Annotated in this window: 52 protein-coding genes, 1 tRNA gene and 1 pseudogene (1 of these 54 only partly in view); 25 read left to right on the top strand and 29 right to left on the bottom strand. The window is 64.4% G+C overall.

Annotation, left to right across the window (positions count from 1 at the left end):
- Window positions 1-151: 151 nt before the first annotated feature.
- A complete protein-coding gene (locus NLM25_RS24085; RefSeq protein WP_254138637.1) occupies window positions 152-1,027 on the bottom strand; it encodes a DMT family transporter in 876 nt (291 codons plus the stop codon).
- Window positions 1,028-1,174: 147 nt separating this feature from the next.
- Between NLM25_RS24085 and NLM25_RS24080 the strand changes: the two genes are divergently transcribed.
- On the top strand, window positions 1,175-1,573 hold the full coding sequence (locus tag NLM25_RS24080; RefSeq protein ID WP_254138636.1) for a RidA family protein: 399 nt from the start codon (window positions 1,175-1,177) through the stop codon (window positions 1,571-1,573).
- A 52-nt stretch (window positions 1,574-1,625) separates the two neighbouring features.
- On the opposite strand, the gene NLM25_RS24075 is transcribed toward NLM25_RS24080, so the two are convergent.
- The 3 genes from NLM25_RS24075 to NLM25_RS24065 all read right to left on the bottom strand — a co-directional run bounded on the left by NLM25_RS24075 (window position 1,626) and on the right by NLM25_RS24065 (window position 3,245).
- Window positions 1,626-2,171 (bottom strand): hypothetical protein, encoded by a 546-nt coding sequence (locus NLM25_RS24075; RefSeq protein WP_254119660.1) that lies wholly within the window; start codon window positions 2,169-2,171, stop codon window positions 1,626-1,628.
- Window positions 2,116-2,460 carry a hypothetical protein gene (locus tag NLM25_RS24070; protein WP_254119658.1) on the bottom strand — a complete coding sequence of 115 codons (345 nt, stop codon included), beginning with the start codon at window positions 2,458-2,460 and terminating at the stop codon, window positions 2,116-2,118. Before NLM25_RS24070 ends, NLM25_RS24075 begins: the two co-directional genes overlap by 56 nt.
- A 197-nt stretch (window positions 2,461-2,657) precedes the next feature.
- Window positions 2,658-3,245, bottom strand: a complete 588-nt coding sequence (locus NLM25_RS24065; protein WP_254119656.1) for a formyltransferase family protein — start codon at window positions 3,243-3,245, stop codon at window positions 2,658-2,660.
- Window positions 3,246-3,435: 190 nt separating this feature from the next.
- On the opposite strand from NLM25_RS24065, the gene NLM25_RS24060 reads away from it, so the two are divergent.
- The gene (locus tag NLM25_RS24060) at window positions 3,436-3,720 is read left to right on the top strand and encodes a hypothetical protein (RefSeq protein ID WP_254138635.1); all 285 of its coding nucleotides are present in this window, start codon (window positions 3,436-3,438) and stop codon (window positions 3,718-3,720) included.
- Window positions 3,721-4,057: 337 nt separating this feature from the next.
- Window positions 4,058-4,291 carry a hypothetical protein gene (locus tag NLM25_RS24055; RefSeq protein WP_254119653.1) on the top strand — a complete coding sequence of 78 codons (234 nt, stop codon included), beginning with the start codon at window positions 4,058-4,060 and terminating at the stop codon, window positions 4,289-4,291.
- A 5-nt stretch (window positions 4,292-4,296) separates the two neighbouring features.
- Here NLM25_RS24055 and NLM25_RS24050 read toward each other — a convergent pair whose 3' ends face one another.
- Window positions 4,297-4,599 (bottom strand): hypothetical protein, encoded by a 303-nt coding sequence (locus NLM25_RS24050; protein ID WP_027534614.1) that lies wholly within the window; start codon window positions 4,597-4,599, stop codon window positions 4,297-4,299.
- A 208-nt stretch (window positions 4,600-4,807) separates the two neighbouring features.
- Between NLM25_RS24050 and NLM25_RS24045 the strand changes: the two genes are divergently transcribed.
- A complete protein-coding gene (locus NLM25_RS24045; protein WP_254138634.1) occupies window positions 4,808-5,020 on the top strand; it encodes a hypothetical protein in 213 nt (70 codons plus the stop codon).
- A 6-nt stretch (window positions 5,021-5,026) separates the two neighbouring features.
- On the opposite strand, the gene NLM25_RS24040 is transcribed toward NLM25_RS24045, so the two are convergent.
- Entirely contained in the window at window positions 5,027-7,072 is a 2,046-nt protein-coding gene (locus NLM25_RS24040) for an acetoacetate--CoA ligase (RefSeq protein WP_254138633.1), read from the bottom strand.
- Window positions 7,073-7,330: 258 nt separating this feature from the next.
- On the bottom strand, window positions 7,331-7,558 hold the full coding sequence (locus tag NLM25_RS24035; protein WP_254138632.1) for a hypothetical protein: 228 nt from the start codon (window positions 7,556-7,558) through the stop codon (window positions 7,331-7,333).
- A gap of 235 nt (window positions 7,559-7,793) precedes the next feature.
- Between NLM25_RS24035 and NLM25_RS24030 the strand changes: the two genes are divergently transcribed.
- The 3 genes from NLM25_RS24030 to NLM25_RS24020 all read left to right on the top strand — a co-directional run bounded on the left by NLM25_RS24030 (window position 7,794) and on the right by NLM25_RS24020 (window position 10,246).
- Window positions 7,794-8,513, top strand: a complete 720-nt coding sequence (locus tag NLM25_RS24030) for an outer membrane protein (protein ID WP_254138631.1) — start codon at window positions 7,794-7,796, stop codon at window positions 8,511-8,513.
- Window positions 8,514-8,677: 164 nt separating this feature from the next.
- Window positions 8,678-9,757, top strand: a complete 1,080-nt coding sequence (locus NLM25_RS24025; RefSeq protein ID WP_254119644.1) for an AI-2E family transporter — start codon at window positions 8,678-8,680, stop codon at window positions 9,755-9,757.
- A 96-nt stretch (window positions 9,758-9,853) separates the two neighbouring features.
- Window positions 9,854-10,246 (top strand): NUDIX hydrolase, encoded by a 393-nt coding sequence (locus NLM25_RS24020; protein WP_254119642.1) that lies wholly within the window; start codon window positions 9,854-9,856, stop codon window positions 10,244-10,246.
- A 67-nt stretch (window positions 10,247-10,313) separates the two neighbouring features.
- On the opposite strand, the gene NLM25_RS44470 is transcribed toward NLM25_RS24020, so the two are convergent.
- From NLM25_RS44470 to NLM25_RS24000, 4 genes and pseudogenes are all read right to left on the bottom strand, one after another.
- Window positions 10,314-10,496, bottom strand: coding sequence for a hypothetical protein (locus tag NLM25_RS44470; RefSeq protein WP_375167842.1), 183 nt, complete (start codon window positions 10,494-10,496; stop codon window positions 10,314-10,316).
- 657 nt (window positions 10,497-11,153) lie between these two features.
- Entirely contained in the window at window positions 11,154-11,324 is a 171-nt protein-coding gene (locus NLM25_RS24010) for a hypothetical protein (protein ID WP_254119639.1), read from the bottom strand.
- Window positions 11,325-12,520: 1,196 nt separating this feature from the next.
- Window positions 12,521-13,516: a hypothetical protein gene (locus NLM25_RS24005; protein WP_254138629.1), complete on the bottom strand. Its 996-nt coding sequence runs from the start codon at window positions 13,514-13,516 to the stop codon at window positions 12,521-12,523.
- Window positions 13,491-14,921, bottom strand: a pseudogene (locus NLM25_RS24000) (MBOAT family O-acyltransferase). Before NLM25_RS24000 ends, NLM25_RS24005 begins: the two are co-directional and overlap by 26 nt.
- A 335-nt stretch (window positions 14,922-15,256) precedes the next feature.
- Here NLM25_RS24000 and NLM25_RS23995 point away from each other — a divergent pair.
- From NLM25_RS23995 to NLM25_RS23985, 3 genes are all read left to right on the top strand, one after another.
- Window positions 15,257-15,406, top strand: a complete 150-nt coding sequence (locus NLM25_RS23995; RefSeq protein ID WP_254119633.1) for a hypothetical protein — start codon at window positions 15,257-15,259, stop codon at window positions 15,404-15,406.
- Between the two features lie 59 nt (window positions 15,407-15,465).
- Window positions 15,466-15,705, top strand: a complete 240-nt coding sequence (locus tag NLM25_RS23990) for a hypothetical protein (RefSeq protein ID WP_254138628.1) — start codon at window positions 15,466-15,468, stop codon at window positions 15,703-15,705.
- A 973-nt stretch (window positions 15,706-16,678) separates the two neighbouring features.
- The gene (locus NLM25_RS23985; RefSeq protein WP_254138627.1) at window positions 16,679-16,912 is read left to right on the top strand and encodes a hypothetical protein; all 234 of its coding nucleotides are present in this window, start codon (window positions 16,679-16,681) and stop codon (window positions 16,910-16,912) included.
- A 798-nt stretch (window positions 16,913-17,710) separates the two neighbouring features.
- Here the strand turns inward: NLM25_RS23985 and NLM25_RS23980 are convergent.
- From NLM25_RS23980 to NLM25_RS23965, 4 genes are all read right to left on the bottom strand, one after another.
- Window positions 17,711-17,905, bottom strand: coding sequence for a hypothetical protein (locus tag NLM25_RS23980; RefSeq protein ID WP_254141376.1), 195 nt, complete (start codon window positions 17,903-17,905; stop codon window positions 17,711-17,713).
- A 714-nt stretch (window positions 17,906-18,619) separates the two neighbouring features.
- Window positions 18,620-18,695 (bottom strand) — tRNA-Lys (locus NLM25_RS23975).
- 327 nt (window positions 18,696-19,022) lie between these two features.
- Window positions 19,023-21,692 carry a glycosyltransferase gene (locus NLM25_RS23970; protein ID WP_254119627.1) on the bottom strand — a complete coding sequence of 890 codons (2,670 nt, stop codon included), beginning with the start codon at window positions 21,690-21,692 and terminating at the stop codon, window positions 19,023-19,025.
- Window positions 21,693-21,907: 215 nt separating this feature from the next.
- Window positions 21,908-22,504: a beta-1-3, beta-1-6-glucan biosynthesis protein gene (locus NLM25_RS23965; protein WP_254138626.1), complete on the bottom strand. Its 597-nt coding sequence runs from the start codon at window positions 22,502-22,504 to the stop codon at window positions 21,908-21,910.
- Window positions 22,505-22,831: 327 nt separating this feature from the next.
- Here NLM25_RS23965 and NLM25_RS23960 point away from each other — a divergent pair, with 327 nt between their 5' ends.
- Window positions 22,832-24,391, top strand: coding sequence for a beta-(1-6) glucans synthase (locus NLM25_RS23960; RefSeq protein ID WP_254119623.1), 1,560 nt, complete (start codon window positions 22,832-22,834; stop codon window positions 24,389-24,391).
- Here the strand turns inward: NLM25_RS23960 and NLM25_RS23955 are convergent.
- Window positions 24,351-24,731: a hypothetical protein gene (locus tag NLM25_RS23955; RefSeq protein WP_254119621.1), complete on the bottom strand. Its 381-nt coding sequence runs from the start codon at window positions 24,729-24,731 to the stop codon at window positions 24,351-24,353. The two genes, NLM25_RS23960 and NLM25_RS23955, sit on opposite strands and share 41 nt — an antisense overlap.
- Window positions 24,732-24,910: 179 nt before the next feature.
- Window positions 24,911-26,314: a hypothetical protein gene (locus NLM25_RS23950; protein ID WP_254138625.1), complete on the bottom strand. Its 1,404-nt coding sequence runs from the start codon at window positions 26,312-26,314 to the stop codon at window positions 24,911-24,913.
- 171 nt (window positions 26,315-26,485) lie between these two features.
- Here NLM25_RS23950 and glmU point away from each other — a divergent pair, with 171 nt between their 5' ends.
- On the top strand, window positions 26,486-27,853 hold the full coding sequence (gene glmU / locus NLM25_RS23945) for a bifunctional UDP-N-acetylglucosamine diphosphorylase/glucosamine-1-phosphate N-acetyltransferase GlmU (RefSeq protein ID WP_254119617.1): 1,368 nt from the start codon (window positions 26,486-26,488) through the stop codon (window positions 27,851-27,853).
- A 12-nt stretch (window positions 27,854-27,865) separates the two neighbouring features.
- Window positions 27,866-28,051, top strand: coding sequence for a hypothetical protein (locus NLM25_RS23940; protein ID WP_254119615.1), 186 nt, complete (start codon window positions 27,866-27,868; stop codon window positions 28,049-28,051).
- Window positions 28,052-28,059: 8 nt separating this feature from the next.
- Here NLM25_RS23940 and NLM25_RS23935 read toward each other — a convergent pair whose 3' ends face one another.
- The gene (locus NLM25_RS23935; protein ID WP_254119613.1) at window positions 28,060-28,278 is read right to left on the bottom strand and encodes a hypothetical protein; all 219 of its coding nucleotides are present in this window, start codon (window positions 28,276-28,278) and stop codon (window positions 28,060-28,062) included.
- A gap of 220 nt (window positions 28,279-28,498) precedes the next feature.
- Between NLM25_RS23935 and glmS the strand changes: the two genes are divergently transcribed.
- The 3 genes from glmS to NLM25_RS23920 all read left to right on the top strand — a co-directional run bounded on the left by glmS (window position 28,499) and on the right by NLM25_RS23920 (window position 32,160).
- A complete protein-coding gene (gene glmS, locus NLM25_RS23930; RefSeq protein ID WP_254119611.1) occupies window positions 28,499-30,325 on the top strand; it encodes a glutamine--fructose-6-phosphate transaminase (isomerizing) in 1,827 nt (608 codons plus the stop codon).
- A gap of 89 nt (window positions 30,326-30,414) precedes the next feature.
- Window positions 30,415-31,185 (top strand): DUF502 domain-containing protein, encoded by a 771-nt coding sequence (locus tag NLM25_RS23925; RefSeq protein ID WP_254119609.1) that lies wholly within the window; start codon window positions 30,415-30,417, stop codon window positions 31,183-31,185.
- Between the two features lie 105 nt (window positions 31,186-31,290).
- Window positions 31,291-32,160, top strand: coding sequence for an NAD(P)-dependent oxidoreductase (locus NLM25_RS23920; protein WP_254138624.1), 870 nt, complete (start codon window positions 31,291-31,293; stop codon window positions 32,158-32,160).
- 28 nt (window positions 32,161-32,188) lie between these two features.
- On the opposite strand, the gene NLM25_RS23915 is transcribed toward NLM25_RS23920, so the two are convergent.
- Window positions 32,189-32,710 (bottom strand): AAA family ATPase, encoded by a 522-nt coding sequence (locus tag NLM25_RS23915; protein ID WP_254138623.1) that lies wholly within the window; start codon window positions 32,708-32,710, stop codon window positions 32,189-32,191.
- 174 nt (window positions 32,711-32,884) lie between these two features.
- Between NLM25_RS23915 and panE the strand changes: the two genes are divergently transcribed.
- Entirely contained in the window at window positions 32,885-33,814 is a 930-nt protein-coding gene (gene panE / locus NLM25_RS23910) for a 2-dehydropantoate 2-reductase (protein ID WP_254138622.1), read from the top strand.
- Here panE and recG read toward each other — a convergent pair.
- From recG to NLM25_RS23895, 3 genes are all read right to left on the bottom strand, one after another.
- Window positions 33,811-35,919: an ATP-dependent DNA helicase RecG gene (recG, locus tag NLM25_RS23905; RefSeq protein WP_254138621.1), complete on the bottom strand. Its 2,109-nt coding sequence runs from the start codon at window positions 35,917-35,919 to the stop codon at window positions 33,811-33,813. The genes panE and recG overlap by 4 nt on opposite strands.
- A 132-nt stretch (window positions 35,920-36,051) precedes the next feature.
- Window positions 36,052-36,675 (bottom strand): peptide chain release factor H, encoded by a 624-nt coding sequence (gene prfH / locus NLM25_RS23900; RefSeq protein ID WP_254138620.1) that lies wholly within the window; start codon window positions 36,673-36,675, stop codon window positions 36,052-36,054.
- Window positions 36,672-37,844 (bottom strand): RNA ligase RtcB family protein, encoded by a 1,173-nt coding sequence (locus tag NLM25_RS23895; RefSeq protein ID WP_254138619.1) that lies wholly within the window; start codon window positions 37,842-37,844, stop codon window positions 36,672-36,674. The genes prfH and NLM25_RS23895 overlap by 4 nt, the downstream gene beginning before the upstream one ends.
- Window positions 37,845-38,201: 357 nt before the next feature.
- Between NLM25_RS23895 and NLM25_RS23890 the strand changes: the two genes are divergently transcribed.
- From NLM25_RS23890 to NLM25_RS23880, 3 genes are all read left to right on the top strand, one after another.
- Window positions 38,202-38,492: a succinate dehydrogenase assembly factor 2 gene (locus tag NLM25_RS23890; RefSeq protein WP_254119599.1), complete on the top strand. Its 291-nt coding sequence runs from the start codon at window positions 38,202-38,204 to the stop codon at window positions 38,490-38,492.
- The gene (gene mfd, locus NLM25_RS23885; RefSeq protein ID WP_254138618.1) at window positions 38,489-42,007 is read left to right on the top strand and encodes a transcription-repair coupling factor; all 3,519 of its coding nucleotides are present in this window, start codon (window positions 38,489-38,491) and stop codon (window positions 42,005-42,007) included. The genes NLM25_RS23890 and mfd overlap by 4 nt, the downstream gene beginning before the upstream one ends.
- Window positions 42,008-42,303: 296 nt before the next feature.
- A complete protein-coding gene (locus NLM25_RS23880; RefSeq protein WP_254141252.1) occupies window positions 42,304-43,452 on the top strand; it encodes an acyl-CoA desaturase in 1,149 nt (382 codons plus the stop codon).
- 65 nt (window positions 43,453-43,517) lie between these two features.
- On the opposite strand, the gene NLM25_RS23875 is transcribed toward NLM25_RS23880, so the two are convergent.
- The 4 genes from NLM25_RS23875 to NLM25_RS23860 all read right to left on the bottom strand — a co-directional run bounded on the left by NLM25_RS23875 (window position 43,518) and on the right by NLM25_RS23860 (window position 49,085).
- Window positions 43,518-44,252 carry a hypothetical protein gene (locus tag NLM25_RS23875; RefSeq protein WP_254138617.1) on the bottom strand — a complete coding sequence of 245 codons (735 nt, stop codon included), beginning with the start codon at window positions 44,250-44,252 and terminating at the stop codon, window positions 43,518-43,520.
- A 149-nt stretch (window positions 44,253-44,401) separates the two neighbouring features.
- The gene (locus tag NLM25_RS23870) at window positions 44,402-45,625 is read right to left on the bottom strand and encodes a GGDEF domain-containing protein (protein ID WP_254138616.1); all 1,224 of its coding nucleotides are present in this window, start codon (window positions 45,623-45,625) and stop codon (window positions 44,402-44,404) included.
- A gap of 84 nt (window positions 45,626-45,709) precedes the next feature.
- Window positions 45,710-47,212, bottom strand: coding sequence for a class I adenylate-forming enzyme family protein (locus NLM25_RS23865; protein WP_254138615.1), 1,503 nt, complete (start codon window positions 47,210-47,212; stop codon window positions 45,710-45,712).
- A gap of 4 nt (window positions 47,213-47,216) precedes the next feature.
- On the bottom strand, window positions 47,217-49,085 hold the full coding sequence (locus tag NLM25_RS23860; protein WP_254141251.1) for an extracellular solute-binding protein: 1,869 nt from the start codon (window positions 49,083-49,085) through the stop codon (window positions 47,217-47,219).
- A 262-nt stretch (window positions 49,086-49,347) separates the two neighbouring features.
- Between NLM25_RS23860 and NLM25_RS23855 the strand changes: the two genes are divergently transcribed.
- The gene (locus NLM25_RS23855; RefSeq protein ID WP_254119593.1) at window positions 49,348-50,175 is read left to right on the top strand and encodes an invasion associated locus B family protein; all 828 of its coding nucleotides are present in this window, start codon (window positions 49,348-49,350) and stop codon (window positions 50,173-50,175) included.
- 79 nt (window positions 50,176-50,254) lie between these two features.
- Here the strand turns inward: NLM25_RS23855 and hspQ are convergent, their stop codons facing one another.
- Window positions 50,255-50,587 carry a heat shock protein HspQ gene (hspQ, locus tag NLM25_RS23850; RefSeq protein ID WP_254119592.1) on the bottom strand — a complete coding sequence of 111 codons (333 nt, stop codon included), beginning with the start codon at window positions 50,585-50,587 and terminating at the stop codon, window positions 50,255-50,257.
- A gap of 106 nt (window positions 50,588-50,693) precedes the next feature.
- Between hspQ and NLM25_RS23845 the strand changes: the two genes are divergently transcribed.
- On the top strand, window positions 50,694-51,647 hold the full coding sequence (locus NLM25_RS23845; RefSeq protein ID WP_254138614.1) for an AEC family transporter: 954 nt from the start codon (window positions 50,694-50,696) through the stop codon (window positions 51,645-51,647).
- Window positions 51,648-51,666: 19 nt separating this feature from the next.
- Here the strand turns inward: NLM25_RS23845 and NLM25_RS23840 are convergent, their stop codons facing one another.
- Window positions 51,667-52,851, bottom strand: coding sequence for a UbiH/UbiF family hydroxylase (locus tag NLM25_RS23840; RefSeq protein WP_254138613.1), 1,185 nt, complete (start codon window positions 52,849-52,851; stop codon window positions 51,667-51,669).
- Between the two features lie 87 nt (window positions 52,852-52,938).
- On the opposite strand from NLM25_RS23840, the gene pcsA reads away from it, so the two are divergent.
- The 3 genes from pcsA (at window position 52,939) to NLM25_RS23825 (ending at window position 55,487) form a co-directional block, all read left to right on the top strand.
- Window positions 52,939-53,706, top strand: a complete 768-nt coding sequence (pcsA, locus tag NLM25_RS23835) for a phosphatidylcholine synthase (RefSeq protein ID WP_254119589.1) — start codon at window positions 52,939-52,941, stop codon at window positions 53,704-53,706.
- Complete coding sequence (locus NLM25_RS23830; protein WP_254119588.1) at window positions 53,703-54,437, top strand: TerC family protein; 735 nt, start codon at window positions 53,703-53,705, stop codon at window positions 54,435-54,437. Before pcsA ends, NLM25_RS23830 begins: the two co-directional genes overlap by 4 nt.
- Window positions 54,438-54,512: 75 nt before the next feature.
- Window positions 54,513-55,487 (top strand): quinone oxidoreductase, encoded by a 975-nt coding sequence (locus NLM25_RS23825; RefSeq protein ID WP_254119587.1) that lies wholly within the window; start codon window positions 54,513-54,515, stop codon window positions 55,485-55,487.
- Between the two features lie 55 nt (window positions 55,488-55,542).
- Here NLM25_RS23825 and NLM25_RS23820 read toward each other — a convergent pair whose 3' ends face one another.
- Window positions 55,543-55,867: the 3' portion of an acetylornithine transaminase gene (locus tag NLM25_RS23820; protein WP_254138612.1), read on the bottom strand. The gene runs 866 nt beyond the window's last position; only the last 325 of its 1,191 coding nucleotides appear in the window; its start codon lies beyond the right edge, outside the window — the gene reads right to left on this strand; the stop codon is at window positions 55,543-55,545.

Genomic DNA, 55,867 nt, shown 5'->3' with positions numbered 1-55,867 from the left:
CTACACGAAGTGCCCGACTTCGCGCCACCAAAACGGCAGTACGTCGCATTCAACCCGCTGCTGTGTGGCCGAATGTGCACGATGGAACGCCCCTCGAACGTGATCCAAATCACACGGCCACTTCGTTTTGTCGCGCGAGGCGGCGCGAGGTTCACTGCGCGCGGGCGGGAACTGCTGACGCCGGCTTCAAATTCAGGAGGTTGCCGCACAGGATCAGTGCCGCGCCCATCACGGTCCAGGCGTCGAGTCGCTCGGCATAGAGCAGCCAGCCGACGGTTGCCGTGAGTGGGACCCGCAGGAAGTCCATCGGCACCACGATGGTCGCATCCGCGTAGCGGAGCGCGCTGGCGAGGCAATAGTGCGAGAATGTGCCGCAGACCCCGATGACGAACAGCCAGCCCCACAGATAGGCTGACGGCCAGGTCCAGACATAGAACGTCGGCAGGAAGCCGACGACCATCTGCACGACGATCATCCAGAACAGGATCGACAATGCGCTTTCGGTCCGGGTCAGCGATTTCGCCAGGATCATGGAGATGCTGAAGCCGATCGCGGCTCCGAGCGCGATCAACTGGCCCGGATTGATCTCGCCGGTGGCGGGCCGCACGATCATGACGACGCCGATGATGCCGAGCGCGACGGCGGCGATCTTCCAGACGGTCATGCGCTCGGCCAGGAACGTTGCGGCCAGCAGCGCGGTCCAGATCGGCATGGTGAATTCGATCGCGACGACCTGGCCGATCCCGATCAGCGTCAGCGCGTAGAACCAGCCGAGCTGCGCGAAATAATGGACCCCGTTGCGCGCGAGGTGCTGCGGCAGGCGTTTGGTCGCGACCGCCTTGAAACCACCGCTCCGATAGATCAGCGGCAGCAGCAGGGTGAACCCGATTACCGAGCGCACTTCCATAATTTGGAAGACGTTGAGGTCGCGCGTGGTCTCGCGCCCGGCAACCGCCATGACCAGCATGAGCGCGAGCCAGCCGGCCATCCACAGTGCAGCCATCGTTTTGGACGGTGTCGCGGTCATCGGTGCGGGGGCGCGAGGATCGAATTCGAGGGACGGCCGGTATCGGCGACATCGCCAGGGTTTGCAACGGTCAAATCTGCGGATGCAGCGATGCAGGGCGGCGTGCTAAGGCATCATTGAACAACAAGAAAAGGGAGATATTCGCTCATGCGAATCCTGCAGCCGGCCGAATGGAAAAAACCGCGCGGCTTCTCACATGGCGTAGTGGCGGAGGGGCCGGGCCGCTGGGTGGTGCTGGCCGGGCAGACCGGCGGCGACGAGACAGGCAATTACGCACCTGACATGGCGGCCCAGGTCGCAACCGCGCTGAAGCGGATCATCAAGCTCCTGGGCGAGGCCGGCGCGGGCCCCGAGCACATCGTCCGCCTGACCTGGTACCTGACCAGCCGCAGCGAATATGAGGCGGCCGGGGCCGGCATCGGCGCAGCCTGGAAGGAAACGCTGGGGCGCAATTTCCCACCCTCGACGCTGCTCTACATCGGCGGTCTCGTGGACGACCGGGCCAAGGTCGAGATCGAGGTCACCGCGTTCGTGCCGGGCGCATAAAAAATCGATCCGGTGCCGGGCACCGGATCGATTATCGTGTCACTGCTGTGTCTTACTTCGACAGCGAGATGTTGGCGCCGCGGAACTGGCTGTCCGCGCGCATCGTGACGTTCTGCTTGTTGCCGGACGTCTTCAGCGAGATGTTGGCGTTGAAGCCGGCGGTCGAGGCGACCAGCTCGTAGTTTCCGCCAGCGCCGCGGCCCTGGAGGGAGCCGCTGATGTTGCGGCTGGCCTCGGACCAGCTGCCGGCGATGGCGCCGCCCTCGGCCTTGACGTTGGCGCCGAGGTTGAACTTGTAGGCGTCGCTGGCGCAGGTCAGCGACATCTCCATGGTCGGTCCGACCGGAGCGTATTTGGCCCGGCAGCGGATCCGCTCGGTCGAGCCGTCATCCAGCGTGACGACGCCGGCGCCGCTCCAGCTCCCCGCCAGCGGGGCGAACGGGCCGGACTGGGCCTTGCTCTCGGAGTTGGCGATCCCCGCCGCAAACAAAACGGCGGCCGCGATCAGCAGCCGCCGGCTTAGGACGCTCGTCCCGAATTGCTTATTGGCGCGATGCTTCCCACCGCCCGCTGCACGGTATGCCTGCAGATGCTCCATTCCACTTCCCCGATCCGGCGTTGCCGCTGAGTTGACCGTTGGCATATGCACCATTGATCGAAACTTTCACAAGTCCCCCGCTGCCGATGGTGCCGGAAACGTTAGCGCCGGGCGCGGTGATCTTGCCGTCGGCAACCGTCAGCATGGAGCTCGCGGTCGGCTCGCAGGAGCCGCTCTTGGTGACGATCGTGACGTGCCAGTTGCCGTCATAGGGGGTCTGGGCGAAAGCGGGGGCGGCGAGGGTGATAACCGAAGCGGCACAGAAGGCCGCAATGCGAGCAAAACGCATGAATTCCGTCCTTGAATCTGTCTGATATGCTGACGCTTATTCGGCCCAAATGTGACGGAAATTTGTTGCAATGCCAAAGCGAAAATTGTTCCTGTGGAAACAATAGTTTATTTGTGTTTCCGACTCCAATTTTCGAAGCAGAATCAACGCTGCCTCACGTTAATCGTTAACGTGAGCAGGGCGACTCGGAAGTGGACTCAGGAGAGGCTTGGCGCTGAGGTCGCGAACTGCTCATCCTGAACCTTGGACGGCAGCGCCTTGTGCACTTTGACGTAGTCGATCACGTCGGCCAGCAGCTTGAGGCCGAGCGGGGCGAGCGCGCGCTCCCAGAGCTCGCGGGCGGTCTCGCCCTTCTTGACGAAGCACCAGTCCTGGGCGGCGATGGCGCCGGCGTCCATGCGGTCGGCAAGATGATAGATCGTGCCGCCGGCGATCGGATCGCCTTCCTTGATGGTCCATTCCACGGCAGCCTTGCCACGGTGACGCGGCAGCAGCGAGGGGTGATAGCCGATCCCGCCGAACTTGGCGGCGGCCAGGGCGTCCCGGCCGATCCGGGCGTGACTGTGGGCGGTGATGATCAGGTCGGTGTCGGGGGCGATTTCGGAGGCGACCACCAGCTTCGGATTGGCCTGGACCGCCACCTCGATGCCGGCAGCCTTGGCGGTCGCGGCGAGGCGATCCTCGGCATCGGCCACGACGACCCGCGCGATCGAGACGCTATGCTCCCGGAGCATGTTCAGGGTGGTCACGCCGAAATGGCGGGAGCCGACGAGGGTAATGCGCATGGGTGTCCGATCCGTCTCGCAACTGCGTCATCCTCCCGATAACACGTCGGTGCGCCGTGTCACCAGCTGCGGGCGGTTTGCGCCGGTTATCAACAATGCGCCGGGCGCGGGACGGCTGGACTGCGCGATTGCACAGCCGGCCGTTCCGGTGCTTCCATGCGCGCAATTGCACCCCATCAGGAGCGTGCGCATGCGAAACGCGTGGCTTTTCCTTCTGGCGACACTGATTGCGGCCGCTCCGGCCCACGCCGGTGGACCGTACCCCGCGGTCCCACCCGAGATCGGGGTTGCACCGTTCATCGGCCCGACATGGGATGCCTATCGTTGCGCCGAAGGGCCGGTCTATAATTTCTACCACGGGGCCTATTACGGCGAGGAGCCGCCCGCACTCTATCGCGGCTACGCCTACCGGCCGTATTACCGCTACAGCGCCTATCGCAGGCTGCCGCGAAAATACTTCTGCGTCACGGACTAGCGTTGCCGCGCGGCCACGATCGACAGCCAATGATGCATTCGTCGGTTCCAATGTTTCATTTGTAACAGAGGAGTCCGTCGTGTGCCGTTAGGATGTGCCCACCGGGGCTGGCCAAATTTGATTCCGCATCCGTTTTCGAACCCGGCTTTGGCCGCTGGCACAATCGCCAGCGGCCTTTTCATGCCGGCCATCACGAAATCATCGAACGGTAACGCGCTCTCAACCTGACTGTCGTATCGACGAATCCGTCGCGGATTTGTATTGCGTACCGCGACACCAAAAAATGTCCCGCCGGCGCGGGGGCGCCGCGCGGGGCTTTTTTGCCGGGACCGATTTCATGTCGAGCGCAATTGAGCAGATCGTGGACGCCTATGTGCGGCTGAAGAACCGCCGCGGCCTCGACGCGCTGATGATGCACCGGCAGCGGCTCGCGGTCGATCTAAAGAGCAAATCCGGCTACGACTTCAGCCTGCCGATCGGCAAGATCGACGAGGAGATCGCGATCATCGAGGCGGGGCTTAGCCGGCTGAAGGCCGAGTCCGCGGATCTCGGTGCGACACGTCCGATCTGACGCGCTCAGTCGCGCCGACCACCGTCGATGACGGTGAACAGCGGCCGTGCCGGGGTCGGCTCGACCAGCAGCTCCTCCACCAGCGCGGTTGCCGCATCGACATATTTGCGCGTCGGCTTGTCGAGCTCGCGTTTTGCTTCGTCGTCGAGCGCGATTTTTGCGGCCTCGACCAGCTTGCGCATGCGCACCGCATGGTCGTCCCCCGCCGTCAGCGTCGCGCGCGCCAGCGAGCGCAGCACGAACAGCTCGCCCTCGAGGCGGAGCAGGCGGTCGTTGAGCCTGGTGAGGACGGCGTTGAGATCGGCCATTGCTGCTGCTGGTCACGGTGGATCCGTCCTGATCTAGCGGTCATCGGTGAACGGAGTCCAAACGCCATTGGCGCAATTGGGTCGATCTCGAACGCCGCGGCAGGCAGCGATGCCGCCGATGTGAGACATCGTGACGTGGCGGATGCATCGTCCCCGCGCGGTTCCCGCACCACATGGGAGGCCTGGGTGGACGTCTGGAGCACGTGCGATGCGGTCTGTCCTGGTCCTGGTTCTCTTGATTTCGACTTGTGCGGCGGCGGCTGCCGCACCGGCGCATCACGTCCGCGCGCGGCATCACGTCGTCGTCCGTCCGGCGGAAGATGCGCCCGTGCCGCCCGGCTGGTACAAATTTCCGGGGTGGCCACCGATCCCGCCGTCGGAGAACAGGAATCTCGATCCCTCGAATTTCGGCGGCGCTTGATCGAAGCTACGCCGCGGTTCGCGCGAGATAGTCGCGGGCGAAGGCGAGATACCAGTCGAGGCAGGCGGGATTGGCCATCGCCTCCTTGTTGATGACCTTCTCGACCGGCTGGCCGAGCAGCAGCTTCTTGATCGGCAGTTCCTGCTTCTTGCCCGAGAGCGTGCGCGGGATCTCGGCGACGGCAAAGATCTCGTTCGGCAGGAAGCGCCGGGACAGACTGGCCTCGATCGCCTTGTTGATCTTGGCCTGCATCGCGCTGTCGAAGGCGACGCCGTCGCGCAGCACGACGAACAGCGGCATGTAGCTGTCGCGGCCGAGATATTCGAGGTCGACGACGAGAGAGTCCAGCACCTCCGGCAGCGTCTCGATCGCGGAATAGAGCTCGCTCGTGCCCATGCGCAGGCCGTGGCGGTTGATGGTGGCATCGCTGCGGCCATAGATGATGCAGGAGCCGTCCGGATTGATCTTGAGCCAGTCGCCGTGCCGCCACACCGGCCCGCGGCCGCTACCGTCGAAATTGTCCGGATAGGTCTCGAAATAGCTGGAGCGATAGCGCGCATCGCCCTCGTCGTTCCAGAAATAGAGCGGCATCGAGGGCATCGGCTCGGTGCAGACGAGCTCGCCGACCTCGTCGATGACGGCGCGACCCTGTTCGCTGAAGGCCTCGACGGCCGCGCCCAGCAGGCGGCATTGCATTGCGCCCGGCGTCTGCGGCAATTCGCGGTTGCCGCCGATGAAGGCGCCGGCGAAATCGGTGCCGCCGGAGATGTTCGCCCACCAGATGTCGGCCTGCGCCTTGCTGCCGTTGGTCTTCGACAGCGCCGCGAAACGCGCGTTGAACCAGGCTTGCGTATCCGCGCTGAGCGGCGAGCCGGTCGAGCCGAGGCAGCGCAGCTGCGACAGCTCGCCGGCGGCAGTGAGATCGACCTCGGCCTTGGCGCAGTTGGCGAAGAACGCCGCGCCCGCGCCGAAGAAGGTCGCTTTCGATTGCGCCACGAAGCGCCACAGTGTGGTCCAGTCCGGCTTGTCCTTGGCGCCGCCGGGGCTGCCGTCGAAGATGCAGCAGGTGGTGCCGCCGAGCAGGCCGCCGACCTGCGAATTCCACATGATCCAGCCGGTCGAAGAGTACCAGTGATAGCGCTCGCCGAAGGAATTGTGGTGGTAGGAGCAGCCGACGTCGTTGTGCAGGCCCAGCAGCGCCAGTGCCACGACGACGATGCCGCCGTGGCCGTGCACGATCGGCTTCGGCAGGCCGGTGGTGCCGCTGGAATAGACGATCCAGAGCGGATGATCGAATGGCAGCCACATCGGCTCGAACCCGTCGATCGCTGCGCCTGTCCGTGCGACGATGCTGGGGAGCAGGACATCCGGCGCTGCGGGCGCGGCTTCGCTGTGCAGGATGACGTGCTCGAGCGTGGGCAGGGATCGACGAAGCTCGGCGACAACGTCCTTGCGGTCGTGCCGGCGGCCGGCATAGGTGACGGCGTCGCAGGCGATCAGCACCTTTGGCTCGATCTGCTTGAAGCGGTCGATCACGGCGGGCGCGGCCATGTCGGGCGCGCACACGCTCCAGACCGCTCCGATGCTGGCGCTTGCCAGGAACGCGATGATCGTCTCGGGGATGTTGGGCAGATAGGCCGCGATACGGTCGCCCGGCTTGATGCCCTTTTCCTTCAGATGCAGCGCGAGCGCAGCTGCCTTGCGCTGCAGCTCCGGCCAGCTGGTCTCGCTGAGCTTGCCGTCCTCGCCGCAACTGACGATCGCGGGCAGGCCGGCGGCGTCGGCGGCTTCGACATGCCGAAACACCTGCCGGGCATAGTTGACCTGCGCGCCGGGAAACCACACCGCGCCGGGCATCTTGCGCTCGGTCATCACGGCCTCAAACGGCGTCGGGGATTGCAGATCGTAATAGTCCCAGATGCTGCGCCAGAAGCCGTCGAGATCGCGCACCGACCACTGCCGCATCTCCTCGTAGCTCGCGAAGGTGAGGCCGCGTTGCTCGGCGAGCCAGTTGCGGTAGAGGGCGATCTGGGGAACGAAGGGAGCGGTCATTGCGTGTCGGCTTCAGTTGCGGGGAGGGGTATTCTAGCCCGTGCCGCAGAGGAGCAGAAGCTGCAGTTCGTGCAGACAGCAATGACAGCTGTGGCGGGTCTGCGTGCGCTAGGAGCAGGTTGGGGTGGTGTAACGCGATTGCTTCAACAGACCCGTCATTTGCGAGCGCAGCGAAGCAATCCAGACTGTCTCCGCGGAAAGACTCTGGATTGCTTCGCTGCGCTCGCAATGACGGCGCGGAGGCGTTGTCGCCTCAGCCTAGTACCCGACCCCGGCCCAGCGCCGTCCGAACACCGGCGGCTTGTTCTTCATCGCTTGCCAGCCGAAGAAGTGATGCTTGCCGGACCAGCTGTGCACCGTGCCGCTGCAGATGCTGCATTTGAAGCTGCCGGTGTGCGCTTCGTTGTGCTCTTCCCGTGTCGCGGTGTAGTTCATGCCGCAACCGGTGCAGGTGAATTCTTCGGTCGTCCAGATGCTGTTGGCCATTGCACTTCAGTATTCCCAGATGCGTTGCGAGAAGCGTAGGTGCGAGCCTTTGCAGCCGCGTAAACCGGTCCCGGGAAATCCGGTTAATGGCCGTTAGCCAAACCCGGCGCGCTGGCGGACGCAGCGCCCGTCAGTCCAAATCGCGACGCCGACGGGTCCAAGCGCGCCCTTGATCCGGCAGCTAGATTTCATCCCGTCGCCTCGGTCTGAAGGCGCTTCAAGTGGGGATGAGGTTATGGGGAAGAAACTGGTTCTGACGGTTGCGCTGCTGTCGCTGGCAACGCCGGCATTTGCCGCCGACATGATCGCGCCCGTGCCGGTGAAGGCGCCGGTTGCGGCGGCGATCTTCAGCTGGACCGGCTTCTACATCGGTGCGCATGGCGGCGGCGCCTGGAGCAAGTGGAGCGGCGTGGATCCGGCCGATCCGACGGCAACCTGGAGCTCGGTCACGGCCAGCGGCGGCGTGGTCGGCGGCCAGATCGGCGGCAACTACCAGATCAGCAATTTTGTGATTGGCCTCGAGGGCACCGGCGCCTGGTCCAGCGTCACACTCAAGGACAACAGCCCGTTCGGCGGCGGCGCGGGCTTCGTGTTCTCGCTGAAGAACGACTATATCGCGACGGTCGCCGGCCGCTTCGGCGTCGCCTTCGAGCGCGTGCTGCTCTACGCCAAGGGCGGTGCAGCCTTCACCCGCGACAAATACTACGTCAACAATGGCCTTGCCGGCGCGCTCGCAGGCTCCGCCTCGGGCAGCTTCAACCGCACCGGCTGGCTTGCCGGCGGCGGCGTCGAATGGATGTTCATGCCGAACTGGTCGGTGCGGGCCGAATACAATTACATGGGCTTCGGCGCCATCACCGAGCTGCCGGTGACGACTGGCAATCTGGTGGCAACGCCCGCCAATGTGAAGCTGAACATCCAGACCGGCACGGTGGGCGTGAACTACCACTTCTAAAGGGGGCAAACCGTCTGCCCGGCGGCGACTGACGCCACGCCGGGCGGCGTAGCGGTCCGATGGCCACGGGCCCGATCGTCTTGACGCCGGATGCGCGGCTGGCAATAACGCTGGGCCGTGCTAGTGCCGGAACCCGCGTCAATGCCGCAAGGAAAGGCGTGCCCGTGAAAAGCCTCCGTCAGCTCCTGACGGGAGAGGACATCATCCAGCTCGTGATCCGGCTCGGCCTGCTTGGCCTGCTGATCATCTGGACCTTCCTGATCATCCGTCCGTTCGTGCCGATCCTGGCCTGGAGCGGCGTGCTCGCGGTCGCGTTCTACCCGGCCTTCAGCTGGGTCGCCAAGATCCTCGGCGGGCGCCCGAAGACCGCGGCCGTGATCCTCACCCTGATCACGCTCGGCATCGTCATTGGCCCTGCGACCTGGCTCGGCCTCAGCGCAGTCGACGGCGTGCGTGATCTGGCGCGCCAGCTCGGCACCGGCGACCTCGCGCTCCAGTCGGCGCCGGAGCAGCTCAAATCGTGGCCGGTCGTCGGACCCTGGCTCTTTGAGCTCTGGGAGCAGGCCTACAACAACATCCGCGCGGTGCTGCGCGAGGTCGCACCCTATCTCCAGCCGCTGGCGGGACCCTTGTTGTCGCTCGCGGGCGATGCAAGCCTCGGCGCGCTCCAGTTCCTGGTCTCGGTGTTCGTCGCCGGCTTCCTGTTTCCACACGGGCCGCGGCTGGTTGCGGCTGGCCGCGGCTTCCTTTTCCGCATCGTGCCCGAGCAGAGCGAGCATTTCCTGGAGCTTGCAGGCGCCACCATCCGCGCCGTGGCGCAAGGCGTGATCGGCGTCGCGATCGTGCAGGCGCTGCTCGCCGGCATCGGCTTCAAGCTCGCCGCCGTGCCGAGCGCCGGCCTTCTCGCCTTCATCGTGCTGCTGCTCTCGATCGTTCAGATCGGCGCATTCCTGGTGCTGCTGCCGGTCATCATCTGGATCTGGACCGCCAAGGACGTCACTACAGCGCTGCTGCTCACCGTGTTTCTCGTCCTCGTCGGCTTCATCGACACCATGTTGAAGCCGCTGGTGATGGGGCGCGGCCTCACCACGCCCACCATCGTGATCTTCGTCGGCGTGATCGGCGGCACGCTCGCCAACGGCATCGTCGGCCTGTTCATCGGGCCGATCATCCTGTCGGTGGCCTGGGAGTTGATGATGGTCTGGATCAGGACCGAGGACCGGGCGGCGGCGAGCGAAAGCTGAGCTTTCCGCACGGGCTGTGATCAACGCGTCCGCGAACTTGTCTATTGAACTAGACAAGTTACGATGGGACGATTCTGTTTTCGATCTACGGCAGCAATGGCGAAGTCTTCCAAGCTGGTTGCCGCAAGGCGCGGCAAGGTATTGTTGGTCAGACGACGGTCGGACGGCCTGTGGATGTTCCCGGGCGGCCGCAAGCGCGCGCGCGAATCCGACAAGGATTGCCTGCGGCGGGAGATCAAGGAGGAGCTGCCCAAGCTGAAGCTCGGCCGGATCAGCCTCTGGAAGGAAGTGAAGGCCAGAAACAAGCGCTCCGGGCGCAAGATGAGCGATGCGATCTTCATCGCCAAGGGCGCCAAGGGCAGGCTCGCGATCGGCGACAAGAACGAGATCGACCGCGCCGCCTGGCAGAAGCCGCGCGGCATCCGCCTGACGCCGACCTCGCGCTACATCCGCGATCGGCTGTTTCCAAGGAAGCCGCAGCGCCGGTGAGGAGGGGGCGGCCGCGTCCTGGCGGCGTGGGTGCGGCAAATCGCCCGCGGGTCCACGACGGCAGGAGCTACTCGGATCGGCCCGGCATTCGCCTGCGGCCCTGCAACGACCGGGACGGCGTTGCGGGGACATTCGGCACGAGCCGCCTTGCCGCTCCCGCCTTGCGCAGCTCCTTGCGCACCTTGCGTGCATCACGCATCGCGCGCTTGACGAAAGGATGCTGCGAATCCTCGGCGAAGAACAGCACCACCTCGCAACTCGGACATTGCCTGGAATAGCCATCCTGCAATCGCCCGGCGCGATCGCGAAACACGGATTTGCACCGCGTGCACTGAACCTGAACCGAACTCATCTGCGCACAACAATGACTATTGGAAATGGATGTGTAGGGTGAGCGTAAATTTCTGAAGAAAGGTTGAATGCGCACGCGAATTGACCGGCGGATCCTGCCGCGCCCGATACAGCGGGCAGGCGAAGGATTTCGCTGAGTTGTGTTCGCGCTTCGCTCTCTCAGCTGTGAAGCCGCGTCGGATCGCGTGGGACGGTCGGCGTATTACCTAAGCCGGAGGGGATTTGATTGGAGCCGATGCGATGCGCCATGTTTTGGCCGTGGGCCTTTTGATCGTCCTGTGCACGTCTGCAAACGCTGCAACGCTGCATCACGCTCGCGCGCGCGATCCTGCGGCACGCCATCCTGCGGTCGATCGTTCCGGTGCGGAAGTGAATTCTCGCGTGCGCTTCGCGGTCCCCGGCTGGAGCGATGAAGCAACACGGCGCTGGCTCGATAACGCCTCGTCAAACGTCGGCCGAGGCGGATAGCCACGGCGGATCGTGGCCAAAGCCCGACCTTGCAAAGCGTGATCGGCCGGGGCGGGTGCCTTCTGGAAAGCGCCGAAGGGCGTGGCGACTAAGCGGCTTGCTCCTCAAACGAAGTGTACACCCGGCCAGCCGGATCAACGATCTGAACTTCCCAACACCCGTCCTGGACGAGTTCTCTGGCCTTCTTGAGGGCGGCGGCGAGTGAGAGCCGCTTGAGGCTGACCACGCCTGCCGTGTCGAAACCGCTGATTTCAAACATGCCGCTCCTCCGATTTTTGTGAATCCTACACCTTTTGTGCGCGTTGTCTCCCGGCTTTTGTGGCGAGGCGCCTGGAACAGCAGACTGATGCGGTGTTGCAGGGGGGATTACGAGGGCCCGCGGCCTTCCCATGGAATGCGCCGGCGTCCGGTGCCGTGCGGCCACGGCGCTGACCTCGCTATCCGCGATGGTCTTCGCGACCTGAACGGTACGGTTCCACGATAATTCCGGGACCGGCCGGATGACTACTTTCGGCGGTACCGAGTGACGGGCCGTCACTCAGCGAGGCCAGGCGTCGCGCACGGCCAAGCGTCCTGATCCTGATGGGAAAATTCGGGAGTCGGTCGAGTTCCACGAGCTCGGTGTTGACCGCTTCCGTCATCGGAGCGCGGCGTACAGCAGGCGGGCGCAGATCAATCTTGGGGCCACCGGCTCACGCTGGCGGGCGGTTTAACCGCAGCTCCGCGCCTCCGGCTTAGTCAGGAAGCGGTGCACTTGTTCTGCTCGCTCTTTGCTCAGATCCGCGGCCAAGTCGAAACCAATTGCTGCGGGACCTTTGCGCTCTCGGTCATAGACCATCCAGCCATTGCCACCCATTCGAACTAAAAATCTGCTCTGCGAAGGTGCTGTGTCGCTCATGGAAGAATACTCCCTCATGCAGCGAGCCGACTGCTAACGACAATCCCGAATAAAAGGCCGCGGTGGAGACCACAGCGGCGACCGGGTTAAAATGAAAAAATCAGAGTAAGTGAAATAAGCAGCCAGCCCCGGTGAAAGAAGCCTACCGCAACTCTGCCCGGGGTCAATATGATTCAAATCACAATTGATTAGTTGCTTAACGTGCATGCGCTGAGTGTGACGATTAGATGAATGTTGTCGGGCCGCCGCCTTCTGCCACCAATATCAGCGCCTGTATCGCAGCTTGAATCTTCTCGCTTGTTTGGATCGGGCGCCAGATCGCGGATCAACGCGCACGCGGCCGCAACCTTGCGAAGCTCTCCAAGCAAGCCTGCGCGACTTTCATTGCAGCTATTCCGCTTGCGTCGATGGAACCTGTCGCCAATGTGCGAAAGCGAACAGCACCGATTGTCGGTCTTTCCTAGGCTCAGGATGCTTGGTCCTCCCCAAGGCCCAGGCACCTCCAGCGGCCCCGGCCCTCTACAATCCCCAATAGCCCCCACGGCCGGGGCCGCATTTTATTTGCGGGGCTCATCGACCGACCGACCATCATCGAAGCAGGCGCGCGCAACGAGGGGCCAGAGCGCGATGGATTCGCTATCCAGCAGATGATCGGAGTTAGCAAAGGCATCGTCGCTAAAGTTGCGAGGAAGATCTCTGAAGTCGACCTGTCGAAGCTTAAAGCGGCTTGCAATCTTGTTGATGTAGCCCTCGAATTCGGCAAAGCGGCTGTCCGGGATCGAACTCGTCATCTTCAGGTATTCCTGCGTCACAGGCGTTCTAAAGAGGCAGACGTTTGCTCCGCGCTCAGCGAGGCGTGATATGGCCTCCTCGAACTCGGCTGCGGAGGTGCTGCGGACGAAGTCAGCTCGTGGGTTCTGTTCCAAGACGCGAACTTCGGTAAGATCTGCTCGATCGTCGGGAGAGAGCCAAGTCCAATTGAAGTGCTGCCGCGGATACAATTCGACCCACCTTTTCTCTGCTGCTGCGGCTCGTGATCGCACAGGGGAGGTCTCCTGCGCGTGAGCGGAGGAGATGATCTGATTAGCAACGTCATAGCCAGAAGCGACGATGTTGGGGCGCAGCGTTTCCCAATAGTAGGCTGACGAGAGAACGGTCGGGAATCGCCGGCTGATCAGATTTCGTTGCGTGACGAATTTCTGGCGTTTCTCATGGTATCCGCCGAACCATTGCGGGTCGGCTTGGAGGATGATCTTCCCGGGTTTGGTCGCATCGTAGAGGTAGCGCGTGAGCGTGTTGAGTTCTTCGGGCTGCTCGCCGGCCCAGCCATAGAAAGAGAACTCTGGAATGCGAGAGATGGCCATGACGTGGGAATCGCCGAACACCGCATTTGTCGGGTCCGAAAACGCAGCGTTCTTGAGGAAATAATAGGTCGTCGCTGCATATCGCCCTGAGAGATGGCAGTAAGCCTCGATACCCAGCACGCAGGCGGGGAGTGTCAGGATCAGAACGGCGAGCCTGGCCAGGCTAGAACTGGAAATAGATGAAAGCATTTGGCGTGCCGGATACCATGATGACGACCGAGAAAAAGAGCAGAGTGCCGCCGAGCGCCACAAGCCCGAGCTTGGCCGCAGGGATTTGCCGCAGGTAGTCGCTCTCGCTTCCTTTGAGGAGGAAGCTGAAGCCAAACAGTTGCGCGGTGTTCGGGCAGACGAGGATCAGCAGCCAGCAGAAGCCAAGCAGATGGATGGCCCTTGGTTCGAGGGTGCTCGTCGCCCATGGCGTGAAGAGCGACGAGATCATGTTGCGTGACGTCGCAAGATCGACGGCCCTGAAGAAAATCCAGCCGAACAGGACGGTGGCCATTGTCGCGGTCCAGCCGACAAACGACACGAGACGTGAGTCCGCCAGTGCGGCGGGACGGATCGAATTCCAAGCGTGATTGATGATCAATGCCGCGCCGTGAAGTGCGCCCCATATGACGAAGGCAAATCCGGCGCCGTGCCAGATCCCGCCCAAGGTCATCACCAGGAACAGGTTGACGTAAGTCCGTGATATCCGGCCGCGGCTGCCGCCAAGGGGGATATACAAGTAGTCGCGCAGGAAGCGGGACAGCGTGATGTGCCAGCATCGTCAGAACTCGATGATGGACGTCGCCTTGTAGGGTGAAAAGAAATTGATCGGCAGCGTCAGTCCGAGCATGCATGCAAGTCCGATGGCCATGTCGGAATAGCCGGAGAAGTCGAAATAGATCTGCGCGGCGTACGCGGCGATCGCAAGGGCCGCATCCGTTCCCGACACCAGTTGCCCGCTCGCAAGGCCGAAGATGCGATCGGCTGACGGTGCGAGCTGGTCAGCAAAGGCAACTTTCTTGAACAGACCGATCGAGAAGATGCAGAGTCCTGTGACGATCAAGTCCAGGCTCGGCCGCTTCTCGGCGCGAAACTGGGGCAGCATCTCGGTATATCGGATGATCGGTCCGGCGATGAGCTTGGGAAACAAGCTGATGAATGCGGAATAGCGCAGCGCTGAGCCGCGTTCGACGCGGCCCGCATGCACGTCGGACAGGAAGGCGATCTGCTCAAAGGTGATGAACGAAATCGCGAGGGGCAGGATGATGTTGGACGGCGTAAAGGGCAGGCCCAGAGCGCGATCGATATTGCGGGCAACAAAGTCCCAGTATTTGAAGTAGCCGAGTGGCGCCAGATTGAACGCGATGCCGGCAAGATATAACCAGCGTCGATGTCCTTTCCCGATCAGCGTTGCGATCACGTAATTCGCGGCCGCCGAGAGGCCTAGCAGCCACAGATAGGCTGGGATATGGGCCGCGTAGAAATACGCTGAGGCGCCGGTCAGGGTCAGCAGGAAGAGCCAATATGGCCCGAAACTTGTGAGCCAACTGGCTGCAAGAGCCCTCGGCAAGAAGCTGAAGAGAAAAAGTGTGGTCGAAAACAGCATGTACCCCCGCAGGCGGGCAACCTACAGGTGCGTAACTGCTACGACAAGTTGCGAGCTGGGTATTCCGCCCAGTTCTGCGGGCGTGCACGAGTAGCCAGGCGAGCCAATGCCCGGAGCGCCCGATAGGGGCGGATTTGTTGGCAAATCAGGCGGGATTTCTAGTTATGCGCCGCTGATTCAGCTCGGGCGATTGACCCGAACCTTGACTTGCTGCATGAGTAGTACTTTACGTCAGTGCACTCTTTGGTAGTTAGTGAATTACAGTGGGCTTGGAATTTTCCCGCGCGTCCCGGGTGAGGCGCGCAGCGATTTATTCGGTTGGGATGGCGGGCGGGGTGGGCATCGCGCTGTTCGTTGTTCTCGGCCTGCTCGACGATGCGATCGAGAGGCGACTGTACTGGAATTGCCTGAGGGCTCACCCGGACCTGTCGATCGTCTGCCTGACTGAGGAACGTGCATTGCGGCTCGGATTTTACGTTCCGTAGCGTCTCCGCCGCCAAAAACGACCGACGCGCGTTCGTGCCACCGTGGAGCGCGAGAACGTATGCCGTCTCGCCTGTTCATTTGGACTGGTTTCGCGGCCAGCTTCGGTTGTATCGCCTACGTCGCGACACGGCCGGGATTTCACTTCACGACGACGCTTGAACTGTTCAGGAAGCAATGCGACGCCGATGAAGACTGCGCCCAAAAATTGGAAGCGCAACGCAGGATCAACATGGCCGATACCATCGAGCAAATGGGGAGGGCCGCGATCGCCAGGCAGGATGCCCTGAAGCGACACTAGCTGTTGCTAGCGGCTTCGCCGGCAAATTTTTCGAGGGCCATAAAGCAAGGCCGCCTCCGTGGGCGGCCTCTTTTACACTGACAGGTGTCGCACTCCCGGCGCTCTAATCCCCAATTGGATCGGCAGCCGGGAGCAGTTGGGGCTGGCAAGGGCGAGGAGTGCCATCCTCACTCACGGATGACAATCCGTCGGACGTCGAAGTCCGGTAGTTTTACCGACTCCATTTTCGGAAAGGGGTGTTCTATGGTGTGAACACCGGCGAGATTTGAGTACCAAAATTCTAATTTGTCCGGGATGGCCGCAGTGGGGCTGGAACCACGCTGCGGCCTTTCCCTTTTGCGGCGCAGCAAGAGACGGCAGCGGCTCTCGGTTTCGATTCCGCCAACCGACCCGCTTGCCCTTTAAGCCTCAATCGTCGCTCGTGCGCGAGTGCCGTAATCTGACCCCGGTTGTGTGCTCACAATCATCCATTGCGAATTGCAGTGATTGGAGTGTCATATGATTACGGCCGCCCAATGCAGGGATATTGCAAACCACTACAAGACTCTTGCCTCGGACCCTACCAATTCCGAAGACCGCGCTTTTCTAATGAAGAATATCGCCAGAAGCTTTGCTGGTGTAGCCGGTCAACTCGACAGACTCGAAGCTCTGACTGGAAGCAAATAACCCCGCGCCTGCGGCCTGCTTGTTCCGGTCTCTCGGTGGAACGCGACTGTCGCGACAGTATGACTGACGCATGCCGGGATACTTCCGTCACACGCACGAGCGCCATGAGATCGACCGCGTGGCCAGGAATTGCCTGACAAGCATGCTGCTTGGAGGTGGAAGTCACGGACGAGTTCCAGACCAAACTCTACGTTCTGCACGTCCAAGCTGAAAAGCCGAAGTAAGGCCGCCTCAGTTGGCGTTTGACGGTCCCGCGGAACAACTCTCAATCCGCAGCATTGTCGAGCATGTTTCGCTGGGCAATTCGATGAGTGAGAAACTTGCGTCGCAGGTCCGGCGCGCAGCAATCTATTCGGTTGGGATCGCGGGCGGTGTGGGGCTCGCGCTACTGGCCGTTTTCGGCGTGCTCGATGATACGATCGAGATGCGATTGTACAGGAATTGCGTGAAGGCTTACCAGGACTCGCCGATCTGCCTGACTGAGAAGGGAGCACCACGGCTCGGTCTCGAGGGCGCAGGGCCAAAATCCGGTGCGCCCTAGGTTTAAATCAGAAACAGGCGACTATATCACCCCCGCACCGATGGCACCGCACCGCCGACCGCTTGGTGAACGATGAATGTCCCGCCGGCTATTGAGCCGGCGGGCTCTCCATGCGCCGACGCCTCTTCTTGGCAGGTGATTTATTACGCTTCGAGCTAGTGACGACCTGCCAACCTTCGCTGGGCGGCTGACGCACTTGCTGTACTGATGAGATGGGCCGCTGAAATCTGGCCGCCCACCGCTGCGCCAACCGTCTTTCGAATTCCAGAGGGACTATACTCACGTCCGATGCTCCAGGTTCACGATCCTGCCCTGGTGTTCGGAGCGTCAACGCTTGCCATGTCTCAAAGGTCCGGCCGCGCCGATGAGACGCGTCGAGATTATGGTTCCCCCGCCGGTCCACGCCAGCGGGTGTCCCGCCCTTCCCAAAAAGGAACGCTGCCGGGCTCGAAATACACGTCCCGGCAGCGTTTTATTCTCTAACTGAGTTCTGAAATCCCAGTTGGTTTCAATTGTGCAACGGTCATGCCACAGGTTTGTGACGCTTCCGGAGCGCCGGGTCTCGCTGGGGCGACGCCATTAAGAAAGGCAGGCGACGACGGCGAGAACTACGTCGGCGCTCAGGTCACCCGAATACATGCACAGGATAAACCCGGCACCCAGGATAGCTGCGATTGCTTTCAGCGCGATCATCTTGCGATCCCCTCGTTGGTAAGGCCGAGGTTGGGCTCGGACTGTTTCGGGAGTGCTTCGTCTGAGGCAGCAAACGGCTTCGTTCACCGAGGTGTTATCTCAATTTCATTGATCTCTCTTCAGCTTGCGTCGCCTCCAATGCGGCTCTTTCCCCTTGGGATTGAGCTCTGGCACGTAGTGCCGGTTCAAAGCCCGCATAATGCCGATCCGCGCGAACATCGTTGTACCGCCGCCTTCCGCCACCAGGATCAGCGCTGCCGTCGCCGCCTGCCTCCGAAGCGCGGTGCCGGCGAGAGTCAAATTATCAATCCCTTGGGCTGCGGATGGCGCGCGAACTACTGCGCGTCGTGGGTGTGGACAACGGCCGCCGATTCACACCGGCGGGGCCTTCTAAAGGGCACCGTGGTCGTCGGGTTCCATTCCTAAGTACTGCCAAAGGGTTGCTTGATTTTCCCGTTTCGCTCAGTCTTACTTACGGGAAACTTACGGATCGCCACTTCTCATCAGTCGATCGTTGACGTGATCATCACCTCACATTCGCGGAGGGCACGTGGACCGAGAGCTAAGGGAATTCCGTAGACTAGAGCAAATTTGCCGTGAACATGCAGCGATAGCTTCCATGGAGCTTGAGCGCGTCGGCCTTTTGAAGGTCGCCGAAGATTGCCGTCGAGCGGCCGCGTCAATCGAGAACCTTCAGAAAGACCGCCCAAAGGCCTGAGGGACAAGACGGCCTCGAGATGACCCTTGACGACGTGATGCGCGCCAGAGGCTGATCGGCGCCCATGGGGCAACATCAGCACAACATCGACGAGCTCGCGCGCATGGAGCGCATCTGCCTGGAGGCTGGCGGGGGAGAGCAGGCTGCCGCTCGAGCGCGCCGGCCTGATCGAGATGGCGAGCAACTACCGCGCCGCGGCTCTCGACGTGCAGGCGGACAATCGATTTGCCAACACGGTGCCCACACGAGGATTTTTCATTCAACTGTTGATTTCAGCTTAAGTCGTTGATTTGGCTTGGTGAGCGCGCTGGGGCTCGAACCCAGGACCCCGTGATTAAAAGTCACGTGCTCTACCGGCTGAGCTACGCGCTCCCATGGCCGCTGATGGCTTTGCGATCGATCGCCATCGTCTTCGGTCATTTCGAGAAGCATGTCTTGCCGCTACGCGTAACTTGCGCCGCGGGGAAAACCGGCCGTTTCCGGATCATGCTTTCGGCCCGCGCTGTGTAGGGGGATGGGGCGCCGAGGTCAATAGCAGCGGGTGGCTGGCAAAACGCGCGGCAGCAGCGGGATTTTCCCGCGGCATCCGCGGCTTAGGTCCGGATTTTCAACGCGATTGGCGGGCGGTCATCCACGCCGGACAACGAAGACGCTTCCCGGCGCGGACGTATCCCTCTGCGCCGGGAGGCCTCCATCCCGTCACTGCGCCTCGCGCCGGACCTCGTTCGGCACCGGTTGCGGCGTGCCGGCGGGGGTCGGCAGCGCGACGGGGCGCAGGCCGATCAGCTCGGCGGTGCGGATCGCGCTGTCGCGCCAGAACTGGAACGAGTTGATGCGGCTGAGCTCGAGGATGGCGATCGCGACCGCGGCCAGGAACGGCAGGCTTTGCAGCACCAGGACGCCGGCGAAGATGTAGATCTCGGTGATCTGGCGATAGCTGTTGGAGGCGATCAGCACGCCGGCGCCGATCAGCAGCAGGGCGCCGATCACGGCCTCCCAGAACGCCTGGAACTCGATCGACATCCGGGACAGGCCGCCCTTGGAGGTGCGCGCGAACGCAATATGCTCGGTGATCAGTCCCTGCGCGACGGCGCGCGACACCGTCCACTGCACGCTCATCGCCGCGATCATTGCGCCCAGCATCTGGCCGGGTTTGATCGCGACGCGCAGCCGGTACATCGACAGGAAGTGCGCGAGCGAGACGATGAAGGCGCCGATGATCGGCAGCGTCAAGATCTTGTCGGGGATGGCGATGTCGGCGAAGGCGACGATCGGCACCCAGATGAGGTTGAGCAGCGCCACGACCACGCCGAGGCTCTCGGCCCCGAGCCAGTTCAGCCAGCCCAGGCTATATTCGCGCTTCTGGTCGGGCGTCAGCCGGCTCCGGCCGGGCAGGAAGTGCCGCCAGTGCTTCTTCACGATCTGGAGGCCGCCATAGGCCCAGCGGTGACGCTGCTTCTTGAAGGCCTCATAGGTGTCGGGGAGCATGCCCTGGCCGTAGCGGTGATTGGTGTAGTGGGTGGTCCAGCCGAGCTCCTGGATCGCAAGGCCGAGATCACTGTCCTCGCAGATCGTGTCGGACGACCAGCCGCCGGCCATGTCCATCGCGGCGCGGCGGATCAGGCACATCGTGCCGTGCACGATGATGGCGTTGGCCTCGTTGCGCTGGACCATGCCGATGTCGAAGAAGCCGGCATATTCGCCGTTCATGATGTAGTGCATGATCGACAGGTCGCCGTCGCGGTGCTCCTGCGGCGCCTGCACGAGGCCGACGCGCGGGTCTGCGAACGCAGGCACGAGGTCCTTCAGCCAGTCGGGATCCACGACATAATCGGCATCCAGGATGCCGATGATCTCGGCGTCGACAGCCGTGCGGTCCATCGCGATCCGCAGCGCGCCGGCCTTGAAGCCCTGCACCTTCTCCGCGTTGATGAACTTGAAGCGTTCACCGAGCGCGCGGCAATGGTCCTGGATCGGCTGCCAGAACGCGGGATCGGGCGTGTTGTTGATGATGACGACGCATTCGTAGTTCGGATAGTTCAGCCGTGACAGCGCATCGAGCGTCTGCTTCAGCATCTCGACCGGCTCGAAATAGGCGGGGATGTGGATCGAGACCTTCGGGTAGTAGTTCTCGGGCACGTTCTCGACCGGCTTGCCCTTGGAGAGCAGCCGCTGCGGCGGCCGGCCCAAAGCCACCGCCGAGATCTCGTCGATGCGCGCCATCGCAATGAGAACGAGCGGAACGAGCAGGATCATGCCGAGCGTGAGCGCGAACGCCGAGCCGAAGATGAAATAGTGCCCGTTCCAGAATGCAAACACGGTCGCGGCCCAGGCGCCGACGCCGTTGGCGGTCGCCGACAGCAGGAACGCCTGCTTGGCGGTCGGCTGCTGCAGCCGCAGGATCGGCAGCGACAGCAGGATGCCGACCAGCAGCGCAATTCCCATCAGCTTCCAATAGTCAGGGTTTTCCACCGGACCGGTCCAGGCGAATTTCGGCTCGCGGCTGGCGTTGAGGATGCCCCAGTACGGACCGACGCCGCCTTCGAAGTATTTCCAGGGCTGATCGATGGCTTCGACGATGTTGTATTCCATGCCGATGGCTTCGGCGCGGCTGACGAAGTTGCGCAAGGTCAGCGCCTGCTGGAACGGACCGGGATCGGCGTTGCGCAAATTATAGCCCTGGCTCGGCCAGCCGAACTCGGCGATGACGATGCGCTTGCCGGGGAACAGGTTGCGCAACAAATTGTAGCGGTCGACGGCCTGGTCGACCGCCTGGTCCGAGCGGAAGTTTTCCCAGTAGGGCAGCACGTGGGCGGCGATGAAGTCGACGTTGGAGGCAAGGTCGGGATTGTCGCGCCAGATGTTCCAGATCTCGCCGGTCGTGACGGGCACGCGGACCGAGCCCTTGACCTTCTTGATCATGTCGATGAGGTCTTCGACCTTCTGCTCGCCGCGGTAGATCACCTCGTTGCCGACCACGACGCCGACGACGTTGCTGTTCTTGCGGGCGAGCTCGATGGCGGCCTTGATCTCGCGCTCGTTGCGGTCCTTGTCCTTGTCGATCCAGGCGCCGACGGTGACCTTGAGGCCGAACTCGGCCGCGATCGGCGGCACCAGCTCGACGCCGCCGGTCGACGAATAGAGACGGATCGCGCGCGTCATCGTCGACAGCGTCTTCAGGTCGGCGCGGATTTTCTCGACGGTGGGGATGTTGTCGATGTCGGGGTGGGCCGCGCCTTCGAACGGGGCGTAGGAGACGCTGGGCAGCAGGCCCTTGAAGTCGGGCGCGGGTTCCCTGTCGCGCAGGACTCCCCAGATGCCGGCATGGAGCACGGATACGAGCAACAGAACGGCGGCGACAACGCGCATCGCGGCTAAACCAATAGGGGCTGAGGTGGCAGGGAAGCGGACCCGACCCCGAGATCCGACCAAGTCCGCGGCAAAAGGAGCATACCTCTGCCGCGCGGTTTCACAACTGTCATGGCCTCATGACCGTATGAGGGCATGGCCAGTTTTGGAGTGCGCGGCAGTGCCAACCGCTTCTATCGTCGATCGTTCCTGAACGGCGGCTGAAACGATCGCGGCTATTTCGAGGGCGCCGGTGTCGGGCTGGCGGCGGGCGAGGGGCTCGCGGCCGGCTGCGGGGCTGGCGCATTGCCCGATGTCGCCGCCGCCGGCTGGGCGGCGCTGGCCGCCGCCTGCTGCGGCTGGGATGCCGGGTTGATCCAGCAAGCATGCACGCGGCTGTCCAGGGTCTCGGCGACCTTGGGATCGATCTGGCCGCCAAAGCGGGTCAGGCAACGGAAGGCGGCCTGGATGTGGCCGCCGGGGCAGCCGAACCGGTCGTAGAGGTCGAGATGGCGGAACGCGGTGTCGAGATCATCCCGCCACATCAGCCGCACCACGCGCCGGCCGAGCCAGACGCATTCGGGATTGCCGGCCGGGCCGTTGATGACCTGGGCTGCTTCGGCGAACTCGTCGGTGCGGCGCTGGTTCTGGGCGGCGTCCCTGGCGGCGGCATCGGCGGGCTGGGCGGCTGCCTTGCTCTGGTCCGGAGCAGGCGTGCCGCTCTGGGCGGAGGCGCCACCGAGACCGACCATGACGACCAGGGCGGAGACGGCCAAGGTGGCGGCGAACTGCCGCAGGACCGCATTTCGTAACTCAAACACCCGTTGCCGCATGAATTCCCCAATATATCAGCTGACCGCCCGCGCCAGGACCTCGCGGACCCGCCGGTGATGGCGTCCAAATGGGTCTCCAATGCGGCGGAAAAGTCTCCCCGAGTCCATGACCTGAATTTCAAATTTTGTCCAGCAAAGTCACGATCCTAGGCCTCGGTCGAACGGCCGCAGGTAAATTCCTCGGGGGAGGGAGGGATCCATCCCGGAGACACCCCTTGGCAGACGGCGTGCGAGCAGGTAATCGACGGCCCTTCGCGGAGGACGGAACCGATTTCTCTTCGTACGCCACTGGCGCTTCTGCTCGTTTCACTGGGTGCGATTGCTGCCGTGTGGTGGTGGCTGGCCACGCCGATCACGCTCGCGCGCGCGCCGATTGATCCCAGCGACAAAGTTCAATGCGTCTCCTACGCCCCGTTCCGCGGCGAGCAGTCGCCGCTGAACGCGTGGACCCATATCGAGGCCGACCAGATCGAGCAGGACCTGCGCCAGCTCAAGGAGATCACCGACTGCGTCCGCACCTATTCGATGGAGAACGGGCTCGACCAGGTGCCGGCGATCGCCGCCAAGGTCGGTGGGCTGAAGGTGCTCCAGGGCATCTGGCTCTCCAGCAACCGCAGCAAGAATTTTGAGCAGGCCGCGCTCGCCGTTCGTCTCTCCAAGGATTTCCCCGGCATCGTCACCAGCATCATCGTCGGCAACGAGGTGCTGCTGCGCGGCGAGATGACGACGGCGGACCTCGTCTCCATCATCCGCTCGGTGAAGGCGCAGGTCAGCGTGCCCGTCACCTATGCCGACGTCTGGGAGTTCTGGCTCAGGAATCGCGAGGTCTACGACGCCGTCGACTTCGTCACGATCCACATCCTGCCCTATTGGGAGGACATTCCGGTCAAGGCGAAGTTCGCAGCAAGCCATGTCGAGGCGATCCGCGAGCGCATGGCGGTGGCGTTCCCCGGCAAGGAGATCCTGATCGGCGAGACCGGCTGGCCCAGCGAAGGGCGCATGCGCGAGGGCGCGCTGCCGTCGCGCACCAACCAGGCGCGCGTCGTCTCGGAGATCCTCTCCCTGGCGAAGTCGAACAAGTTCCGCGTGAACCTGATCGAGTCCTACGACCAGCCGTGGAAGCGCAAGCTGGAAGGCACCGTCGGCGGCTATTGGGGACTCTTCGACTCGGTGCGCCGGAACCTGAAATATCCGCCGGGCCAGCCGATCAGCAATTTCCCGTACTGGAAATGGTATATGGGCGCGGGCATGGGCCTCTGCGTGCTGGTGTTCGCGATCGCCGGCCTCACGCTGCGCAGGCGGCCGTGGACGCCGCGCTTCTCGGCCTGGCTTGGCGTTGCCATTTCGGCGACGTCAGCGGGCATCCTGCTCGGGATCGGCGCCGACAAGATGTACTATGAGAGTTACGGCATCGGCGGCTGGCTGCATTGGGGCATCCTGCTGCTCGCCGGCATCCTGTCGCCGATCTTCTGCGCGCAGGCGATGGTGATCGGCCGCAGCCTTCCGACCTTCCTCGATCTGCTCGGCCCGCGCGAGGGGCGGAAATGGTCGAAGCTCACCGCTCTGCTCGGCCTGACGCTGGCGGTGACTGCTGTGATCGCGGCGCAGACCGCGCTCGCCTTCGTGTTCGACCCGCGCTACCACGACTTCCCTTACGCCTCGCTGACGATGGCGGTGGTGCCGTTCGCGGTGCTGATGCTGAACCGGCCGCAGATCGGCCAGCGTCCGATCGCGGAATCGGTGTTCGCCGGCGTGCTCGCGTTGTCGGCCGCTTACGTGCTCTTCAACGAGGGCCGCGAGAACTGGCAGTCGCTGTGGACCTGCGCGATCTATTTGCTGTTCGCGCTCACGCTGTGGCGGGCGCGGGCCGAGCAAATCCGAGAATGAACAGGCCGATCGCAAGGCCGGACAGCACGACATTGTAGAGCACGATGCCGAGACCGGCGGCGATGATGCCGACGGTCAGGAGCACGATCGACGGTCGCATCAGGTTCAGCGTCGCAACCACCAGCGCCACGATGCCGAACACCGAATTCTTGAACAGCACGGTCGAGACCGAGCGCGCCTTGCACATCAGCGTCTGAAGCCCGGCATCGCAGGCGAGCCCGACGGTCGAGTTCTCGATGCCGAGATAACGCAGATAGATTGCGTAGCCGACGGACACGAATCCGACGACGATCAGGAACTGCACCTGGTAGGGCGTGAGGCGGAAGGGCTTTTTTGTCATGGGCGCAATATGGTCGGGATGGCGCGGAGGGGCAACAGGCGAGGTGGATATTTCTGATCGCGTGCGCCGTTCGGCGATTGCCCGACGGCCGTAAACGTCCCACGTCGATCAGAGGCCGCAGTGAGCCCAGCGGTCGCGCAACGAAGATCCGCGGGTCATGATCCAGCTCGTATTCGTGCCTACCGCCTGAAGAACGACGACAGCGTCGATCCCGCCGACGCCGCCTCCGGCTTGGCCGGTGCGGCTGGCTGCTGTGCCGCGGGAGCAGGCGGAGGCTCCTCGCGCTTTGACGAGCGCTTTGTGGAGTAGCTGCGGCGACGCTTCTCGGGCTTGGCGGTCGGTGCGGGAGCAGGTGCGGCCTCGGCTTGCGGTACGGCGTCCTGGTTCTTCTCGGAGTTCTTCTCCTGAACCCTGTCCTGCGACTTGTCTTGTCCCTTGTCCTGCGCCTTGTCCTGACTCTTCTCTTGACCCTTCTCTTGGCCACCGCGCATCGACAGGCGCTGGCCGTCGAACACGGTCGTCTCGCAACGGTGGTCGTTCTCGGCGAGGCCTGCGCAGAGTTTTGCAGCGGCGGCTGCGTTGATCAATGGGCCGGCGCCGAGGCGCAGCTGCATGCCGAGGCCGGTACTGCCTTCCTTGATCATGATGATCGGGCGCAGGGCGGCGATCTCCGGATTGGACTTGGTCAGGCCGCGCCACAGCGCGCGCAGGCCGTCGATCGAGTTGGCGCCGCCGAGGTCGATCGCAAAGCGCGTCTGCTGAACCGCGATCGCGGGTGACTCGCTTTCGGTTGCCTCGGGCTTGGCTGGCGCCGCGGCGATCTCGGTCGGGACGGGCGCCTGTTCGGGCTTCTTCTCGGCGGCCTTCTCGGTTGTCTCGGGCTGCACCAGTTTCGACGCGGCGGCATCAGGTGGCGCCATGATCGACTTCGACGGCACCAGCGGAAGCATGGGCAGTGCAGACGTCGTGAGCGGCGACTGCGACACCAGCGAGGCCGCGGCAGAGGTCTGCGGCGGCGGGAGCAACTGCTCCTTTGCGGCCTCCTTCAGCGCGTCTTTTGCAGGCTCCTTCGCCTGTTCCTTCGCGGCTGCCGCGCGCGACTTGTCATTGGAGGAAGCCGGCGTCGAGGCGACGGGTGCGACGCTGGGCGGCGTGGGCTGCGCGTCAGGTGCCGGCGTGTCCTGCGGCTTCGCGCTCTGCCTGGCGATGGCGCCGGTGACCGAATCCATCCCTTGCTCGAGCACGGTGACACGCGAATAGAGCCGGTCGCGATCGGTGTTCAGCGTCTCGATGGCGGAGGCGAGGCGGCGGGCCTCGTTCTGGCTCTCCTTGGTCAGCGTCTGGAGCCGGTCGGCCTGGCGCGATAGATCGGCCGACGCAATCTGGTCGCGGTGCCAGCCGAGCTGGGCCTGATTGGCCATCACAGCCAGCACGACGGCGCCGACGGCGGCCACGCCCCACGAGCCCAGCCGCCACATCAAGCGGCGGTCGACAGCGCTTTCTTCGGCCAAAAGTCCGGAGAACAGCCCGCCGGTCTCCTTGGCCCCGAAGGCATCCGCCAGTGGGTCGGAATCCTTTGCCATGAACGTTAAGTGCCCAGCCCCGAACAGCTTCCCCGAATCAATCAAGGAACATTAACAGGAAAACCCCGTCGCACTTGAATTCCGGGCGTTCGCGGGGGTAGCAAGGCGGCAGCTCGTGACGGCATCGGCCTGCCGCCGCCCATTGATTCGGCCGTATTTGACAGGATTTCGATGACCGCCCGTTCCAGCCTCACGATCGTGCTCGCCGCCGGCGAAGGCACGCGCATGCGATCGAGCCTGCCGAAAGTGCTGCACCCGGTCGCGAGCCAGAGCCTGCTCGCGCATGTGCTTGCTGCCGCACCGAAGGGAACTGGCACCGCGCTCGCCGTCGTGATCGGCCCCGACCATCAAGCTGTCGCGGACGAGGCGAAGCGCATCCGTCCCGATGCGCTCACCTTCGTGCAGACAGAGCGGCTCGGCACCGCGCATGCGGTGCTGGCGGCGCGCGAGGCGATTGCGCGGGGCGCGGACGATCTGCTGATTGCCTTCGGCGACACGCCGCTGATCTCGGCCGAGACCTTCGCGCGGCTGCGCGCCCCGCTCGCGAAGGGCGCAGCAATCGCCGGGCTCGGCTTTCGCGCCGCCGATCCCAGCGGCTATGGCCGCTTCATCGTCGAGGGCGGCCGCCTGGTCGCGATCCGCGAGCAGGCCGATGCCAGCGCAGAAGAGCGCAAGATCGATCTGTGCAATGCCGGCTTGATGGCGATCGACGGGCGCCGCGCGCTCGAGATCCTCGACAAGATCGGCAATGCGAATTCGAAGGGCGAATATTATCTGACCGACGCGGTCGGCATTGTCCGTGAACAGGGATGGGAGTCTGTCGTGATCGAGACCAGCGAGGACGAGGTGCGCGGCATCAACACCAAGGCGCAGCTCGCCGAGGCCGAAAGCGTGATGCAGGCGCGCTTGCGGAAAGCGGCGATGGAAGCCGGCGTCACGCTGATTGCGCCCGAGACCGTTTATCTGTCCGCCGACACCGTGTTCGGCAAGGACGTCACCATCGAGCCGTTCGTGGTGATCGGTCCGGGCGTGTCGATCGCCGACGGCACGGTGATCCATTCCTTCTCGCACATCGTGCAGACCACGCTCGGCAGGAACGTCTCGATTGGCCCCTATGCGCGACTGCGCCCCGGCACCTCGCTCGGCGACGGCGCGCGCATCGGCAATTTCGTGGAAACCAAGGCCGCGACGCTGGAGGCCGGCGTCAAGGTCAACCATCTCTCCTACATTGGCGATGCCACCGTCGGTGCCAATTCCAACATCGGCGCCGGCACCATCACCTGCAACTACGACGGCTTCAAGAAGCACAAGACGGTGATCGGGCAGGGCGCCTTCGTCGGCACCAACTCATCGCTGGTCGCCCCGGTGAAAATCGGCAACGGCGCCTATATCGGCTCCGGCTCGGTCATCACCAAGGACGTGCCTGACGATGCGATGGCGCTGGAGCGCAACCAGCAGACCATCAGGGAAGGCGGCGCGGCGCGCTATCGCGAGCTGAAGACGGGCGGCAAGAAGTTGGAAAAGAAGACGGAGACGTGAGCGCCAGCTGCCGTGTCCTCTCGCTTTATTCGCGATCTGGTCAGTTTTCTGATCGAGACATTCGTCACGGGGATAGGGCGGTCGCTGCTGCGGGAACCGTACGAGGACAATCCGCCCGAGATTGTGTGCCTCGTCATCGGGCTGGCGTTCTGGGTGCTTGTCGCTTTCCTGGTGTTTGCCGTGGCGCGGGGGTGGTGAGGCTTCCGCTATTCGTCGTCGGAGAATTCCGAGAAGATCGCGCGCGTCAGGCGCCAGCCGCGCGGCTTGGCGCGTTTCGCAGGCTCTCCGGGAGTGTGCTTGACGAAGACGGGCTTGCTTTCCTTGCCACGCTGGGGCGGCGGCCAATGCGCAAGGTGCGTGCCCGTGGTCTCGCTGGCGTGCACAGACATCGATGACAGACCTTTGCGGCCGGACGAGCTCTTCATGGCCTTACTCTCCTGGCCGGGAATCGTTGGTCAAACTTGTTGACAACAAGTTAATTCGCGCGGTTTAACGCCGGCCAATTCGACGCAGTCGAAACCGGAATCGAACCGGCGCTGTCTCAATCAGCAATAATTATTGAGTATCTGGTTCCTTAGGAACTTGGCTAGAAACCGAGCGCGTCGTTTAAGCGATTTTTCGACGATTTGGGGGATATTGATCCGCATGTGCGGGATTGTCGGCATTCTCGGGCGCGCGCCGGTTGCAGAGCAATTGGTGGATTCGCTCAAACGTCTTGAATATCGCGGCTACGACTCCGCGGGGGTCGCCACGCTCGAAGGCAAGCATCTCGAGCGCCGCCGCGCCGAGGGCAAGCTGAAGAATCTGGAGAAGCGTCTCGAGGCCGAGCCGCTCAAAGGCACGACCGGCATCGGCCATACCCGCTGGGCCACCCACGGCAAGCCGACCGTCAACAATGCCCATCCGCACGCGACCGAACGCGTTGCCGTGGTCCACAACGGCATCATCGAGAATTTCCGCGAGCTGCGCGAGGAGCTCGAGAAGAAGGGCACGGTGTTCCACACCGAGACCGACACCGAGATCGTGCTGCATCTCGTGGACGATCTGCTGACACGCGGCAGCAAGCCGGTCGAGGCGGTGAAGCTGACGCTGGCGCGGCTGCGCGGCGCCTTCGCGCTCGGCTTCATCTTCGCCGGTGACGACGACCTCATGATCGGCGCGCGCAACGGCCCGCCGCTCGCGATCGGATATGGCGACGGCGAGATGTATCTCGGCTCCGACGCCATCGCGCTCGGCCCGTTCACTGACACGATCAGCTATCTCGAAGACGGCGACTGGGTCGTGCTGACGCGCAAGAGCGCCACGATCTTCGACAAGGACGGCCATGCCGCCCAGCGCGACAAGATCAAGCACGCGGCCTCGACCTCGCTGGTCGACAAGGCCAATTACCGCCACTTCATGGCGAAGGAGATCCACGAGCAGCCCGAAGTGGTCGGCCACACGCTGGCGCGCTATGTCGACATGGCGGCCGAGCGCGTCTCGCTGCCGGTCAAGCTGCCGTTCGACTTCAAGAGCATCCAGCGCATCAACATCACGGCTTGCGGCACCGCGAGCTACGCCGGCTTTGTCGCCAAATACTGGTTCGAGCGTTTTGCGCGCGTGCCTGTCGAGGTCGATGTCGCCTCCGAATTCCGCTACCGCGAGGCACCGCTGCGCAAGGGCGATCTCGCCATCTTCATCTCGCAATCGGGCGAGACTGCCGACACACTGGCGGCGCTGCGCTATGCCAAGGCCGAGGGCGTGCACACGGTCGCCGTCGTCAACGTGCCGACCTCGACGATCGCGCGCGAGAGCGAGACGGTGCTGCAGACGCTGGCCGGCCCCGAGATCGGCGTTGCCTCGACCAAAGCCTTCACCTGCCAGCTCATGGTGCTGGCAAACCTTGCGATCGCGGCCGGAAAGGCCCGCGGCGAACTGTCCGACGAGGACGAGACCAAGCTGGTCCATGGCCTTGTCGAGATCCCGCGCCTGATGGCGGATGCGCTCACCACCGAGCTGCAGATCGAGAAGCTTGCGCACAGAATTGCCAAGTCGAGCGACGTGCTCTATCTCGGCCGCGGCACCAGCTTCCCGCTCGCGCTCGAAGGCGCGCTGAAGCTGAAGGAGATCTCCTACATCCACGCCGAGGGCTATGCCGCCGGCGAGCTGAAGCACGGGCCGATCGCGCTGATCGACGAGACCATGCCGGTCGTCGTCATCGCGCCCTACGACCGCGTGTTCGAAAAGACCGTCTCCAACATGCAGGAGGTCGCCGCCCGCGGCGGCAACATCATCCTGATGACCGATGCCAAGGGCGCGGAAGAGGCGACCGTCGAATCCCTCGTCACCATCGTCATGCCCGACATGGCGGCGGCGTTCACGCCGATGGTTTATGCCGTCCCCGTGCAGCTGCTCGCCTATCATACGGCTGTCGTAATGGGCACCGACGTCGACCAGCCGCGCAATCTCGCCAAGTCGGTGACCGTGGAATAGGCAGAAGGGATATCGGTCGGTCGCTTCGTGGTCTTCCAAAACCTGCTAGAAGACCCTAGCTTGTGTGCTGCGACCGACCTGGAACCCGAATGACCCCCCGTGACGACGCGCCTGCGCCCCTTGATCCCGTGCCGGAGCCGCATACCGGCCTGATGGGCCGCTTCCGCAACTATTTCCTCACCGGCCTCGTCGTGACGGGGCCGATTGCGATCACGCTGTATCTGGTCTGGTGGTTCGTCACCTGGGTCGATGGCGTGGTGCGGCCGTTCGTGCCGCTCGCCTACCGGCCCGAGACCTATCTGCCCTACGTCATTCCCGGCTGGGGACTGATTGTCGCATTTTTCACGCTGACGCTGGTCGGCTTCCTCGCGGCCAATCTGATCGGCCGGACGCTGGTCGACGTCGGCGAGACCTTCCTCGGCCGCATTCCGGCGGTGCGCGCCATCTACCGCGGCCTGAAGCAGGTGTTCGAGACGCTGTTCTCGGGCAAGGGCTCGAGCTTCCGGAAAGTCGGCCTGGTCGAGTTTCCGTCGCCGGGCATGTGGTCGATCGTGCTGATCTCGCAATCGCCGAACGAGGACATTTCGCGCAGCCTGCCCGGGCAGGAGGAGCATGTCTCGGTGTTCCTGCCGTGCTCGCCCAACCCGACCACCGGCTTCTTCTTCTACGTGCCGAAGAGCAAGATCATCGAGGTCGATCTCACCGCCGAGGATGCCGCGACGCTGATCATGTCGGCCGGCGTGGTGCAGCCGGGCTCGGCGCCCGACCCGAAGAAGGCTGCGGCGCTCGCGGGCATGGCGAATGCTGCGCGCATCGCCAACGCGTCTGCGCTCCAGCCCCAGCCTGCGAAGGTGGAGTAGGGCCATTCCGCTGCGGGATGGCCGTCGGTCACGCGGGCATTCGCATCCTCTGCTATTCTCCGGCTGATCTGAGCGCCTCGCTTGGAATTCGATCTGGAGTGCACGATGACCAAGACGACGCCAAAGACGATTGCGATCCTTGCGCCCGGCGCCATGGGCAGTGCCGTGGCCCGCCGCCTGGGCGAGAACGGCGCACGCGTGCTGACGTCGTTGCAAGGGCGCAGCGAGGCCACGCGCAAGCGCGCGGCTGACGCCGGCATGGTCGGCGCCGAGGATGACGAGATCGCCGGGGCCGACATCATCCTTTCGATCGTGCCGCCGGGCGAAGCGGTCGCGCTGGCCGAGCGGCTGGCGGCGCTGATCGTCAGGCGCGCGAAGAAGCCGGTCGTCGTCGACTGCAACGCGGTCAATGTCGATACCGTGCAAAGAATCGAGGAGATCATCGGCTCGGCGCAGGCGCCGTTCGTCGACGGCGGCATCATCGGGTTCCCGCCGCAGCCCGGCAGCAAGAGCCCGGCCTTCTACCTCTCCGGCGAGCACGCCAAGGACCTCGCGGTGCTGAAGGATCTCGGGCTCGACGTGCGGATTGTCGAGGGCCCCGTGGGCGCGGCCTCCGCGCTGAAGATGTCCTATGCCGGCATCGTCAAGGGCCTGGCTGGCATCGGCTCGGCCATGGTGGTCGCGGCGACGAAAGCGGGCGCGGCCGATGCGCTGCGTGACGAACTCGCGCTCAGCCAGCCCGCGGTTCTGGCCCGGCTCGAAGTCGCGCTGCCGGACATGATCCCGAAGGCCTATCGCTGGGTCGCGGAGATGCGGGAGATCTCAGGCTTCCTCGGGGCCGATCATCCCGCCAGCCAGATCTACGAAGGCTTTGCGCGCTGGTTCGAGCACCTCGCTGCGGACGCGAATGGCGAGGCGGTGGATGCGGAACTGATGAAGGCGTTCGCCGCGCGTATCGCGCAGAAGAAGGCCTAGCTTGCCCGTCTGAAGTCACGGCAATGGATCATTCGCCGTGCACTGAAACCGACTCCAGAAAACCCTCTATGTCACGGTCGCGTCTGAGGCGCACGACCGGGACATCAGCGCCAAACTGGATGCGCTCGGCCTCGATGACAGGGACGCGCTCGGTGTCGTAGCGCCACGCTTCCTTCATCAGCTTCCAGTCGAACTGTTCCGGACACCCCTCGGGCAGATCGGGCCGGACTTTGTTGCGATCGAAAGCTGAACGCAACAGAATGCGCCACTGGCACACCCAGCGTGGGCGGTCGATGACGACCAGCGTGTCCGCGCGCGCGAGCGTGAGATCGAAGGCCAGCCCCGAGAAGCTGCCGTCGACAACCCATTCGTCGCCGGCGATCGCATCGGCGACGCGTGCCCGAAAGCCCGGCTTGTCGGAAGGCTTCCAGCCCGGCCGCCAATAGAGCACGTCGAGATGCACCACTGGCAGCCCGAGCTTCCGCCCGAGATTTCGGGAGAGACTTGTCTTTCCGCTTCCCTGGGAGCCCACAACGATGATCCGGCGCATGGGCCGAGGATTCCATGAAATCAGCCTCGAAGAAAGATTGCGCTCTTGGTCGAGGACTAACCAAGACGAGTGATCGACGATCGTTCGGGGCTGAAGCGAAATCCGCTTGCCCTGCCAGGGGGGCAGTGGCTGAATGCGCAAAGCCGTGACATGTGACTTTACGCGGGAGTTCGAATGAGAGTGCTCGTCATCGGCGCGGGAGCGCTTGGAGGTTATTACGGAGCTTGCCTGGTCCGAGCCGGCCGCGACGTGACCTTTCTGGTGCGGTCCGGGCGAGCGGAACAATTGCGGCGGAATGGATTGCAGGTCGTCAGCCCGCATGGCGACTTTGCCGTGCAGCCGAAAATGATCCTCGCGAACGATCTCAAGGCCCCGTTCGACGTCGTGCTCGTCGGCGTGAAATCCTATTCGCTCGACGACGCCATGAGCCAGTTTGCCCCGGCCGTTGGCGCCAACACGATGATTCTGCCGATCCTCAACGGATTGAAACATATCGACGCTCTGACCGCGCGGTTCGGCGCCGCGCGCGTCCTCGGCGGGCTCGCGAACGTCAGCGCCGGGCTCGATGCGGATGGTCGTGTCGTTCAGTTCATGGCCAATCAGACCATTGTCTTCGGCGAGCTCGAGGGATCGTTGAGCGAGCGTGCGCTCGCGCTGGAGACGCTGCTCCAGGTCCCCGGCATCGACGTGCGCGCCAGCGAAGCGATCATGCAGGACATGTGGGAGAAGTTCGTGCAGCTCAGCACGCTCGCCGGCATCACTTGCCTGATGCGCGCAAGCATCGGAGACATCCTGTCTGTCCCGAAAGGCGAGGAGGCGATCTTCCGCTTGTTCGCGGAGTGCTGCGCCATCGCGGCGGCGTCCGGTTTCGAACCACGGGCGCCGTTCATCGAGTTCGACCGGAAGCTCTTCACGACCATGGATTCGCCGCTCAAAGCCTCGATGCTGCGGGACATCGAGCGCGGCTCGATCACCGAGGCTGAACATATTCTTGGCGATATGGCCAACCGGGCCCGTGCACTTGATCTCGACACGCCGCTGCTGGATCTGGCTCGCGCGCATGTGGCGGCTTACGAAGTCGGGCGGCGAAGAGCAGGGGGCTAGCCTGCCCCGATCAGCGGAATCGCCTCGTCCCGCTCATACAGATACAGCAGGCACCGCAATGCCTCGCCGCGTTCACCCTTAAGTCTCGGATCATCCTTCAGGATGCGCAACGCTTCGTCGCGGGCCTGGGTGATGAGCTGGCCGTGCACCTCCGAGCGCGCGATTCGGTAGCCGGGCAGGCCGCTCTGGCGCACGCCCAGCACGTCGCCTTCGCCGCGCAGCTTCAGGTCCTCCTCGGCGATGCGAAAACCGTCGGTGGTCTCGCGGATCACCTTCAGCCGTGCCTTCGACATTTCGCCGAGCGGCTCCGAGTACAGCAGGAGGCAGGTCGAGGCTTCCGAGCCGCGCCCGATGCGGCCGCGCAGCTGGTGCAATTGGGCCAGTCCGAAACGTTCGGCATTCTCGATCACCATGATGGTCGCGGCGGGCACGTCGACGCCGACCTCGACCACGGTGGTGGCAACCAGGAGGCCGATCTCGTGGGCGGCGAACTGGCCCATCACGCGGTCCTTCTCGGTGCCCTTCATCTGGCCGTGGACCAGGCCGACGCGGTCGCCGAAACGCTTTTGCAGGCTCTCGAAGCGTTTGGTGGCATTGGTCAGGTGCTCGGTGCCCTCCGCCTCGGATTCCTCGACCAGCGGGCAGATCCAGTAGACCAGCTTGCCCGACTGGAGCGCGCGGCCGATGCTCTCCGTGACCTCGTCGAGGCGGCTCATCGATATCGTGCGGGTCTCGATCGGCTGGCGGCCGGCGGGCTTCTCGCGCAGCTCGGAGATGTCCATGTCGCCGAAATAGGTCAGCACCAGCGTGCGCGGGATCGGCGTCGCGCTCAGCACCAGCACGTCGACGGCATCGCCCTTCGAGGTCAGCGCGAGGCGTTCGCGCACGCCGAAACGATGCTGCTCGTCGACGACGGCGAGGGCGAGATCGTTGAAGATCACGTCGTCCTGGATCAGCGCATGGGTGCCGACGAGGAGATTGATCTCGCCGGATTCGAGTTGCGCCAACAGTTCGCGCCGCTCCTTGCCCTTTTCCCGCCCGGTGAGGATCGCGACCCGCATGCCGGCGCGCTCCGCGAGCGGGGCGATGGTCTTGATGTGCTGCCGCGCCAGGATTTCCGTCGGCGCCATCAATGCGGCCTGCTTGCCGACCTCCGTGACGGCGGCGGCAGCCAGCAGCGCCACCACGGTCTTGCCCGAGCCGACATCGCCCTGAAGGAGGCGCAGCATGCGCACGGGTTGCTGCAGATCGTTGGCGATCGCTGCGGCCGCGTCGCGCTGCGACGACGTGAGGGCATAGGGCAGTGCGTCGATGATCTTGTTCCGGAGATGCCCATCGCCAGCGTTGCGGACGCCAGCCGGGCGGCGCAGTTGCGCGCGGATCAGGGCGAGTGCGAGCTGACCGGCCAAGAGTTCGTCGAAGGCGAGGCGCGACCAGAACGGCTTTTCGGGCAGGATGTCCGTGAGCTCGACCGGCTGGTGCACACGATTAAGGGCTTCCGCGATCGGAGGAAAGCTACAACGGCGCAGCACCTCCGGGCTGATCCATTCGGGCAGCGCCGGCAGCTTCAGAAGCGCCTGCGCGATCGCGCGTCGCAGCGAGCCGAGCGCGAGGCCCTCTGTCAGCGGATAGACCGGGTCGATGCCGGAGAGTTTTGCGATCGCCTCCTCGTCGAGCACGCGATCGGGATGCACGATCTGCGGGATGCCGTCATACATCTGGAGCGTGCCCGAGACGTAGCGCTTCTCGCCCATCGGCAGCAGTTTTTCGACATAGCCGGGTTTGGCGCGGAAGAAGGTCAGCACGACATCGCCGGTGTCGTCGCTGGCATAGACCAGATACGGCGCGCGGGCGTTGCGCGGCGGGGGCGGGCGATGGCGATCGACGGTGACTTCCAGCGTCACCATGGTTCCCTGGACCGCGTCGCGGATCTTTGGCCGCGCGCGGCGGTCGATGATCTGGCTCGGCAAATGCAACAGCAGGTCAACCAGGCGCGGCGTCTCATTGCGGCTGAGCAGGTACTGCAGCAGCTTGTCCTGCTTCGGACCGACGCCGGGCAGGCTGGTCACGGGAGCAAACAGCGGATTGAGCAGGCTGGGGCGCATTCGAGGAATCCAGAACCGTTCACTGCCGTGATGGCCAGTTTTGTGCTGGACGTCCACGGCTTTATTTCGGCCCGGCCATGATGGGGCCTGCCTGGACCGGCGGAGTGTGCTGCCGGTCCAGGCGCGACCATGCTATGCGGCTCGAAACGCGGCGCCCTTGAACCGCTTGACCGGCCGACCGCGCTCGAGCTGATCGTGCGCCGCGTGCGCTTCGTTGCGGGCGGCGATCGCGGCCAGCTCGCCTTGCAGCCTGAGCAAAGCCGCCAGCCGGTCTAGTGCCAGCGCCTTGTTCCGATGTTGCGAACGTTCTTCGCGCGCGACGACCGCAAGCCCGCTTGGGACGTGGACGGCCCGCACCGCGCTTTCGGTCTTGTTCTGGTGCTGGCCGCCCGGGCCGCCGGCACGGAAAGCCTCAAAGCGAACGTCCTGAGTGCTGATGGCCTTCGGCGCGTCGGGCAGCGCGGGAAGCTCGAAAACGCCGATGAACCAGTTCTTGCGCTTGTGATGCGGCCTGAGCGGGCTTTGCACCGTCCATTGGATCGCACCGATCCACGGCCGCGCAAAGGCGGCCGCACCGTCGCCATGAACGACAACGAGCGCCGATGCGGGACCGTGCTTGTCGGGATTGGGGCCTTCAAGATGGTCGGTATCGAAGCCGAGTGCGGTCGCTTCGCTGACGAGAGCCGCAACCGCGTTCGCCACCGCGATCCGGCATTCCGCCGGACCGCGTCCGCTGGTGAACAGAAGGCGGATCATCGGCGATCCTCCTTCCAGCCCTTGTCGCGCTTGCCGCTCGCCGGGACACTGGACTGCGCCTTCTTGAATGTCAGCAGTGGCCGGAAGGTTGCCACCACGCGCACCAGGCCGAACTCCACGAGGTCGCCGATGACGCGCTCGATACTCTTGTAGGCGTCCGGCGCTTCCTCCGCGAGCAGGCCGCGATCCCCGCAGACGACGATGCCGCCGAACGGATTGCGTTCCAGCCTTGCGATATCGGACTTCTTGACCCGGACACGACCGTGCATGGATGCACGATCGTATTTGCGACCCGCTCCGTGCGCGAGCGATGCAAGCGCCTCGGCTGGCATGTCCGCGAGAGGCTCGACCAGATAGGACAGCGTACCGCGCGATCCCGGCACTGGCACGAGTCCGCGATCGGCGGCTGCAGCCCCCTTGCGATGCAGCGCCATGACTTCGCCCGCGGCACTGGGCCGACATTCGACCATGTTGTGCGCGAGGTCGCCAACGGGACGCAGATCAGCGCGGGCTGCGATGCCCGCCCGTTCCGCGATGATGCGACGATTGAGTTTGGCCCATCGCACGGCGTGATCGTGTGCCGCGAGGTAAGCATGTCCTTCGTCGCTCTCGATGGTCAGGCTATCGTATCCGTCGCGGAGAGCCCGCTCCAGAATCGAGAAGCCAAGGCCCCGGGATCCGGAATGGACCAGCACGTAAGCGAGGCTCCGCTCGAGGCCGGCTCGTGCCGCCGCATCCGGTGCAAGGATATCGTCGATGGCCTGAATCTCGCAGAAATGGTTGCCGCCTCCGATGCTGCCGAGCGCGGCATCAAAAGTGGTGGCATCCAGTCCATCGTTGGCAGCGGCGCTCTTGGCGTCGCCATCCCAGGGCTGGTCGAGGTCGTGCATCCGCTCGGCCAGGTGATCGAGCCGGAGCTTGCGCGCGGCCACGCCGAGCTCGAACAGGCCCATGCCGCAGCCGATGTCGGAGCCGACCAGTTGCGGATGAATCCGTTCCGATAGAATGGCGCAGCCGACCGGGCCATATTTGCCCGGATGCAGATCAGGCATGGCAGCGACCGCCCGGACTCCAGGGAGCCCAGCGACGTGTTCCAGTTGAAGTGTTGCGTTGCCTTCGATCCATGATCTGGACGAGGCGAAGATGTGGATCGGCGCGCGGCCGTCCACGTTGGCAGAAGTGCCCATTGAAAAGCTTTCAGCAGATAGGGATCGTCGACACGCGCAGCTGTGCTATGCGCGTGGTTTCCCTAACGGCGCGGCCAACGCACGCGCAGTTTAGGCGATGCCCTCGACGGGGCGGCGAGACATGATCGTCATCGAGCCTTCTCCCTGATGATCGCGCCCGCGGGGCGCGAAATCGGGCAGACACATAGCGGTGAAATTGAAAAGCTGCAAGTGGCAGGGCCACACCCGGCGTTTTTGCACGCACCGGCGCTTGGAATGCTGCTGACATTCGCAAGCTCAGGGCCTATATCACCCCGGCCCGGCACGTCCGGGCTTTTGGCGTTTGACTGGATTTGAGACATGACGGGAACGACACGATCGAGCAACGGACTGGACGATCGCCGCAAGCGGTTGCTGTTCCGCTGCTGGCACCGCGGCACGCGCGAGATGGATCTGATCCTCGGCCGCTTCGCGGATGCCGAGATCGGCAACCTGTCCGACGCCGAGCTGACCGAGCTCGAGGCCCTGCTCGAGGTCAACGATCCCGATCTCTATGCCGCCATCACGGGTGACAAGGTGCTGCCAGCTGATGTCACCGGCGCGATCTTCGCGCGCATCAAGGCGTTCCCGATCGCGGACCGCGACGCATGAAGCAGGGCATGAAATCTCCGGCCGAGCTGCTCACGCCCGGCCGCGCGCTGACGCTTGCCAATGTCGCCGAAGGCGCCGAAGGCCTCGTCATCTCCGATCTGGCGCGCGCGATCGCGGCGCGGCCGAAGAAGCCGGCCGTCAGCCTTGCCGTGGTCTGCCGCGACGGTGCGCGGATGCAGCAGCTCGAACGGGCACTGCAATTCTTCGCACCCGATCTGCCGGTGCTCCAGTTCCCGGCCTGGGACTGCCAGCCCTATGATCGCGTCTCGCCGCATGGCGGCATCCTGGCGCAGCGTCTGACCACGCTGGCGCGGCTCGCCTCGCTCACCGGCAGCGACAAGCCGCTGATCGTGCTGACGACAGTGAATGCGGTGGTGCAGCGCGTGCCCTCGCGCGATCTGGTCGCGGCGCAGGCGCTGTCGGTCGCGCCCGGCAATGTCGTGCCGATGGACAGCATCGTCGCCTGGCTCGAGCACAACGGCTACAACCGCTCCTCGACCGTGCGCGAGCCCGGCGAATATGCCGTGCGCGGCGGCATCCTGGACCTGTTTCCGGCGGGCCTTGAGCAGCCCGTCCGCTTCGACTTCTTCGGCGACAGCCTGGAATCGATCCGCACCTTCGACGCCGAGACCCAGCGCACGCTGCTCGACATGCGCGCGCTCGACCTCGTGCCGATCTCGGAATTCCAGCTCGTCACCGACACCATCCGCCGTTTCCGGATGGGCTATGTCGCCGAGTTCGGCGCGCCCGAGCGCGACGATGCGCTGTATGAAGCCGTCAGCGAAGGCCGCCGCCATCCCGGCATGGAGCACTGGCTGCCGCTGTTCCAGGACCGGATGGACACGCTGTTCGACTATCTGCAAGGCGCGGCCGTTGCGATCGAGCCGCAGGCCGAGGACGCGGTCCGCGAGCGCTTCAAGCAGATCCTGGACTACTACCAGGCCCGCCGTGATGCGATGGAGCATCCCGGCGGCGGTGCCATCTACAAGCCGCTGCCGCCTGACAGGCTCTATCTCACGGACGAGGAATGGAGCAGGCGCGAGCGCGAGATGCCGCTGGTGCGGCTGACGCAGTTTTCCGTCCCGGCCGACGGCGCGACCATCGTCGATGCCGGCGCGCGCAAGGGCCGCGACTTCGCACCCGAACGCAATGACACCACAGTCAACGTGTTCGAGTCCGTGGTCAGCCACGTCATGGCTTTGCACGCCGCGCGCAAGAAAGTGGTGATCGCGCTCTGGAGCGAAGGCTCGCGCGACCGCATGACCTCGATGCTGCGCGACCACAAGCTGACCCACACCACCAGCGTCAACAGCTGGCGGACGGTGCAGGCGACCCCGCGCAACGAGACCATGCTCGCCGTGCTCGGCCTGGAAAGCGGTTTCGAGACCGACGAGATCGCGCTGATCAGCGAGCAGGACATCCTTGGCGACCGCCTGGTGCGGCCGCGCAAGGCCAGCCGCAAGCTCGACAATTTCATCTCGGAGGTGACGAGCCTCACCGCCGGCGACATCGTGGTCCACGTCGATCACGGCATCGGCCGCTTCATCGGCCTGCAAACCCTCGACGTCGCCGGTGCGCCGCATGACTGCCTCGAATTGCATTATGCGGCCGAGACAAAACTGTTCCTGCCGGTCGAGAACATCGAGCTGCTGTCACGCTACGGCTCCGACCAGACCACGGTCGAGCTCGATCGTCTGGGGGGCTCCGGCTGGCAGACGCGCAAGGCCAAGCTTAAGAACCGCATCCGGGAGATCGCGGGCGAGCTGATCAAGATCGCCGCCGCGCGTCATCTGCACGAGGCGCCGAAGCTGCCGGTACAGCAGGGCCTCTACGACGAGTTCTGCGCACGCTTCCCCTATGACGAGACCGAGGACCAGCTCGGCGCGATCGAAGCCACCCTGAAGGACCTCGAGCTCGGCCGTCCGATGGACCGGCTGATCTGCGGCGACGTCGGCTTCGGCAAGACGGAGGTCGCGCTGCGCGCGGCCTTTGCCGTCGCGCTCGAAGGCAAGCAGGTCGCGGTCGTGGTGCCGACGACGCTATTGGCGCGCCAGCACGCAAAAACCTTCACCGAGCGCTTCAAGGGCTTTCCGGTGAATGTGGCGCAGGCCTCGCGCCTGATCGCGACCAAGGAGCTGAACCTGGTCAAGAAGGGCATTGCCGACGGTTCGGTCGATATCGTCGTCGGCACCCATGCGCTGCTTGGTAAAGCCATCAAGTTCCGCGACCTCGGCCTCGTCATCGTCGACGAGGAGCAGCATTTTGGCGTCACCCACAAGGAGCGGCTGAAAGCGCTTCGTGCCGAGGTCCATGTGCTGACGCTGTCGGCGACCCCGATCCCGCGCACACTGCAATTGGCGCTGACCGGCGTCCGCGAGCTTTCGATCATCGCATCGCCCCCGGTCGACCGCCTCGCGGTGCGCACCTTCGTGGCCCCGCATGATCCGCTGATGATCCGCGAGGCGCTGCTGCGCGAGCGCTATCGCGGCGGGCAGGCGTTCTACGTGGTGCCGCGCATCGACGACCTCGCCGAGGTCAAGGACTTCCTCGACAAGAACGTGCCGGAGATGAAGGTCGCGGTCGCGCACGGCCAGATGCCGCCGGCGGTGATCGAGGACATCATGACCGCCTTCTACGACGGCAAGTTCGACATCCTGCTGTCGACCACCATCGTGGAATCCGGCCTCGACATCCCCAACGCCAACACGCTGATCGTGCACCGCGCGGACATGTTCGGCCTGGCGCAGCTGTATCAGCTCCGCGGACGCGTCGGCCGGTCCAAGCTGCGGGCCTATGCACTGTTCACGCTGCCGGCGCAGCAGAAGATCACCGCGCAGGCCGAGCGCCGGCTCACCGTGCTGCAATCGCTGGAGACGCTGGGCGCGGGCTTCCAGCTCGCCTCGCACGATCTCGACATCCGCGGCGCCGGCAACCTGCTCGGCGAGGAGCAGTCCGGCCACATCAAGGAGGTCGGCTTCGAGCTCTACCAGTCGATGCTGGAGGAGGCGATCGTCAACCTCAAGGCCGGCGTGTCCGAGCCCGCCGCCGACCGCTGGTCGCCGTCGATCACCATCGGCATGCCCGTGCTCATTCCGGAAGACTATGTCGGCGACCTCTCGGTGCGGCTGTCGCTGTACCGGCGGCTGGCCGATCTCGACACCGAGGAGGAGATCGAGAACTTCGGCGCGGAGATGCGCGACCGTTTCGGCGTGCTGCCGGACGAGGTGCGCTATCTGTTCAAGGTCGCCGCGATCAAGGCGTTCTGCCGCAAGGCCAATGTCGGGAAGATCGACGCCGGCCCGAAGGGCGCCGTCATCGCCTTCCGCGACAATTCGTTCGCCTATCCCGACCGCCTGGTGTCGTTCATCCGCAGCTACGGTCAGGCCGCCAAGGTCCGGCCGGACATGAAGGTGGTGTTCCTGCAGGACTGGGAGACGCCGGAAGAGCGTCTCGCCGGCACCACCGAGATCATGCGTCAGCTCGCGCAACTGGCGCAGAGCAAGAAGGCGGCCTAGCTGCTCCGAGCGCCGCCGGCGCGGTATTTGGATACGAAAACAGCGGCATATGGCCACTTGCGGAATGATCGGACGCCAGCCATGTTCGATTCATCGAGTTCGGCCGAACGACTTGGCCTCGCCGCTGCTAGCGTGCTGACTGACGACCTGATTCGTGTGACCCGCGACTGGTTTACCGGCCGCGGTTTTTTTGTACCGCAAAGCGGGCTAGCCCGCCCATTGCAACTGCTGAGGTGGCGAGCTTGTCTATCAATATCGATCCGGGCCGGGAACACGACGACGAACACGACGACGTCATGTACCCGCAGGTCCTGCCGTTTGTATTGGTCCACGCAGGATGCGTCGCAGCGATCTGGTCGGGCGTCTCGTGGCAAGCCGTTACCATTTGCGTGGTTCTGTACTGGTTGCGCATGTTCGGGATCACCGCCGGATATCATCGGTACTTCTCGCATCGCTCCTACGCGACCAGCCGGGTGTTTCAGTTCATCCTGGCCTTCCTTGCCCAGAGCAGCGCCCAGAAGAGCGTGCTCTGGTGGGCCGCCAAGCATCGCCATCATCATCTGCACTCGGATACGGCGAAGGATGTGCATTCGCCCCGCCACAAGGGCTTCCTCTACAGTCATGTCGGCTGGATCTTCTACCGGCAGCACGATGCAACCGATCTGGTGAAAGTAGCGGATCTGGCGTCGTATCCCGAGTTGATGTGGCTGCACAGGCTGGAGCTTCTGCCGGCATTCGTGCTCGCGGGTCTCTGCTTCCTCGTTGCCGGATGGTCCGGGCTCGTGGTCGGCTTCCTCTGGAGCACCGTGCTCGTGTACCACGCCACGTTCTGCATCAACTCACTCGCGCATGTTCACGGACGCAAGCGGTATGTGACCGGTGACGACTCCCGCAACAACTGGCTGCTTGCTTTCTTCACGATGGGTGAGGGGTGGCACAACAATCACCACGCCTATCAGGCCAGCGCCCGGCAGGGCTTCTACTGGTATGAGATCGATCTGACCTATTATGTCCTGGTGGCCCTGTCCTGGGTCGGGATCGTCCGGGATTTGAAGACGCCGCCCAAGCTGGTTCTGCGCAACGAGCACCAGTTGGGATCGCGCGTCGTCAAGCAGGCGGCCGAGCAGCTCGCTGCGCGCTTCAATCCTGAACACATCGCGTCGGCGATCAGGACGTCGATCCATGAGACCGAATTGTCGGTCCGGGACGCGATCACGTTGCTGCAGCACCGTGCCGATCTGCGCCTGTCCAGCATGCCGACCCGCGAGCAGTTGCTCGCTGAAGCGCAGCGCATGTTCGCGAAGACGATGTCCCTGGACGACATTGTCGACCGTGCCCACGAGCTCCTGAACGAGACCGTTGGCTTTCTCCTGGCTGCTCCCACTCCCGCTCCCGCTCCCGCTCTGGCTGCCGCCCCGAAATCGGGAGCGAATGGCGGCGGTTAGCGCGCGTAAGGGGAGTTCGTGAGATCAGGGAATGCCGGCGGATGACTACGACGCCGGCCTCACAACTAAGGATGGGCGAGATCGACAGGCCGGTTCACGACCATCCGCTCCAGTAGCTTGGCCCCGCTAGCGATCTGCTGATCGAAGTCCTTTACTGAATAGTCCTCGCCCTGACCCTTGTTGGACGAATTGATCCGAATCCAGGCGGTCAGGCCGTTACGGCAGGCCTTGAGCAGGCAGTTTCCCGAGAAATCGCAATCGAGCGGGTAGTATCGACTTGTCGCGCGTTCGCCCCGGTCGAGAAACTTGATGAAGGCGCTCGTTGGAGGGCTCCGGTGATTGTCCTGCCTGGTCCAACCGTATTGGTCCGCCGGCAGACCCAGAGCGGCTTCACGATAGCGCGCCCATTGGGGCAGCCAGGCTTCGCAATTCGTGTCCAAGCCACTGAGGATGCCCACGCCGGTGACGCCTTTCGCGACTTGTTCGCCCAGCATTTCGCGCGGGCGCGTCTGTGAAACGCGGACGGAACTCCATTCGGACGACCGCAACGTTGCGGAATAACGACCGGGGGCGCCAACCAGGTCAGTAAGAGTAAATTCGAGTGGGCTTTTGCCGGGCGGCGTCGATACGGCGAACGTGGTCATCGTCGAATTCTCCTCCGGGAGAGCCACGAGCACATCCTTCAACTGGATCAAAAATCTACCGTCGGGCTGTCGCGGAACCTCTTCGCCCAGCGCAGCTCCAACCAGATTCACTGGCATGAGAAAGATGAGGGCCGCGAGCCTATGAACGAACTGCATGACATTCCTCACGGGACACGCCAATGATAGCCGATTGCGCTATTGCAAGAGTGGGCAAGGCGAAGCGTGCCCATCGCTTCTGTCGTCTTGGAAGGATGGTGGGCACGGCGCAGATGCGCCTTTGCCCTCCTACGGCAGCGAGGTTGTGACTACGACGCCGCGCGGGACGCGTCGGCTGAGAGGCGCCCGAGCAGTGATCGCGCCGTATCCGACGGCGACAGCGAATCCACGCTGACCACGGGATCGCTGCGCATCTCGTGCTTGCCGTTCGAGGTGTGCCGCATCACCGCCGAGAGGCGGCGCGCGATCATGTGGGCGGTGCGGAAATCGGTCTCCGCGAACACGACGATGACCGAGCCGTCCTTCTGTGCCGCGCCAAAATCCATCTGCCGCATCAGGCGGCTCAGGATGCGGGCCGCGTCGAGCTGGGCGCGGGAATTGCCGGGCTCGAAGGCGAAGCGCGCCACGGAGAGGCCGCCGCCGCGGGCAAGCGTCTGCTCGACCGCCTTGGCGAAATCGCGGGCAAAGGCTTCCACCGTGAGCAGGCCGCTGCGCGGATCGAGCCAGCCGCCGGCATCGATCGAGCGCAGCGTGCGGCTCAGTTGCGCTTCCATCGCGTGCTGGCGGATCAGCGGCAGCGCGTTGGCGGCGACCTTCGCCGGCTCGCCCGGGATCAGTTCGAGATTGGGCAGGTCGTACGTCTGCGTAAGCTGGTGCGCGGTGACGACCACGGGCAGGCTGCGGAAACGGGTGTCTTCGGCGAGCACGGTGAGGAAGGCGTCGGTGACGCGCGCGGTAAAACCTTCGGCGAGCACGACGCCGTCGATATCGCGGGTGTTGAGATGCTTGGCCGCAGCCTCGATCGAGAGCGCACCGACGACGCCGACGCGCTCGCCGAGTGCGACGGAGAGCGCGGGATAGGCTGCGCCGCGGCCGATCAGGAGCACGGTCGCATCGCGTGCCGGATCACTTTCCGGCAACCCGACTTTCGCCTCCGGCAGCCGGCGCAGAACCGTCGCATGGAGGGTCCGCACGCGCAGCGCGGCGCGGAGCCGCGCGACGAGGCGGTCGGAATTGCCGCCGCGCGAGGAGAAGGGCAGGGCGTTCTGCGGCAGCGTGCCGGCAGCATCGAGCGCCACGAAGGGAAGATAGGGCGATTGGCCCGCGATCTTCATGGCGAGCGGCGCCAGATGGGGCTCGTGCCCGGCATGCATCGCGGCGAGAACTGCGGCCGGCTGCACCTGCTCGACCGCGCGCGCCGCGCTGGCCCAGTCGGTGTCGACGACGGGGAAGAGACGGGCCTCGTCCAGAGCCGCAATGCAAGGCGGCCGCTGGGCATTGGACACAAACAGGATCGGGCCCGCCTGGGACATCGCAAACTCTGATCACGCAACAGATGCTGCGCAATCTAGTCCGGTCGCCTTAATGCAGCGTCAATGGACGGGTCGAAACTGCGCCTAAACCGGCCCCGAGCGGTCGCGAAAAGCCTCGACCATCAGGGGGTTAAGCCCGAGTTCATTGAGCGCTTCGCGGGCGCGGGCGTTGTCCTGGGCCCGGCCTGCGAGCCGGTGGCCTGAGAGCCGGTCGGGCAGCGCGGTGAGCAGGGCACCCTGGCCGAGCCGGCGCGCCCATTCCTGGAGGTCGTTGGACAGGAAGCGGTAGCCGCCGACGGCCATGATGCCGGAGGGCGGCGCGGTGATGCAGATCGCGCCGCTGGGGCGGTCGAGCCGCGCGGCATAGCCGGTGTCGACATAATCCCGCGGCGGCTGCGCTGTCAGGGTGTCGCCGACCGGCTGCGGCGGTGCGTAGGCCGCGATCGGCACCATCGCCCCACGCAGGCCGAGCGTGCCCTTGGGCGTCAGCAGGATTTCGCCGGCGATGGAGGAGCCGGACTGCTCACGCGGGGCGCCGTGCGGCCCGGGCATCACCGTAACAGGCATGCCGTCCTCGCCGCGGCGGGCGCCGAACAGACCGGCCTCGCCGAATAGATAGACGTCGGTCAGCGGTGCATGCGGCGCGATCCAGGCATCGCTCGCCGCCACCTGCTCGGGCGCACGCCAGAGGCCGATGACGTTGCGCAAGCTTGGCAGCCGTGCCGCGAGATCGGAATCGCCCAGGCGCAGCGCGAGCTGCGCGGGGGCGATCAGCACCTCGCATTCGTGCTCGTTGATCTGCTGCTCCAGCACCTCGTTCTCGAAGGGATGATGCAGCGCCAGCGTGCCGCCGCAGAGCAGCCACACCGCGAGCGAGGAAGCGAGGCCAGCGAACGACATCGGCGCGAACGCCGCCATTACGGTCGCGCCCTGCTTGATGTCGGCCTCCAGCGACATCGCGAGCCCGCCGGCGATCAGGCTGAAATGCGGCCGCGGCACCGGGCGAAAGCCTTCGGCGGTGACGTCGAAGGAGATCATCGCCGCCTTGCGGCCGTCCTGGATCACGGTGCGGGTGGTGCCGGGCGGGCGCGCCAGCACGTCGTCGAGCGAGGCCATGCCCTCGGGCAGGTCGGCGCCGAAACCGCAGACGTAACGGATCGAAAAGGCCTCGGCGGCGGCATGCATCGCGAGGTCGGAATAGCTGACGCCGTCGACCTTGCTCATGGTGACGATGGCGCGCGCCGCGGTGCGGTTCAGCGCGGCGGTCAGTTCCGCATGGCGCCACAGCAGCGGCAGCACGGCGACGACGAGCCCGGCGCGATGCGCGGCGAGCACGGTCAGCACGAATTCGACCGTAGCAGGCAGCTGGATCGCGATGACGGAGTTGGCCGGCAGCCCCGATTCGACGAAATGCGCCGACAGGGCCTCGATGGCGGTGTCAGCCTCGGCGTAAGTCATCCGGCGCGGCTGGTGGCCGGTCACACGGGCCTTGTTGAGGGGATCGAGCAGAGCGGGCGCGTGCGGTTGCCGCATCAGCGTGCGCTGAAACAGCGTGTCGAGCGTCGGCGATACGGCTGGCTGATTCACGGCGTCACTTTGCTTGGCTGGCTTGCGGCTGCCCCTTCGACCACCAGGTCTCCGGCAGGTAGCCGGACAGCGCGGTGGCCTTCGGCCGTTCTATCCGATTCCAGCGCGCGATCCATTGCTCGGATACGTTAAACAGGGGGATTGTATAGAAACCGGAGATCAAGGCGCGGTCGAGCGCCCGCACCGCCGAGACGAAGGCCGTATGATCACGGGCCTCCAGGAGAGCACCGATCATGGCATCGACGGCGGGATCTCTGGCGCCCATGTAGTTGCGGGTGCCCGGATTGTCGGCGGCCGCGCTGCCCCAATAGAAATACTGCTCGTTGCCGGGCGACAGCGACTGATCCCAGCGGTTCTGGATCATGTCGAACTCGTAAGCGAGCCGGCGCTGGTCGAACTGCACGGGATCGACCGCGCGAACGGTCGGCGCGATGCCGGCGCGCTTGAGGTCGCGCTGGAACGCGAGGGCGATGCGCTCCTGGTCGCGGGTCGTCACCAGCATCTCGAAGGTGAAGGGGGCTTTTGTCGCGCGGTTGCGCAGCACCGTGCCGTCGAGATCGTAGCCGGCGTCCGACAGCAGCTTGAGCGCCGCGCGCAGCGTGGTCCGGTCGCGCCCCGAGCCGTCGGTCACCGGCAGGCGGTAGCTGCCGTCCATGATGTCGGGCGGAATCTGCGCGGCAAAGGGCTTCAGCAGCTCGCGCTCGCGCGCATCGGCGGACCGGCCGTAGGCCGAGAGATCCGACCCCGCAAAATAGCCAGCGACGCGCGAATAGAGACCGAAAAAGTAGTTGCGGTTGATCAGCTCGAAATCGAGCAGCAGCGTCAGTGCCCGGCGCACGCGGATGTCGGCGAAGATCGGACGGCGCGTGTTGAACACCAGGAATTCGGAAGGCTGCGGCACGCCGGGCTTGATGGTGTCGCGGATCACTTCGCCGCTTTTGACGGCCGGAAAGTCGTAACCGTCGTGCCAGCGCAGCGGTTCGTGCTCGACACGGAAATCATAGAGGCCGCGTTTGAAGGCTTCGAACTGGCCGTTGGCCTCGCGGAAATAGTCGAGCCTGATCTCGTCGAAATTGTAGAGCCCGCGATTGATCGGCAGGTCGCGGCCCCAATAATCGGGATTGCGGGTCAAGGTCACGCTGGCGCCGGGCTTCACCGCCGCGACACGGTAGGGGCCCGAGGCGATCGGCCCCGTCAGCGTCGTCTCCTCGAAGGTCGCAACATCCACTGCATGCTTCGGCAGGATCGGCATCAGGCCGAGGATCAGCGGCAGCTCGCGGTCGTTGGCGCCGGTGAGGTCGAAACGAACGGTGAGGGGATCTGGCGCCTCGGCCTTGGCGACCTTGGCGTAATATTGCCGGAGGTTGGGACGGCCATGGTCGCGCAGGAGCTGCCAGGAGAACAGCACGTCCTCGGCTTGTACCGACTTGCCGTCGGAGAAGCGGGCGCGGGGATCGAGACGGAACGTGACGTAGCTCCGCTCCGCATCGGTCTCGACGGTCTTGGCGAGCAGGCCGTACAGCGTGAACGGCTCATCCTGGCCGCGCGCCAGCAGGCTCTCGACCACGTAGGCGCGGATCGGCTGCACCGCCAATCCCTTCACGATGAACGGATTAAGGCTGTCGAAGGTGCCGAGAAGGCCCCAGACCAGCCGGCCGCCCTTGGGGGCGTCAGGATTGGCGTAGGGCATGTGGGTGAAATTGGGCGGCAACGCCGGCTTGCCGTGCATGGCGATGGCGTGAGCTTCTTCGGCCCGTACGCCATTTGCCGGGAGCCCGGCAGCCAGGACAAAGGCGAGGGCGCAGAGGCGGACGCCAAGGCTCGCACGGAACCTCTCACGAAGGCCCTCGAGAAGGCGCTGGAACATGAACATCGGCACACGTTGATTCGAGGACCGCCGGGACCTGAATCCTATCACAGGGAATTTGGTGGGACGCTGGCGCCAACGCGGCCAAAGACGCTTGTCGGCATTGATCTTTTCGACGGCCCCGCTTAGAAGGCGGGCGATCGCGCAAGAGCGTCGAGCCCGTCACCTATCCGCCTCAATTGACGGGGAGAGAGCCGCGCCCAAACGCGGCTAGGTTCGTCGCTGCAGAGCGGTTCGGGCACTTCCCGTTCAGAAAGGGTTTTCCGCAATGAATTTCCATTACTTGGCCGCGTCCGTCCGGCCGCGCGGGCGACTTCTCGCCTTGTTGACGGCGACGGCATTGGCCGTTCCATTTGCCGCCGAGGCCCAGACCCCGGCGCCGGCCCCCGGTGCGCCTGCCGCGCCCAAGGCGGCTCCGGCCCCGAAAGCCGCTCCGAAGGCTGCCCCCAAGGCTCCGGCGCCCTCCGCTCAGGCGCCCGCCCAGCAGGCTCCCGCGCAGGGCGCTCCGGCGCAGCAGGGCGCGGCCCAGCCGGCCGATCAGCAGATCCAGCTGATCTACGCCCCCTGGACCAAGTTCTGCCTCAAGGGCCAGGACGCCAACGCCAAGCAGGTCTGCTTCACCGGCAAGGACGGTCGCATCGAGTCGGGCCAGCCGGTCATTGCCGCCGTGATCATCGAGCCGGAAGGCGAGCCCAAGAAGATCCTGCGCGTGACCTTGCCGCTCGGCATGCAGCTCGTGCACGGCACCCGCATCATCGTGGACAACAATGCGCCGCTGCAGCAACCGTATGTGATCTGCTTCCAGAACGGCTGCATGTCGGATTATGAGGCCAGCCCCGAGCTCATCAACAGCATGAAGAAGGGCCAGAACCTCGTCGTCCAGGCGATCAACGCCAACGGCGCGCCCTTGACGCTGCCGCTGCCGCTCGCCGGCGAATTCCAGAAGGCCTATGACGGTCCGCCGACCGATCCCAAGGTGTTCGAGGAAACCCAGAAGAAGCTCCAGGAAGAGCTTCAGAAGAAGGCCGACGAGCAGCGCAAGAAGCTCGAGCAGCAGGGCGGTGCGCCCGGCGCACCTCCGACCGCTCAGAAGTAATCGGGCGACGGACGTCCAGACATGAAAAAGGCGCTCACTTCGAGCGCCTTTTTTGCTGGCCGCTTGCCGGCAGCGAAATTCAGTTCAACGACGGGTTCCGCGGGCGGTAGCCGCCGTCCTTGTTCTTGATGAAGATCTCGGCGACCTGGGAATGGCGGACCGGTTCGCCGGAATCGTCCGGCACCAGATTCTGTTCCGATACGTAGGCGACGTACTCGGACTCGGCGTTCTCCGCGAGCAGGTGGTAGAACGGTTGGTCCTTGTGCGGCCGCACCTCTTCAGGGATCGACAGCCACCACTCCTCGGTGTTGTTGAACTCCGGATCGATGTCGAAGATCACGCCCCGGAACGAGAAGATCCGGTGGCGCACGACCTGTCCGATCTGGAATTTGGCGGTCCTCGCTTTAATCATTCCCCGTCGATAGACCAGGATTGTGGCCGATGCTAGTGCCCTGATCTGGAATTAACCTTCGCTTGCGGGGCGGATAGCCCCCAAATCTTCAGAAAACACTTCATCAATGGTCGATATCCTCAATCTGGCGCTACCTTATTTTGGCTTGATCTTCGTCGGATTTGCTTGCGGCAAGGCCAAATCGCTACCGGAATCGGGCCTCGCCTGGATGAACTTCTTCCTGCTCTACGTGTCGCTGCCGGCACTGCTGTTCGCGATCATGTCGAAGACGCCGTTCGCGGAATTGAACAACCCGCCGTTCCTGATCGCGACCACGCTGGCGACGGTCGCAGCGTTTACGCTGGCGCTGGTCGTCGGCAAGATTTTCGGACGGCTGACGCTGCGCGAGGCGACGCTCGCGGGTCTCTCCGGCGGCTACGGCAATATCGGCTATATGGGACCGGGGCTGGCGCTCGCCGTGCTTGGGACCAAGGCATCGGCGCCGACCGCGCTGATCTTCTGCTGCGACAGCATCTTCCTGTTCACGATCGTGCCGCTGCTGATCGAGCTCTCCGACCGCGACCATCCTTCGATCGTGCATGCCTTCGGCGTCGTGCTGAAGCAGATCGTGCTCAACCCGCTGATCATGTCGGCCTGCTTTGGCGCGGCCGTGGCGGCGCTGCACATCGAGCTGCCGGTCGCGCTCGACCGCACCATCACCTTCCTTCAGAACGCAGCCGCGCCGACCGCGCTGTTCGTGCTCGGCGTGACCGTGGCGCTCCGCCCGTTCAACCGGGTGCCGTGGGAGGTGCCGGGCGTGATCGCGGTGAAGCTATTGATCCACCCGCTTGCCGCGTTCGGCCTCATGCTGGCGTTCGGTCCGTTCGCGCAGCCATGGGCCGCGACCGCAGTGCTGATGGCCTCGCTGCCGCCGGCGCTGAACGTGTTCGTCATTGCCCGGCAGAACGAAGCCTGGATCGAATCTGCTTCGGTCGCGGTGCTGCTCGGGACCTTCGCGTCCGTGGTCACGCTGACCAGCGTGATGTGGGCGATCCAGACCGGCCGGCTGGCGTTTCCCTGAGCGGTCTACCGCCGCCGAGTTACCTTCGCCACGTCGGCGTCAGGCCCTCGCGCATCGCAAAACGCCGGAGCGGGCCGATGGCGCCGAGCAGCTGCATGCCCACGGCGCGGACCGGCTGGAGCGGCAGGAAATCGTTGAGCAAAGAGCGGTTGGCGATGTCGATCGCAAACGTCCGGCTCAAAATGTCCGGACGCCGCGCCCGGTCGTAGCGTGTCAGCACGTCGGGTGCGCCGGGATCCTGACCCGCAGCGATGGCCTCGCCCGCGAGGCGGGCGATGTCGGCGGCATCGCGCAGACCGAGATTGAGGCCCTGGGCGCCGATCGGCGGGACAACATGGGCGGCTTCGCCGACCAGCGCGATGCGGTCGCGGCCGAAGGACTTTGGACGTTCGATCGCAAGCGGGAACAGGTTGCGGCCCGGCTCGACCGACATGCGTCCCAGAATGGAATGCGACTGCGTCTCGATCGCGGCGGACAGCTCCTCATCGCTCAATCCGCGAAGCCGCCCGGCTTCCGCGGGCGCCGCGACCCAGACGATGCTGGAGCGGTCGCCGGGCAGGGGCACGAACACGCACGGACCGTGCGGCGTGTGGAACTCGGTCGAGACGTTGCGATGCGGGCGCGCGTGGCCGACGTTGAAGGTCAGCGCGGTCTGCGTCAGGTCGCGCCGGGTCACCGCGATGCCGGCGGCTTCCCGGCACAGTGAGTGCCGGCCGTCGGCGCCGACCACGAGCCGGGCCGTAAGGAATTGCGCGGACGCGGTGCGGATCGCGACGTCGTCGGCTTCGATGACGACGCTTTCGGCCTCGTCGTCGAAGCGCTCGAGGTGGGGCAATTCGGCCGCGCGTTCTTCCAGCGCCAGCATCAGCGAGCGGTTGTCGATGTTGTAGCCGAAGGCATCGAGCGCGATCTCGTGACAGGAGAACCGGACCTCCGGCGCGCGGAACAGCCGGCCGGTGTCGTCGACGAGCCGCATGACCTCGAGGGCTGCCGCCTTGTCCTTGCAGCGCGGCCAGACGTCGAGGCTCTCCAGGAGCTCGATGGAGGCACCGAGCAGCGCGGTGGTGCGATTGTCGGCATAGGGTACGCGCCGGGCCACCAGCGCGGTCCGCGCGCCAGCCTGCGCAAGCGCGATGGCCGCTGCCAGTCCCGCCGGCCCGCCGCCGATCACGGCCGCGTCAAAAAGTGTCGATGCGTCTGTCATGGAACGACATTTGACACGGCCCGCGGCAAATTCAAGCCCACCTATATTTCCCTGATTTTATGACGAATTGTGCGACCGAGCGCCGCAATGGCGGATGTGCAAACCGGTCTCGTTCTGATAGCAGAAGCCATGGATACCCACGAGGATTCCCTGAAGCCGAGACCGGCGATCCGCGCCGCGGCCTTCTCGGTGCACATCTTCACCGCATTCGGCGCGGCCATCGCGCTGCTGGCGATGCTGGAGGCCGTGCGCGAGCACTGGGCGGCGATGTTTCAGTGGCTGGGCGTCGCCCTGATCATCGATGCGATCGACGGGCCGATCGCCCGCCGGCTCAACGTCAAGGATGTGCAGCCGAACTGGTCGGGCGACGTGCTCGATCTCGTGGTCGATTTCGTCACCTATGTCTTCGTGCCGGCCTACGCGATCGTGGCGAGCGGGCTGCTGCTGCCGGTTGCGGCGCCGCTGCTCGGCATCGCCATCATCGTCACCAGCGCCTTATATTTTGCCGATCTACGCATGAAGGCCGACGACAATCATTTTCGCGGCTTTCCGGCGCTGTGGAACGCGGCGGCGTTCTATCTGTTCCTGCTGCACTGGCCGCCGCTGGCATCGACGCTGCTGGTCGCGGCCCTGGTGGTGCTGACCTTCGTGCCGTTCCACGTGCTGCATCCGGTCCGGGTCGTGCGGCTGCGCTGGCTGACGATGTCGCTGATCGCGATCTGGGCGCTGCTCGGGCTCTACACGCTGGAAATGGATTTTCGCGTCGGCACCGGCGTGACAATCGTGCTCTGCGCCATCGCGCTCTGGATCAGCTTCAGCGACGCATTGATCCGCCTGGCAAGATCCTTCGCATGATGCATTTGTTGACCAGCCCCGAAGCCTGGGCCGCGCTGCTCACCTTGACGTCGCTCGAGATCGTGCTCGGCATCGACAACGTCATCTTCCTGTCGGTGATCGTCTCGCGCATCCCCGAGAAGCAGGCCCACCGCGCCCGCCAGATCGGGCTTGCGCTGGCGCTGATCTTCCGCATCATCCTGCTCAGCCTGCTGGTCTGGCTGATCGGCCTGACCGCGCCGGTGTTTTCGTTTTCAGGCTACGGCTTTTCGTGGCGCGACCTCATCCTGATCGGCGGCGGCCTGTTCCTGATCGCCAAGGCGACGCACGAAATCCACGCCGAAGTCGAAGCCGATGACGGCGAGGGCGACCGCGAGTCCGGCGGCAACGCCTTCTTCTGGGTGATCATGCAGATCATCGTGATCGACATCGTGTTCTCGCTGGACTCGATCATCACCGCGATCGGCATGGCGCAGGACATCGAGATCATGATCGCGGCCGTCGTGATCGCCTGCCTGGTCATGTACATTTCGTCGGGGCCGGTGTCGCGATTCGTCGCGGAGCATCCGACCACCAAGATGCTGGCGCTAGCCTTCCTGGTGCTGATCGGCGTCGCGCTGGTCGCGGACGGATTCCAATTCCACATTCCGCGCGGCTACATCTATTTCGCAATTGCGTTCTCGGCGGCGGTGGAATTCTTCAACGTGCTGGCGAAGCGCAACCGCAGGAAAGCCCGCAAGCCGTCCGTTTAGCCGTTCCAGCCGGCGTCGAGTTGACAAGGCCGGCGCGATGTCTTTCGTTGAGCCGCGAGAAGAGGAGGTCAGGTGATGACCAAAGCCGTCCGTGTGCACAAGGTCGGAGGCCCAGAAGCCCTGGTCTATGAGAGCGTCGATGTTCCGGCGCCGGCTACCGGCGAGGTGCGCATCCGCCAGCATGCGGTCGGACTGAACTTCATCGACGTCTACTATCGCACCGGCCTCTACAAGGCGCCGGGGCTGCCCTTCATCGCAGGCAACGAGGCCTCGGGCGAGGTCGTCGCGGTCGGGCCCGGCGTGACGCATTTCCATCCCGGCGACCGCGTCGCCTACTACCATAATCTCGGCGCCTATACCGGCGAGCGCAACATCCCGTGGGAGAAGCTGGTCAAGCTGCCCGACCACATCACCCACGAGCAGGGCGCCGTGCTGATGCTGAAGGGGCTGACGGTCTGGTACCTCCTGCACAAGACCTTCAAGGTCGAGCCGCATCATCGCGTGCTGGTCCATGCCGCAGCCGGCGGCATCGGCCTGCTCGCCTGCCAATGGGCGAGGGCGCTCGGGGCCCACGTCATCGGTACCGTCGGCTCGCGCGAGAAGGCCGAACTCGCCGAGGCCAATGGCTGCGACCATGTCATCCTGTACAACGAAGAAGATTTCGTCGCGCGCGTGAAGCAGATCAGCCGCAATGAGGGCTGCGACGTCGTCTATGACGGCGTCGGCAAGGCGACCTTCCCGGGCTCGCTGTCCTGCCTCAAGCCGCGCGGCATGTTCGTCTCGTTCGGCAATGCCTCAGGTCCCGTGCCGCCGTTCTCGATCGCCGAGCTCAACACTCACGGTTCGCTGTTTGCGACGCGGCCGAAGCTGAACGATTACATCGGCACGCGCAAGGAGTTGCTGGAAGGCGCCGACACGCTGTTCGCCGCCGTCATCAACGGCAAGCTGCACGTGCCGATCAACCACGCCTACGCGTTGAAGGATGCCGCGAAGGCGCATACCGATCTTGAAAGCCGCAAGACCACCGGCGCGTCGATCCTGAAGCCGTAGGTCTTTCGTCATTCCGGGTTCGGCTCTTCGAGCCGCCCCGGAATGACGCAGCAACTTACGCCACACGCCGTGCCGCGCCGGCCCTGGTCAAGATCCCGTCGAGACAATCGATCATCTCGGCGATCTCGGCCCGCGTGACGTTCAGCGCCGGCATGAAGCGCAGCGTGTCGACCTGCGGCGCGTTCAGGAGCACGCCGGCTTCGAACGCCTGTGCGACGATGCCGGGCGCGATCGGCAGCTTGAGGTCGAGCGCCAGCAGCAGGCCGCGTCCCCGCACGCCACCGAGCCCATGCCGGGCCGAGACCTTCTGCAACTCGCTTTCGAGCAGCAGGCCGGTCTCGGTCACCGCCTTGAGGAAGTCCGGCTTGCCGATCTCCTCC

Source organism: Bradyrhizobium sp. CCGB01, from assembly GCF_024199795.1.
In the GTDB taxonomy this organism is placed as follows: Bacteria; Pseudomonadota; Alphaproteobacteria; order Rhizobiales; family Xanthobacteraceae; genus Bradyrhizobium.
Note: the sequence above shows the minus strand (reverse complement) of the source record. Positions and strands in the feature narration are given on the sequence as shown.

Bases quoted from the DNA above. Each gene is read 5' to 3' on its own strand.
- NLM25_RS23860 (WP_254141251.1), bottom strand. From the start codon at position 49,085: ATGTTCATGTTCCAGCGCCTTCTCGAGGGCCTTCGTGAGAGGTTCCGT.
- NLM25_RS23875 (WP_254138617.1), bottom strand. From the start codon at position 44,252: ATGCAGTTCGTTCATAGGCTCGCGGCCCTCATCTTTCTCATGCCAGTG.
- NLM25_RS24020 (WP_254119642.1), top strand. From the start codon at position 9,854: ATGGCGAAGTCTTCCAAGCTGGTTGCCGCAAGGCGCGGCAAGGTATTG.
- NLM25_RS23855 (WP_254119593.1), top strand. From the start codon at position 49,348: ATGAATTTCCATTACTTGGCCGCGTCCGTCCGGCCGCGCGGGCGACTT.
- NLM25_RS23935 (WP_254119613.1), bottom strand. From the start codon at position 28,278: ATGAAGAGCTCGTCCGGCCGCAAAGGTCTGTCATCGATGTCTGTGCAC.
- NLM25_RS23990 (WP_254138628.1), top strand. From the start codon at position 15,466: ATGCCGTCTCGCCTGTTCATTTGGACTGGTTTCGCGGCCAGCTTCGGT.
- NLM25_RS24050 (WP_027534614.1), bottom strand. From the start codon at position 4,599: ATGGCCGATCTCAACGCCGTCCTCACCAGGCTCAACGACCGCCTGCTC.
- NLM25_RS24040 (WP_254138633.1), bottom strand. From the start codon at position 7,072: ATGACCGCTCCCTTCGTTCCCCAGATCGCCCTCTACCGCAACTGGCTC.
- NLM25_RS24035 (WP_254138632.1), bottom strand. From the start codon at position 7,558: ATGGCCAACAGCATCTGGACGACCGAAGAATTCACCTGCACCGGTTGC.
- panE (WP_254138622.1), top strand. From the start codon at position 32,885: ATGAGAGTGCTCGTCATCGGCGCGGGAGCGCTTGGAGGTTATTACGGA.
- prfH (WP_254138620.1), bottom strand. From the start codon at position 36,675: ATGATCCGCCTTCTGTTCACCAGCGGACGCGGTCCGGCGGAATGCCGG.
- NLM25_RS23970 (WP_254119627.1), bottom strand. From the start codon at position 21,692: ATGCGCGTTGTCGCCGCCGTTCTGTTGCTCGTATCCGTGCTCCATGCC.
- NLM25_RS23830 (WP_254119588.1), top strand. From the start codon at position 53,703: ATGATGCATTTGTTGACCAGCCCCGAAGCCTGGGCCGCGCTGCTCACC.
- NLM25_RS24070 (WP_254119658.1), bottom strand. From the start codon at position 2,460: ATGCGTTTTGCTCGCATTGCGGCCTTCTGTGCCGCTTCGGTTATCACC.
- NLM25_RS23950 (WP_254138625.1), bottom strand. From the start codon at position 26,314: ATGGCAAAGGATTCCGACCCACTGGCGGATGCCTTCGGGGCCAAGGAG.
- NLM25_RS23825 (WP_254119587.1), top strand. From the start codon at position 54,513: ATGACCAAAGCCGTCCGTGTGCACAAGGTCGGAGGCCCAGAAGCCCTG.
- NLM25_RS23915 (WP_254138623.1), bottom strand. From the start codon at position 32,710: ATGCGCCGGATCATCGTTGTGGGCTCCCAGGGAAGCGGAAAGACAAGT.
- NLM25_RS24045 (WP_254138634.1), top strand. From the start codon at position 4,808: ATGCGGTCTGTCCTGGTCCTGGTTCTCTTGATTTCGACTTGTGCGGCG.
- NLM25_RS24065 (WP_254119656.1), bottom strand. From the start codon at position 3,245: ATGCGCATTACCCTCGTCGGCTCCCGCCATTTCGGCGTGACCACCCTG.
- NLM25_RS24030 (WP_254138631.1), top strand. From the start codon at position 7,794: ATGGGGAAGAAACTGGTTCTGACGGTTGCGCTGCTGTCGCTGGCAACG.
- glmU (WP_254119617.1), top strand. From the start codon at position 26,486: ATGACCGCCCGTTCCAGCCTCACGATCGTGCTCGCCGCCGGCGAAGGC.
- NLM25_RS24005 (WP_254138629.1), bottom strand. From the start codon at position 13,516: ATGCTTTCATCTATTTCCAGTTCTAGCCTGGCCAGGCTCGCCGTTCTG.
- NLM25_RS24055 (WP_254119653.1), top strand. From the start codon at position 4,058: ATGTCGAGCGCAATTGAGCAGATCGTGGACGCCTATGTGCGGCTGAAG.
- recG (WP_254138621.1), bottom strand. From the start codon at position 35,919: ATGCGCCCCAGCCTGCTCAATCCGCTGTTTGCTCCCGTGACCAGCCTG.
- NLM25_RS23845 (WP_254138614.1), top strand. From the start codon at position 50,694: ATGGTCGATATCCTCAATCTGGCGCTACCTTATTTTGGCTTGATCTTC.
- NLM25_RS24010 (WP_254119639.1), bottom strand. From the start codon at position 11,324: ATGTTTGAAATCAGCGGTTTCGACACGGCAGGCGTGGTCAGCCTCAAG.
- glmS (WP_254119611.1), top strand. From the start codon at position 28,499: ATGTGCGGGATTGTCGGCATTCTCGGGCGCGCGCCGGTTGCAGAGCAA.
- NLM25_RS23965 (WP_254138626.1), bottom strand. From the start codon at position 22,504: ATGCGGCAACGGGTGTTTGAGTTACGAAATGCGGTCCTGCGGCAGTTC.
- NLM25_RS23955 (WP_254119621.1), bottom strand. From the start codon at position 24,731: ATGACAAAAAAGCCCTTCCGCCTCACGCCCTACCAGGTGCAGTTCCTG.
- NLM25_RS23840 (WP_254138613.1), bottom strand. From the start codon at position 52,851: ATGACAGACGCATCGACACTTTTTGACGCGGCCGTGATCGGCGGCGGG.
- NLM25_RS24080 (WP_254138636.1), top strand. From the start codon at position 1,175: ATGCGAATCCTGCAGCCGGCCGAATGGAAAAAACCGCGCGGCTTCTCA.
- NLM25_RS23890 (WP_254119599.1), top strand. From the start codon at position 38,202: ATGACGGGAACGACACGATCGAGCAACGGACTGGACGATCGCCGCAAG.
- NLM25_RS24085 (WP_254138637.1), bottom strand. From the start codon at position 1,027: ATGACCGCGACACCGTCCAAAACGATGGCTGCACTGTGGATGGCCGGC.
- hspQ (WP_254119592.1), bottom strand. From the start codon at position 50,587: ATGATTAAAGCGAGGACCGCCAAATTCCAGATCGGACAGGTCGTGCGC.
- NLM25_RS23870 (WP_254138616.1), bottom strand. From the start codon at position 45,625: ATGTCCCAGGCGGGCCCGATCCTGTTTGTGTCCAATGCCCAGCGGCCG.
- NLM25_RS24075 (WP_254119660.1), bottom strand. From the start codon at position 2,171: ATGGAGCATCTGCAGGCATACCGTGCAGCGGGCGGTGGGAAGCATCGC.
- NLM25_RS24060 (WP_254138635.1), top strand. From the start codon at position 3,436: ATGCGAAACGCGTGGCTTTTCCTTCTGGCGACACTGATTGCGGCCGCT.
- mfd (WP_254138618.1), top strand. From the start codon at position 38,489: ATGAAGCAGGGCATGAAATCTCCGGCCGAGCTGCTCACGCCCGGCCGC.
- NLM25_RS23925 (WP_254119609.1), top strand. From the start codon at position 30,415: ATGACCCCCCGTGACGACGCGCCTGCGCCCCTTGATCCCGTGCCGGAG.
- NLM25_RS23920 (WP_254138624.1), top strand. From the start codon at position 31,291: ATGACCAAGACGACGCCAAAGACGATTGCGATCCTTGCGCCCGGCGCC.
- NLM25_RS23985 (WP_254138627.1), top strand. From the start codon at position 16,679: ATGAGTGAGAAACTTGCGTCGCAGGTCCGGCGCGCAGCAATCTATTCG.
- pcsA (WP_254119589.1), top strand. From the start codon at position 52,939: ATGGCGGATGTGCAAACCGGTCTCGTTCTGATAGCAGAAGCCATGGAT.
- NLM25_RS23880 (WP_254141252.1), top strand. From the start codon at position 42,304: ATGTACCCGCAGGTCCTGCCGTTTGTATTGGTCCACGCAGGATGCGTC.